The organism is Flavobacterium sp. UMI-01, from assembly GCF_019656315.1.
Taxonomy (GTDB): Bacteria; Bacteroidota; Bacteroidia; order Flavobacteriales; family Flavobacteriaceae; genus Flavobacterium.
Genome location: NZ_BPLU01000003.1, coordinates 1 through 57671 on the forward strand (window position 1 = coordinate 1; position 57671 = coordinate 57671).

58 protein-coding genes (1 of these 58 running past the window's edge) are annotated in these 57671 nt (G+C 34.5%); 31 read left to right on the forward strand and 27 right to left on the reverse strand.

Features of this window, described 5'->3' with window-relative positions:
- Nucleotides 1–99: 99 nt before the first annotated feature.
- The 7 genes from K5R64_RS01120 to K5R64_RS01150 all read right to left on the reverse strand — a co-directional run bounded on the left by K5R64_RS01120 (nt 100) and on the right by K5R64_RS01150 (nt 9919).
- Nucleotides 100–921, reverse strand: a complete 822-nt coding sequence (locus tag K5R64_RS01120) for a lipopolysaccharide assembly protein LapB (RefSeq protein WP_220759984.1) — start codon at nt 919–921, stop codon at nt 100–102.
- Between the two features lie 170 nt (nt 922–1091).
- Nucleotides 1092–3476 carry an outer membrane beta-barrel family protein gene (locus K5R64_RS01125; protein ID WP_255580262.1) on the reverse strand — a complete coding sequence of 795 codons (2385 nt, stop codon included), beginning with the start codon at nt 3474–3476 and terminating at the stop codon, nt 1092–1094.
- Between the two features lie 335 nt (nt 3477–3811).
- Nucleotides 3812–4564, reverse strand: a complete 753-nt coding sequence (locus tag K5R64_RS01130) for a shikimate dehydrogenase (RefSeq protein WP_220759988.1) — start codon at nt 4562–4564, stop codon at nt 3812–3814.
- The gene (locus K5R64_RS01135) at nt 4564–5961 is read right to left on the reverse strand and encodes a tetratricopeptide repeat protein (RefSeq protein ID WP_220759990.1); all 1398 of its coding nucleotides are present in this window, start codon (nt 5959–5961) and stop codon (nt 4564–4566) included. The genes K5R64_RS01130 and K5R64_RS01135 overlap by 1 nt, the downstream gene beginning before the upstream one ends.
- 122 nt (nt 5962–6083) lie before the next feature.
- A complete protein-coding gene (locus K5R64_RS01140; protein WP_220759992.1) occupies nt 6084–7292 on the reverse strand; it encodes an aspartate aminotransferase family protein in 1209 nt (402 codons plus the stop codon).
- A gap of 44 nt (nt 7293–7336) precedes the next feature.
- A complete protein-coding gene (locus K5R64_RS01145; protein WP_220759994.1) occupies nt 7337–8905 on the reverse strand; it encodes an OstA-like protein in 1569 nt (522 codons plus the stop codon).
- A 150-nt stretch (nt 8906–9055) separates the two neighbouring features.
- A complete protein-coding gene (locus K5R64_RS01150) occupies nt 9056–9919 on the reverse strand; it encodes a DUF808 family protein (RefSeq protein WP_220759996.1) in 864 nt (287 codons plus the stop codon).
- 227 nt (nt 9920–10146) lie between these two features.
- On the opposite strand from K5R64_RS01150, the gene K5R64_RS01155 reads away from it, so the two are divergent.
- Nucleotides 10147–11937 (forward strand): alpha-amylase family glycosyl hydrolase, encoded by a 1791-nt coding sequence (locus K5R64_RS01155; protein WP_220759998.1) that lies wholly within the window; start codon nt 10147–10149, stop codon nt 11935–11937.
- Nucleotides 11938–11995: 58 nt separating this feature from the next.
- Here K5R64_RS01155 and K5R64_RS01160 read toward each other — a convergent pair whose 3' ends face one another.
- From K5R64_RS01160 to rsfS, 7 genes are all read right to left on the reverse strand, one after another.
- Nucleotides 11996–12775, reverse strand: a complete 780-nt coding sequence (locus tag K5R64_RS01160) for a superoxide dismutase (RefSeq protein ID WP_220760000.1) — start codon at nt 12773–12775, stop codon at nt 11996–11998.
- Nucleotides 12762–13055 (reverse strand): acyl-CoA-binding protein, encoded by a 294-nt coding sequence (locus K5R64_RS01165; protein WP_220760002.1) that lies wholly within the window; start codon nt 13053–13055, stop codon nt 12762–12764. Before K5R64_RS01165 ends, K5R64_RS01160 begins: the two co-directional genes overlap by 14 nt.
- Entirely contained in the window at nt 13055–13708 is a 654-nt protein-coding gene (locus K5R64_RS01170) for a phosphatidylserine decarboxylase family protein (protein ID WP_220760004.1), read from the reverse strand. Before K5R64_RS01170 ends, K5R64_RS01165 begins: the two co-directional genes overlap by 1 nt.
- Nucleotides 13698–14543, reverse strand: coding sequence for a phosphatidate cytidylyltransferase (locus K5R64_RS01175; RefSeq protein WP_220760006.1), 846 nt, complete (start codon nt 14541–14543; stop codon nt 13698–13700). The genes K5R64_RS01170 and K5R64_RS01175 overlap by 11 nt, the downstream gene beginning before the upstream one ends.
- A gap of 1 nt (nt 14544) precedes the next feature.
- Nucleotides 14545–15147, reverse strand: a complete 603-nt coding sequence (locus K5R64_RS01180) for a lactate utilization protein (RefSeq protein ID WP_220760008.1) — start codon at nt 15145–15147, stop codon at nt 14545–14547.
- Nucleotides 15148–15260: 113 nt separating this feature from the next.
- Entirely contained in the window at nt 15261–17189 is a 1929-nt protein-coding gene (ftsH, locus tag K5R64_RS01185; protein WP_220760010.1) for an ATP-dependent zinc metalloprotease FtsH, read from the reverse strand.
- Between the two features lie 17 nt (nt 17190–17206).
- On the reverse strand, nt 17207–17578 hold the full coding sequence (gene rsfS, locus K5R64_RS01190; protein WP_220760013.1) for a ribosome silencing factor: 372 nt from the start codon (nt 17576–17578) through the stop codon (nt 17207–17209).
- Nucleotides 17579–17676: 98 nt separating this feature from the next.
- Here rsfS and K5R64_RS01195 point away from each other — a divergent pair, with 98 nt between their 5' ends.
- The gene (locus K5R64_RS01195; protein ID WP_220760015.1) at nt 17677–18408 is read left to right on the forward strand and encodes a biotin--[acetyl-CoA-carboxylase] ligase; all 732 of its coding nucleotides are present in this window, start codon (nt 17677–17679) and stop codon (nt 18406–18408) included.
- A gap of 146 nt (nt 18409–18554) precedes the next feature.
- Here the strand turns inward: K5R64_RS01195 and K5R64_RS01200 are convergent, their stop codons facing one another.
- A complete protein-coding gene (locus K5R64_RS01200; protein ID WP_220760017.1) occupies nt 18555–18947 on the reverse strand; it encodes an SRPBCC family protein in 393 nt (130 codons plus the stop codon).
- 5 nt (nt 18948–18952) lie between these two features.
- Nucleotides 18953–19606: an orotate phosphoribosyltransferase gene (gene pyrE, locus K5R64_RS01205; protein WP_220760019.1), complete on the reverse strand. Its 654-nt coding sequence runs from the start codon at nt 19604–19606 to the stop codon at nt 18953–18955.
- A 7-nt stretch (nt 19607–19613) separates the two neighbouring features.
- Here pyrE and K5R64_RS01210 point away from each other — a divergent pair, with 7 nt between their 5' ends.
- The gene (locus K5R64_RS01210; protein ID WP_220760021.1) at nt 19614–20213 is read left to right on the forward strand and encodes an NUDIX hydrolase; all 600 of its coding nucleotides are present in this window, start codon (nt 19614–19616) and stop codon (nt 20211–20213) included.
- Between the two features lie 221 nt (nt 20214–20434).
- Here the strand turns inward: K5R64_RS01210 and K5R64_RS01215 are convergent, their stop codons facing one another.
- The 5 genes from K5R64_RS01215 to K5R64_RS01235 all read right to left on the reverse strand — a co-directional run bounded on the left by K5R64_RS01215 (nt 20435) and on the right by K5R64_RS01235 (nt 23873).
- On the reverse strand, nt 20435–21253 hold the full coding sequence (locus tag K5R64_RS01215; RefSeq protein WP_220760024.1) for a YgcG family protein: 819 nt from the start codon (nt 21251–21253) through the stop codon (nt 20435–20437).
- Between the two features lie 3 nt (nt 21254–21256).
- Nucleotides 21257–21694, reverse strand: coding sequence for a TPM domain-containing protein (locus tag K5R64_RS01220; protein WP_220760026.1), 438 nt, complete (start codon nt 21692–21694; stop codon nt 21257–21259).
- 58 nt (nt 21695–21752) lie between these two features.
- On the reverse strand, nt 21753–22346 hold the full coding sequence (locus K5R64_RS01225) for a LemA family protein (RefSeq protein ID WP_220760028.1): 594 nt from the start codon (nt 22344–22346) through the stop codon (nt 21753–21755).
- An 87-nt stretch (nt 22347–22433) separates the two neighbouring features.
- A complete protein-coding gene (locus K5R64_RS01230) occupies nt 22434–22766 on the reverse strand; it encodes a MerR family transcriptional regulator (protein ID WP_220760030.1) in 333 nt (110 codons plus the stop codon).
- A gap of 129 nt (nt 22767–22895) precedes the next feature.
- The gene (locus tag K5R64_RS01235) at nt 22896–23873 is read right to left on the reverse strand and encodes a M23 family metallopeptidase (RefSeq protein ID WP_220760032.1); all 978 of its coding nucleotides are present in this window, start codon (nt 23871–23873) and stop codon (nt 22896–22898) included.
- Between the two features lie 338 nt (nt 23874–24211).
- Here K5R64_RS01235 and alaS point away from each other — a divergent pair, with 338 nt between their 5' ends.
- The 16 genes from alaS (at nt 24212) to K5R64_RS01315 (ending at nt 44282) form a co-directional block, all read left to right on the forward strand.
- On the forward strand, nt 24212–26860 hold the full coding sequence (gene alaS, locus K5R64_RS01240) for an alanine--tRNA ligase (RefSeq protein ID WP_220760034.1): 2649 nt from the start codon (nt 24212–24214) through the stop codon (nt 26858–26860).
- A 107-nt stretch (nt 26861–26967) separates the two neighbouring features.
- Nucleotides 26968–27747 carry a hypothetical protein gene (locus K5R64_RS01245; RefSeq protein WP_220760036.1) on the forward strand — a complete coding sequence of 260 codons (780 nt, stop codon included), beginning with the start codon at nt 26968–26970 and terminating at the stop codon, nt 27745–27747.
- A gap of 7 nt (nt 27748–27754) precedes the next feature.
- Nucleotides 27755–28711 carry a GSCFA domain-containing protein gene (locus tag K5R64_RS01250; RefSeq protein ID WP_220760038.1) on the forward strand — a complete coding sequence of 319 codons (957 nt, stop codon included), beginning with the start codon at nt 27755–27757 and terminating at the stop codon, nt 28709–28711.
- 67 nt (nt 28712–28778) lie between these two features.
- Nucleotides 28779–30128: a sensor histidine kinase gene (locus K5R64_RS01255; RefSeq protein ID WP_220760040.1), complete on the forward strand. Its 1350-nt coding sequence runs from the start codon at nt 28779–28781 to the stop codon at nt 30126–30128.
- Nucleotides 30129–30223: 95 nt separating this feature from the next.
- Nucleotides 30224–31273 (forward strand): hypothetical protein, encoded by a 1050-nt coding sequence (locus tag K5R64_RS01260; protein WP_220760041.1) that lies wholly within the window; start codon nt 30224–30226, stop codon nt 31271–31273.
- A 97-nt stretch (nt 31274–31370) separates the two neighbouring features.
- Nucleotides 31371–32396, forward strand: a complete 1026-nt coding sequence (locus K5R64_RS01265; RefSeq protein WP_220760043.1) for a hypothetical protein — start codon at nt 31371–31373, stop codon at nt 32394–32396.
- A gap of 10 nt (nt 32397–32406) precedes the next feature.
- Nucleotides 32407–34353, forward strand: a complete 1947-nt coding sequence (locus K5R64_RS01270; RefSeq protein WP_220760045.1) for a tetratricopeptide repeat-containing sensor histidine kinase — start codon at nt 32407–32409, stop codon at nt 34351–34353.
- 31 nt (nt 34354–34384) lie between these two features.
- Nucleotides 34385–34975 (forward strand): hypothetical protein, encoded by a 591-nt coding sequence (locus K5R64_RS01275; protein WP_220760047.1) that lies wholly within the window; start codon nt 34385–34387, stop codon nt 34973–34975.
- A gap of 84 nt (nt 34976–35059) precedes the next feature.
- Nucleotides 35060–36520 carry a hypothetical protein gene (locus K5R64_RS01280; protein WP_220760049.1) on the forward strand — a complete coding sequence of 487 codons (1461 nt, stop codon included), beginning with the start codon at nt 35060–35062 and terminating at the stop codon, nt 36518–36520.
- A 65-nt stretch (nt 36521–36585) separates the two neighbouring features.
- Complete coding sequence (locus tag K5R64_RS01285) at nt 36586–37326, forward strand: hypothetical protein (RefSeq protein ID WP_220760051.1); 741 nt, start codon at nt 36586–36588, stop codon at nt 37324–37326.
- A 10-nt stretch (nt 37327–37336) separates the two neighbouring features.
- Nucleotides 37337–40195: a CHAT domain-containing tetratricopeptide repeat protein gene (locus K5R64_RS01290; protein WP_220760053.1), complete on the forward strand. Its 2859-nt coding sequence runs from the start codon at nt 37337–37339 to the stop codon at nt 40193–40195.
- Nucleotides 40196–40284: 89 nt separating this feature from the next.
- Nucleotides 40285–41925 carry a hypothetical protein gene (locus tag K5R64_RS01295; RefSeq protein WP_220760055.1) on the forward strand — a complete coding sequence of 547 codons (1641 nt, stop codon included), beginning with the start codon at nt 40285–40287 and terminating at the stop codon, nt 41923–41925.
- Nucleotides 41926–41932: 7 nt separating this feature from the next.
- Nucleotides 41933–42670 (forward strand): DUF6498-containing protein, encoded by a 738-nt coding sequence (locus tag K5R64_RS01300; RefSeq protein ID WP_220760057.1) that lies wholly within the window; start codon nt 41933–41935, stop codon nt 42668–42670.
- A gap of 25 nt (nt 42671–42695) precedes the next feature.
- The gene (locus K5R64_RS01305; protein WP_220760059.1) at nt 42696–42956 is read left to right on the forward strand and encodes a hypothetical protein; all 261 of its coding nucleotides are present in this window, start codon (nt 42696–42698) and stop codon (nt 42954–42956) included.
- Nucleotides 42953–43594, forward strand: coding sequence for a response regulator transcription factor (locus K5R64_RS01310; RefSeq protein ID WP_220760061.1), 642 nt, complete (start codon nt 42953–42955; stop codon nt 43592–43594). The genes K5R64_RS01305 and K5R64_RS01310 overlap by 4 nt, the downstream gene beginning before the upstream one ends.
- Nucleotides 43595–43649: 55 nt before the next feature.
- The gene (locus K5R64_RS01315; protein ID WP_220760063.1) at nt 43650–44282 is read left to right on the forward strand and encodes a DUF4230 domain-containing protein; all 633 of its coding nucleotides are present in this window, start codon (nt 43650–43652) and stop codon (nt 44280–44282) included.
- An 11-nt stretch (nt 44283–44293) separates the two neighbouring features.
- On the opposite strand, the gene K5R64_RS01320 is transcribed toward K5R64_RS01315, so the two are convergent.
- The 4 genes from K5R64_RS01320 to K5R64_RS01335 form a co-directional block, all read right to left on the reverse strand.
- Nucleotides 44294–44680 carry a group III truncated hemoglobin gene (locus tag K5R64_RS01320; protein WP_220760065.1) on the reverse strand — a complete coding sequence of 129 codons (387 nt, stop codon included), beginning with the start codon at nt 44678–44680 and terminating at the stop codon, nt 44294–44296.
- A gap of 48 nt (nt 44681–44728) precedes the next feature.
- Nucleotides 44729–45973, reverse strand: coding sequence for a threonine ammonia-lyase IlvA (ilvA, locus tag K5R64_RS01325; protein ID WP_220760067.1), 1245 nt, complete (start codon nt 45971–45973; stop codon nt 44729–44731).
- Nucleotides 45974–46165: 192 nt separating this feature from the next.
- Nucleotides 46166–46705, reverse strand: coding sequence for a DUF4136 domain-containing protein (locus K5R64_RS01330; RefSeq protein ID WP_220760069.1), 540 nt, complete (start codon nt 46703–46705; stop codon nt 46166–46168).
- A 110-nt stretch (nt 46706–46815) separates the two neighbouring features.
- On the reverse strand, nt 46816–46992 hold the full coding sequence (locus tag K5R64_RS01335; protein ID WP_220760071.1) for a DUF5522 domain-containing protein: 177 nt from the start codon (nt 46990–46992) through the stop codon (nt 46816–46818).
- Nucleotides 46993–47465: 473 nt separating this feature from the next.
- On the opposite strand from K5R64_RS01335, the gene K5R64_RS01340 reads away from it, so the two are divergent.
- From K5R64_RS01340 to hemL, 3 genes are read left to right on the forward strand one after another with little or no spacing between them, the layout of a single operon-like run.
- On the forward strand, nt 47466–48362 hold the full coding sequence (locus K5R64_RS01340) for a 1-aminocyclopropane-1-carboxylate deaminase/D-cysteine desulfhydrase (protein WP_220760073.1): 897 nt from the start codon (nt 47466–47468) through the stop codon (nt 48360–48362).
- A 25-nt stretch (nt 48363–48387) separates the two neighbouring features.
- Complete coding sequence (locus tag K5R64_RS01345) at nt 48388–49116, forward strand: glucosaminidase domain-containing protein (protein WP_308443143.1); 729 nt, start codon at nt 48388–48390, stop codon at nt 49114–49116.
- 19 nt (nt 49117–49135) lie between these two features.
- The gene (gene hemL / locus K5R64_RS01350) at nt 49136–50422 is read left to right on the forward strand and encodes a glutamate-1-semialdehyde 2,1-aminomutase (RefSeq protein WP_220760077.1); all 1287 of its coding nucleotides are present in this window, start codon (nt 49136–49138) and stop codon (nt 50420–50422) included.
- Between the two features lie 72 nt (nt 50423–50494).
- On the opposite strand, the gene K5R64_RS01355 is transcribed toward hemL, so the two are convergent.
- Nucleotides 50495–50869: a hypothetical protein gene (locus K5R64_RS01355; protein WP_220760079.1), complete on the reverse strand. Its 375-nt coding sequence runs from the start codon at nt 50867–50869 to the stop codon at nt 50495–50497.
- Between the two features lie 168 nt (nt 50870–51037).
- On the reverse strand, nt 51038–51373 hold the full coding sequence (locus K5R64_RS01360) for a hypothetical protein (RefSeq protein WP_220760081.1): 336 nt from the start codon (nt 51371–51373) through the stop codon (nt 51038–51040).
- Nucleotides 51374–51785: 412 nt separating this feature from the next.
- Here K5R64_RS01360 and K5R64_RS01365 point away from each other — a divergent pair, with 412 nt between their 5' ends.
- The 9 genes from K5R64_RS01365 to moaCB all read left to right on the forward strand — a co-directional run.
- The gene (locus K5R64_RS01365) at nt 51786–52955 is read left to right on the forward strand and encodes a molybdopterin molybdotransferase MoeA (RefSeq protein WP_220760083.1); all 1170 of its coding nucleotides are present in this window, start codon (nt 51786–51788) and stop codon (nt 52953–52955) included.
- A gap of 76 nt (nt 52956–53031) precedes the next feature.
- Nucleotides 53032–53505 carry a hypothetical protein gene (locus K5R64_RS01370; protein ID WP_220760085.1) on the forward strand — a complete coding sequence of 158 codons (474 nt, stop codon included), beginning with the start codon at nt 53032–53034 and terminating at the stop codon, nt 53503–53505.
- A gap of 293 nt (nt 53506–53798) precedes the next feature.
- Nucleotides 53799–54128, forward strand: a complete 330-nt coding sequence (locus K5R64_RS01375) for a winged helix-turn-helix domain-containing protein (RefSeq protein ID WP_255580264.1) — start codon at nt 53799–53801, stop codon at nt 54126–54128.
- 2 nt (nt 54129–54130) lie between these two features.
- On the forward strand, nt 54131–54874 hold the full coding sequence (locus K5R64_RS01380; protein WP_220760087.1) for a sulfite exporter TauE/SafE family protein: 744 nt from the start codon (nt 54131–54133) through the stop codon (nt 54872–54874).
- Nucleotides 54875–54956: 82 nt separating this feature from the next.
- Entirely contained in the window at nt 54957–55523 is a 567-nt protein-coding gene (locus K5R64_RS01385; RefSeq protein WP_220760089.1) for a molybdenum cofactor guanylyltransferase, read from the forward strand.
- Nucleotides 55523–55765 (forward strand): MoaD/ThiS family protein, encoded by a 243-nt coding sequence (locus tag K5R64_RS01390; protein WP_220760091.1) that lies wholly within the window; start codon nt 55523–55525, stop codon nt 55763–55765. The genes K5R64_RS01385 and K5R64_RS01390 overlap by 1 nt, the downstream gene beginning before the upstream one ends.
- Before the next feature lie 109 nt (nt 55766–55874).
- Complete coding sequence (locus K5R64_RS01395) at nt 55875–56930, forward strand: HesA/MoeB/ThiF family protein (protein ID WP_220760093.1); 1056 nt, start codon at nt 55875–55877, stop codon at nt 56928–56930.
- 163 nt (nt 56931–57093) lie between these two features.
- Nucleotides 57094–57540: a molybdenum cofactor biosynthesis protein MoaE gene (locus K5R64_RS01400; RefSeq protein WP_220760095.1), complete on the forward strand. Its 447-nt coding sequence runs from the start codon at nt 57094–57096 to the stop codon at nt 57538–57540.
- Between the two features lie 57 nt (nt 57541–57597).
- Nucleotides 57598–57671, forward strand: the 5' end (the start) of a protein-coding gene (moaCB, locus tag K5R64_RS01405) for a bifunctional molybdenum cofactor biosynthesis protein MoaC/MoaB (RefSeq protein ID WP_220760097.1). The gene runs 841 nt beyond the window's last position; the window shows 74 of its 915 coding nt (coding positions 1–74); the start codon lies at nt 57598–57600; its stop codon lies beyond the right edge, outside the window.

Sequence of the window (57671 nt, forward strand, 5' to 3'; positions counted from 1 at the left end):
ATTTAACTATCTAATATCAATAACTAAATATACGAAATAACCTATAAAAAACCAAATATATACAAAAAAGCCGTCTCAGTTTTGAGACGGCTTCTTTTTTTATTCTGTCAATTTGTAGAATTTTTCTAGCATTTCATTTCCCTTTATCAATTGTCCAGTTTGTTGTAACGCTGTACCATAACGATAATACACTACAGGATCCACTGCTGTTGTCATACTAAATAAAGCATCATACCATTTAGCCGCTTTATCCATTTGCTTGTTAAAGAAAAAGTAGTTGGCTAATTCCTTGTACATATAAATAGATTGATATCCCTTTTCGGCCACTCTTTCGTAAATATCCATTATATTAATATTGATATGATCTACCTTTTCTCTTGTGGGTTTGTTTTTTTCGGGAGTAGAAGGTGTTGCTACTTCGAGTGGGGTAGTAGTTTTTTTTATAGTCGTCTTTTCAGGTGTATGGATAGGCGGTTTAATAGGCTCTTCGGATTTAATTAAGGTATTGATGACAAGCGCTAGAGATTCTTTTTCTATTTGTGGATTTTCTGGAATTTCTATCTTTTTACTTTCAATTTTAATTTCAGTAATAGTAGTGGGATTTTGTGAAGTCCCCGCATCTGGAGCAGTGTTTTTGACCTCTATATAGTAATTTTTTTTATTAAAATTTTCGTTTTTGTAAATCGGTCTAATAATCCGGATGTTGTTAGGGCCTAAGTCTGTTTTGCTTATAAGACTTAAGTCTGAAACCGTATAACGGGTCTTAGTTCCACCAAATTTTAAATTAACAATTTCTTCGACCGTATAATACAAGACATTTTTTGTTTCAATGTTATTGTACACAGCACTTTTTTGACCAAAACAAGTTATAGAAAAAAATCCTATGACAATCGTTGTCAATATGTAAAAGAAATTTTTCATAACTTTTGGTAATAAAGATTGTCTCTTCCAAATCCTTTAATACAGGATTAAAGTTTGAAAAGAATGTAGGTTGTTGTCAGAAATGGGAGAAGGGCTAATACTATCAAAATTAATAAAAAAAAGCCGTCAAAACAATTGTTTTGACGGCTTTTAGGAAGTGTTTTAATAAATTAAAACTTATAGTGATAACCTAATCGGATTACTTGTGTTTCATAGTAATCGTTGCTGGTGTAATAAAATCCATCTCCTTGAATCTGTTTTCTGGGAACCATCGAATTTAATAGGTCGGTTGCATTAAAATAAAGTTCCCCCTTTCCGTTTTGAATTGATTTTTTTACTCCTAAATCAACGGAATAACGCGATTGTATTTTTCCTTGCGGAATAATATCAGGAGCCAAATAAATGGCTGTTACTTGTCCGTCTATTTTTTTTGTAAAATGAAAAGTATTATTCCATTTAATATTTCCCGAAAAAATTGTTTCGGTAGGAGCTGAAAATTGATGAGAGCTTGGATATTTATTTTCTACTGTAAATGCATTAATCTGATTTCGATACGCATTAGTGTTGATGTTAAAAGAATATAATTGGTTGATTTCCTGTGAAAAAACCATTTCTATTCCCGAATTGTAGCTTGTATTGACATTTTGAAAAGTGGCATAAATAATGGTGCTTCCTGGTACAGTGCTCGAAATTCGGGTGATGGTTCCTTCTGCAAAACGATGGTATAAGGCGGTATATAAATTTCCTTTTTCCCAATTTGTTTTATAGCCTAGTTCTAGAGAATTAGTAAATTGGGGTTTCAAAGCTGGATTTCCTACTTTAATAATTTCGGCATCATCATATTTAGGGAAAATTCGAATATCAACTTCATTAGGTCGGTCTACCCTGCGATTGAAAAAGAGGGATATTTTGTTGTCGTCATTAATCTTGTATGCCAAACGCATATTAGGAAAAGGTTGGGTATAGTTATATCCATCACTTTTATAAGTATTGTGATTTGGGTTTACTTCATAGTGTAAGTCCACATATTCCAAGCGTAAACCTAATTCAGCTTCCCATTTCAGGCTTTCAAAAACATAATTACCATAAACAGCAGGAATCAATTCTTTATAAGTAGCAGGACCACCCGCATTTGCATCAATTACAGAGTTTTGCCCTGGTCTGAATTCCATGTTGGTAGGAATGTCTCTTTTGCGAAATTTAATTCCAGTTTCAATACGACCTTGTTTTAATGGCTCCGTATAATCAACATTTAAATCATAAACTTTTTCATCGGATAAGAGTTTAAAAGCATCTGTTCCCGATGAGCTACTAAGAATGTTGTCATAAAAATATTTTTCGTCTTCTCGATGAAAAGTATAATTAAAACCTACATTTAATAACCGTCCAGGTTCTTTGAATTTATGCTGATAGGTGGCAGTAGCCATCACAGTTGTTTTTAATTCGTCTTCTAAAAACTGCCACAACCGTCTTCGTTCAGACAAATCATTATTAAAAAAAGGTTGGTCGCCACGATCAATGATTTTTTCACTACCAAATAAACCCGAGATAGTCAAGGTATTTTGGTCATCCATGTTCCAGTCAAATCCTGATTTTAATGTTGTAAAATGGGTGTTTCGATTTCGTTTTAGTTGCGAATTAATAATATCTCCATCATCATAATAACGGGTAACAAATTCGTTTTTGTTTAAAGTTTCAGTATATAAATAATCGCCTTGAAAAAAAGCATTGATTTTATTTTTCTTGTAATTTAATGCTACTGATGGATTGATTTTTGGTGTCATCGTATATTGTGGACGGATGCTTGGGAGGTTTTCTTTACGGACCCATAAGGCTCCTAAACCAGAGGTAAAACCAACTTTACCATTAAAGCCTTCTTTTTTGTTTTGTTTGTAAATGATATTGATGATACCCGCATTTCCATTGGCATCATATTTTGCCGATGGATTATTGATGATTTCTATTTTTTCAATAGCCGAAGCAGGAATATTATCCAAACCACTTTGACTGCCAAAACCGGTTAATCCGGTTTGCTTGCCATCAATCAATACCATTACTTTATCGTTTCCTCTTAGTTGCACTTTGCCGTCTTGAACGGTAACACTAGGTAAATTTTGCATAACTTGTAAGACGGAGCTTCCAGTTTGAGAGATGTTTTCGGCAACAGTAAAGGTTTTTTTGTCCATTTTGTTGCTGATTGTGTTGTTGTTTTTCGTAACAATAACTTCATTCAAAGTACTGATAGCAGCATTTAATTCGATAGTTTTTACGTCCAGAAAGTTGGATAAATTGCCCACATATAAATTTTCTTGATGTGTAGTATATCCCATGGAGGAAATTTCTAAAATATAATTTCCAGTTTTGACATGAGCTAATGTGAACCTGCCTGATTCATTTGTAATTGTTCCAGCTACAAAAGTATTTTGCGTGGCAGTTTTTAAAACAACATTGGCAAAAGGAATAGTTGAATTGGTTTTAGTTTCTTTGACGATTCCCGATACAGTCACTTGTTTGTTTTGCGCCCAGATGGTACTTGTGACAAGACAAAAAAACATAAGGAGTTTTAAAAATTTTAATTTCATGAATTGGAATACTTTAATTTAGAATTATAAAATTCTAATTACGAATAAGAGTTTTTTTTGAATTTCAAAAATAAGGGTAAAACTTAAATATAGAAATTGTTTTAGGATTGAATTAGGAATTTTTATATCTGAAAATTCCTTATATGATTAGTCAATAAGAATTACTGCAATACCAATAAAGGTATGTTTTTGTTTTTTATTTAACTTCAAAAATGAGGGTAATTTTATAAAAAAAAATCCCGCTTTAATTTGGTTTAAAGCGAGATTGTTATGTAGTCTATTGAAATTTTAAGCTTAAAAGAAAGTTTTTATTTATTCCAAATTTCCCAAGATTTTTCAGCTTGTAATTCCAGCATTCGTAATCCATTTTTTATTTGAGCACCTTTTGCTTTAGCTTTTTGCAGAAACTTGGTTTCAGCAGGATTGTAAATCAAATCATAAGCAATGTGTTTGTCTGAAAAAAACTCGTACGGAATATCAGGACACGCATCAATATCAGGACTTGTCCCTACTGGAGTGCTATTGATTACAATATGATATTCGTTGAAAATAGCACTGTTCAATTGGCTATAATCAAGGGTGTTTTCTTTGCTATTTCTTGAAACAAATACACAATCAATACCGAGTTCTTCTAAAGCAAAGGCAACACCTTTGGATGCTCCTCCAGTTCCTAAAATCAATGCTTTTTTGTGATGTCCTTGCAATAACGGTTCAAGTGATTTTTTAAATCCGTAGTAATCAGTATTGTATCCTTTTAGTTTGCCTTTTTTGGTGATTTTAATGGTATTTACAGCGCCAATTTTAGCGGCTTTTTTTGATAATTTATCTAAATAAGGAATGACTACTTCTTTGTAAGGAATTGTTACGTTAATTCCTTTTAGTTCAGATGGGTTGTGTGCAATGATATTTGGAAAATCAGTTATTTCTGGAATATCAAAGTTTTCATAACTGCAACCTTCGTAATTTCCGGCTTCGAATTTTTCTTTAAAATAGCCTCTTGAAAAAGAGTAACTAATATTTTTACCTAATAAGCCGTAACGCTTTTTATTCATTATAATCATTAATCTTTTTTATGTTTATCAATATAATTTCTAACACTTTTTTTAGACCATACAACAGGGTAGAGGTCTTCTAAAAGTATATAGTTGTCAAAATTGAGTCGTAATGCATTGCTCAAATGAAATTTTGCTTTGGCAGTATCTTGAATCATAAAGTACAGTCCTGCCAATCGATATTCAATTTCATTGGATTCAGGATAAAATTCGGTTGCTTGTAATAACGTCATTATAGCGCCGTCAAATTCACCTAAAAATTGAAGTAAATCTACCCAGAATAACCAAGTATCTAATTCGGTATCACCAAATTCAACTGCCTTTCTATATCCAAATTCAGCTTCTTCAAAAAAGTTCATTTGTTTGTTGATAGTGGCATAACGTTTCCAGTACAACTTGTTTTGATTGTCAATTGCTAAGGCTTTATTAACGTAGAATAATGCTTTTTGGAAATTGTTTTGACGCACATAAAAGTCTGTTATTGCTATCCATCCTTTGTCTAACAATGGGTCTTCGTGGACGGTTTCATTGTAAAATTGCAATGCCAAAGCTGAATTGCCTAATTTTTCATGGCATTTTCCTATTCTTAATAAAGCATAGGAAGTGGCATCGTCCAATTCAATGGTCCGACTGTAACTTTCAATGGCTTTTTCGTATTGATTTAATCGTTCATACGCTTTTGCTTTTTCCATATAAGCGCCAAGAAAATCCTCATCAATTAATGTGGCATATTCAAAAGCGCGAATGGCTTCTTCATATTGAGTAAGTCCATAATGTAAACGTCCTTTTTGATGCCAAGCAATTTCACTATAAGGGTTTTTTTCGATGTATTGATTGAGATAATCAATGGCTTCTGTGTTTTGGTCTAAAAATTCAAAACAATAAACAACATTATACAATGCTGATTGATCTTCAATATCTTCTTCTAAACACAGTATAAAACTGTTTTTAGCTTCTTCAAGATTGTCCATAAAAAGGTATTCCATCCCCATCAAATTATACACATCGGCATAATCATCGGTATGGTCAAGTGCCATTTTCAGATATTCAACGGCTTTTTCATGTAAATCTCTTTTGGAGCAAATATTGGCTTTTTGGATATAGATTTCCTCATTATTAGGCTCAATGGCATAGAGTTCATTGAGTAATTTTTCAGCAATATCTAGCTTGTCCTCAAAAATCAGCATTTCTACTTGTACCAATTTTAAACCAGTTGATTTAGGGTGTTGGTCAAGTGCTAATTTTAGGGCTTTTTTTGCTAAAGCAGTCTTACCGGTATCCAAATAGTGAAGGATAATTTCTTCAAATTCTTCAGAGTCAAAAAATAAAACCTTATTGGTTTTTAGCATGGACTCAAATTTGGAAAGCGATAAGTTATAGTCTTCTTCTTCGTCACTTAGTTGCATACTGTTGTTGTTTAGAATTTAGCCTATTTAAAGTTAGGCATCATTACTTTTATGAGGAAGAAAATCTGGAATTGTTGTAAACAATTTAATTAACAATCTGAACGGTAATGAATTGATGTTTTTTAGTTATTTTTTTGTTTGTTTTCCTTTTCTAAAGCTACTTCGTTTATCACTTCTATCAATATCGCACAACCTTCACGAATTTCTTCTTCGGAAATAGTTAACGGTGGAGTAATTCGAATGGCACAACTCTCAAAGAGCAACCAAAATAAAATAAGTCCTTTGTCTTGACATCTTAAAATCACTTCGTTGGTAATGTCTGCGCTTTTTGTCATGGCAGCGAGCATCAACCCTTTCCCTCTTATTTCTTGTATCAAAGGATGTACCAAAAGTGATCTAAATAGCTTTTCTTTTTCCAAAGTGGCCTGAATGAGATGAGTTTGGGTCAATTCTTGTAAAGTGGCCAAGCAGGCTGACGCAATGACAGGGTGTCCCCCAAAGGTCGTGATGTGTCCTAATTTAGGTTGATGAGTGAGTAAATCCATCATTGCAGATGAAGCAGTAAATGCGCCTACAGGCATACCGCCTCCCATGCCTTTTCCCATAACCACTATGTCTGGAACAATATCGTAATTTTGGAACCCAAATAATTTACCTGTTCGTCCAAAACCAGGTTGAATTTCGTCTAAAATCATAAGTGCTCCTACTTCAGTACAACGCTGACGAACTTTTTTCAAATAATCATTTTCGGGTTGGATAAATCCAGCGCCACCTTGTATGGTTTCTAATAACACTCCAGCTGTTTTAGTGGTGATTTTCTCTAAATCAGCTTCGTTATTAAAGGTGATAAAATCTACATCAGGAAGTAAGGGGCGAAAAGCTTGTTTGCGTTCTTCGTAGCCCATTACACTCATAGATCCCATGGTATTTCCATGATATGCATTATGGCAAGAAATCAATTGACTGCGACCTGTTACTCGTTTAGATAGTTTTAATGCGCCTTCAATTGCCTCAGTTCCTGAGTTCACTAAATAGGTTTTATCTAATGGAGCAGGTAATAAAGAAGCCATCAATTTGCAATATTCAACTGCGGGGCTTTGGGAGTATTCCCCATAAACCATCACATGGGAGTATCTATCTAATTGGTCCTTTATGGCTTGGTTTACACGAGGGTGTTGGTGACCTAAAGTACAAGCCGAAACCCCTGCTACAAAATCCAAATATTTTTTATTATTTGTATCAAAAATATAAGAGCCTATAGCATGTGAAACTTCCATTCCTAAAGGATAAGGAGAGGTTTGAGCTTGGTATTTTATAAAATCTGAATTCAATTTCTTTTACTTTAACAATTACTAGTTCCTTCTTAGGCTATTTGTTATTTCTTTTTCTTTTTGTCGTAATCCAAGGTCTCTTTTCTAATTTTCATAGGGACATTGGTTTTTGCATTGTCAATTTCGCCTTCTTTCACCAGTTTTTCATTCATCAAATTATCTTCTTCTGAGAAGATTTCATCTTTTGATTTGATCCTTTCATCACCTCTCCAAAGCAGACCTTTTAATTTTCGTGCATTTTCGGGTAACTCTTCTTCGGGATAAATATTTCCGTCCACTTGGTTGAAAAAAGTAATCGTTTCAGCGGTATTATTTGCCATCACCATATTGATTTTGCTACTGACATTTTTATTAATACCAATTAACTCTTGCGCATCGTTTCGCATATAATATATTACTTCAGCGTTTTTAACCACATCGACTTCATGAAGTTTTCCGTCTAAGAATTTTCCATACAAATTAAGTCCCTTGACTTGATTGTATCCAGTTCCAAGTGTGTCTCTGGAAACGATAAAGGTGTTATTGAGCACCTTTAAAGAATCTAATTTTCGGGTTTGATTATTACCTATTAGGTGCATGATGTCCCCTGTAATTTGATTTTCTCCATTCCACAATATGGGATTCCCGATTAACTTGGTCAACGCATCTTTTGAACTAGAATGTAACGAATCACATTTACCGCTCATATCTGTTTTGTAAAAGCGGACATTGTTGAATGCTCGTATGATTCGGTTGCCTTCAGGACCAGTTACCATTAGTTTTTTTCCGTGAATGTAAACTGAATCATTTTCGACTAAATTAATTGCAACAGCTCTTTTGGTTACAAAAAGGGAATCTTTTTTCTTGTACATCTCAGCATAATGCCCTTTAACGATGCCTTTATTTATGGTATCGGTAATTTTTACATTTCGCGTAGCGGATGCAAATTCTTTATTGCGGTCGTAATACAAACTATCGCCTTCAATCAAACGATCGTCATAACGGATGTAGGATTTTCTTAAAAAGTAAGCCAAATTCTTTTTGGTATCATAAAATCCTTTTTCGGTATAAATATAATTGGCTTTGCTGGTAATTGTTGAGGGACCAAAAAGATATGAATGCCCTGAATTACTGAAATAATCTAAATGATTAGACTTGATGACATACGTTGGATTGGTTATGGTAACCGCAGTTAAGAATTGAAACTTTTTTTGGGTAACATAATAGCGTCCTGATTTGGATTTTAGTGTGTTTTCCCTGTTGACAATTGTTCCTTGTGTATTGTAATAAACCTCTTGAGTGTTGCGATTAAAATTAATTGTATCAGTTGCTAAGGTTGCGTCAGGCGAACTCATAACGGCATTTCCTGTAGCAAATGCTTGTTTCATATTTCCGTTATACTCAGCATATTTGCTGTTTAAATAAAGTGTGTCACCTTGAACCAATTGTACATTTCCAAAGGCTTTGATGTAATTTTCTTTTTGAAAATAATACGCTTTGTTGCAAGTTAATACAATTCCGTCGTGGTTTACTTTTACATTTCCAGTTAATAAAAAGGCATCGGGAATTTCTATTTCATTTACATCCGCAAAATCCGAATGTTCAATAATAATTTTTTTAGGAGTTTGTGCCATAAGAGTTGGAAAACCCAAGACAAACAATAAAAAGCTAATAAAAAAATGAAATGGCTTCAATGGAAATAATTTTCGTCAAATTTATGAAAAAAGGAAGCAATGCAGATGGGAATTGCTTTCAAATTTCGAAAGTTGTGTAAGGAACCTGCTTTATTTGATTTTTTTTCTTAAAAAAAGAAATCCTTGTATTACTATTAATGCCACAGCACCTACACCTAATCCTAAGATAAATTCACTAACAATAGAAGGAAAACTAGCTAGAAAATGGTGGAAATATGCAATATTATGTTTGAATATTCCTCCAGACACTAATAGTAAAGCAATAGTACCTATAAAGGCTAGAGATTGAACTACTTTAGGTAATGCTTGTATCAATAAGTTACCCAAAAATTGGCTAATAGAATTCCGTTTCTTGCTAAGAATAAGTCCCAAATCGTCCATGCGTACAATGACAGCAACTACACCATACACTCCTACAGTGGCAAGAAAAGCTATAAATGTTGTTACTAAGATTTGTGTAGCAATTGGTTTTTCTAATACAGTTCCAAGAGCTATAATTATTATTTCGATTGACAAAATAAAATCCGTGATGATCGCCGATTTAATTTTGCTTTTTTCCTGTTCTATAATTTCAGTTTCTGTTAAATTTTGATTTAAGGGCAGATGATTTTTTGGATGATGAGGAACAAAATATTCATATATTTTTTCAACTCCCTCATAAGCCAAATAAATAGCACCTATCGATAAAATTATAGTGATTGAAGCAGGAACGAAATAACTTAAAAGAAATGCTAATGGCAAAATGATAAGTTTATTTAATAAAGACCCTTTGGTAATGGCCCATAAAACTGGAATTTCTCTAGTGGATACAAATCCAGAGGCTTTTTCAGCGTTTACAGCTAAATCATCCCCTAATATTCCTGCTGTTTTTTTGGTTGCCACTTTGCTCATAACGACAACATCGTCCATTAAAGCGGCGATATCATCTAAAAGTAAAAATAATCCTGAAGCCATTTATTTTGAGTTTTTGTTACTTGTAAAAATTTTCATTAGCAAATTTACTATAACGCTGTAATTTTAAAGAGGCTTTAATTTAAATTTAACGCTAGGAATTTTTGAGTTGTAGTAAGTACTAGAATCAAAATTAGTGGGAAATGCCATGATTTCATATAATTGTGGTAAGGATTTTTTAGAATATGTGATATTTAACTTAGATTGCGCATTGGAAACAAACGGATATTATGAAAAAAGGAAAAACTACTAACAAAGCATCAAAAAAAATAGTTTATCAGGTATTCACTAGGCTTTTTGGAAACACCAATACTACCAATAAACCTTGGGGAACAATTGAAGAAAATGGTGTAGGTAAGTTTAATGATTTTACGCCTAAGGCTCTTAAAGAGATTAAAAAGTTAGGTGTTACCCATATTTGGTACACGGGAGTGCCTCATCATGCATTGATAAATGATTACACGGCTATAGGGATATCAAATGATCATCCTACCGTTGTTAAGGGTAGGGCGGGTTCACCTTATGCCGTAAAAGATTATTACAATGTAAATCCTGATTTAGCGGTACATCCTGAAAACCGTTTAGCCGAATTTGAAGCCTTGATTGCACGTACACACGAGGCTGGAATGAAAGTGATTATCGATATTGTTCCTAATCATGTGGCTCGCAAATACGAAGGAAAAACAAATCCAAGAGGAGTAAATGATTTTGGTGCCAATGATGACGTTACTGTCGAATACCGTAGAGATAATAATTTTTATTACATTCCTCATGCCTCTTTTGAATTGCCTGATATTGAACCACCGTTAGGGGGAGAATCACATCCTTCAATGGATGTTCCTTTTGTAGAATTTCCAGCTAAATGGACAGGGAATGGCTCTCGAATGGCGCGTCCTGATAAAAATGATTGGTATGAAACGGTAAAAATTAATTATGGAGTTCGACCTGATGGCGGTTATGATTTCCCATTTTTACCATGGGGGTATGATACAGAATCTTACGAAAAGCATTTTGAATTTTGGAAAGACAAGGAATTACCAGATTCGTGGTATAAATTCAGGGCTATCGCCTTGTATTGGCTAAAAAAAGGAGTAGATGGTTTTCGTTATGATATGGCTGAGATGGTTCCGTTTGAATTTTGGAGTTTTATGAATTCAGCTATCAAAATGAAAAATCCAGAGGCATTTCTAATGGCCGAAGTGTATAATCCCCAACTGTATTACAATTACATCAAAATGGGAAAAATGGACTACCTCTATGATAAAGTAGGTACTTATGATAAACTCAAAGATGTAATTCAAGGACGCTCCTGGCCTGATGAGTTGACCCAAATTCAATATGATTTATGGGATATCAGTCATCATATGTTGAAGTTTTTAGACAATCATGATGAGCAACGTGTCGCGAGTCCTGAATTTGCAGGTAGTGGTGAAAAAGGAAAACCTATGATGGTAGTTTCGGCAACCATAAGTACAGCTCCAGTAATGATTTATTTTGGTCAGGAGGTAGGTGAAGCAGCCAATGAAAATGCTGGTTTTGGTAGTCGCTCCCGTACTTCAATTTTTGATTATATAGGAGTACCTGCACATCAAAGATGGATGAATAATGGAAAGTTTGACGGAGGGCAATTAGCACCAGGAGAAGCTTCTTTACGTGATTTTTATAAGAGATTGTTGAATTTTTCGTTGGAAAGTTCTGCAATAATGGGAGAATTTCAAGAAATACAGTTTGCTAATCGCTACCATACTCAGGGTTATGATACCGGAATATATAGTTATACCCGATGGTCTGAAGAACAAAAGTTAATTGTAGTTGTTAATTTTTCAGATGCGCAAGCAAGTGAATTCGAATTAAAAGTACCAAGATTGATGATAGAAAAATGGGATCTAAAAGACGGTTCCTATAAACTTATTGAACAATTGTATAAAAAAATTAAATTGAAAATGGTTGTTACTAATGGAGAAGGAGTGATAGCAATGAAAATAGCACCGCTAGAATCTTACTTGTTGGAGTTGCAGTAGTTGCTAATAATATTCTTAGTCATAAAAAAAGCTGATGTTTTGCGACATCAGCTTTTTTTTATCTGTATTTCTTTCGAGTGGTTGCCTCGTAGGCTTCGTTTATTTTTTTCCAATTCAAAACGTTAAAAAAAGATTCAATATAACTTCTGCGACGGTATTGGTATCCTAAATAATAGGCATGTTCCCATAAGTCCAATGCGATGATTGGAGTACCTTGAATGGTTGCATTTCGCATCAAAGGATTGTCTTGATTTTGTGTGCTAGTAACTTGAAGTTTACCTGATTTGTCGACAACCAGCCATACCCATGCAGAGCCAAATTGTCGGCTTGCTTCTGCAGTAAATGTATTCTTGAAATTTTCGAATGAACCAAAATCCCTATCAATAACTGCAGCAATGGTGTCAGTAGGTTTTCCACCTCCATTAGGAGTCATCGATTTCCAATATAAGCCATGATTATAATAACCACCAGCATTGTTCCGTAATTCTGTATTGTTTAGGTCTAATTGTGATAAAACTTCTTCTATCGAAAGGTTTTCTAAACCAGTGCCCGCTACTGCCTTGTTAAAATTATTTGTATAAGTAAGGTAGTGTTTGGAATAGTGGGTCTCCAGCGTGAGCGGTGAAACAGTTGGTGCCAAAGCATCATAAGGATAAGGAAGTTTGTCCATTAAGAATGAGCCTGGGTCAGCTCTAACATCTTCAGGAAAACCAATTGTTATCTTTTCTTGAGCCGTAGGTAAAGGAACTTCGACTACTTCGGTGTATTTTTTTTTATTACAAGAAATAAAGAAAACAGTTAGGAGTGTACTTACTATAAAAAAATTATTCGTTTTCATTGGAATTAGGATTTTCTAAAAGTGAGTTGATGATTTCTATATAACTTTTTTTTGCTTCTGAAATAGAAAGATGACTGATTTGCATCCATGCGTTCATCTTGAATGCATCTCTTAAATGGAATGTGGTATTGTGTTGTTTAGGGTCAATGGTACCATAGGTTGCTTGTTTATAATAAGCATACAAACGCAATTGAACATCCTGTGGGATGGAAGCTTGTTTCATTTCAGAAGCTTTTTGTAGGGCTTCTTGAAATTGTATTTCTAATTCTTTGTTGCTCATTACTCTTTAGTAGCAATAATAGTTTTTCCGCCTATAGCTTTTTGATTTAGTACAACATCTATTTTGGTTCCTAACGGTAAAAATAAATCTACTCTTGAACCAAATTTAATAAAACCAGCATCAGTACCTTGTACGACTTGCATGCCTTCTTGAGCATAATTTACAATTCTTCGGGCCAATGCTCCTGCAATTTGACGGTATAAAATAGCGCCAAAAGTATTGTTTTCTATAACCACAGTGGTTCTTTCGTTTTCCTCACTCGCTTTTGGGTGCCAAGCTACCAAAAATTTCCCTGGATGGTATTTGCTAAATTTGATTAATCCACTCATCGCATAACGAGTCACATGTACATTAATAGGTGACATGAAGATGGAAACTTGTAAACGCTTGTCTTTAAAATACTCTCCTTCATAAACTTCTTCTATAACGACAACTTTACCGTCAACAGGTGCTAAAATGTGATTGTCATTGATAATAGCAGTTCTTTTCGGATTTCTAAAAAACTGTAATATGATTATCAAAATTAAAAAAGCACTAATTTGAATTAGCTTTTTTACCCATTCAATAGCTACAAATTGATCAGAAACTAATAGAATAGTGGCTGTGAAAATAATACCTAATAAAATGGTTTTGGTTCCTTCTTTATGAAACATAATTTAAAATTTGATAAAATAAAAATACAATTGGTGCTACAAATATAACACTATCTAGTCGATCTAGTACGCCTCCATGGCCAGGCATTATTTTTCCGCTGTCTTTTACTTCGGCAATTCGTTTGAATTTGGATTCAATTAAATCACCTATAGTTCCAAAAATCCCAACAATTAATGCAATAACGATCCAAATATAAATGTTTGATTCTGCAATTTGAATGTAGTATTTCGCAATGATATAACTGGCAATTACAGTGAAAAAAATTCCTCCGAAAAAGCCTTCAATGGTTTTTTTAGGTGAAATACGTTCAAATAATTTTGTTTTACCAATGGATTTTCCCACGATATAAGCAAAAGAATCATTAGTCCAAATTAGGATGAAAATACTAATTAATATTTTTGGATTGTAGCCCACTTTTCCAAAAGGTATTTTGGTGATTATTATAAAAGGCAGGATGATATAACCTAAGAGGTAGATGTACTTTGAAATGGAATTGATAACCGTTGTTTTGTTGTCAAACAAGAAATAAATGCATTTTGCTGAAACTAAAATGGTAATGGCTAATACGGTTAAATCAAAGGTTTTGTTGAATTTAAGTGCCAACAGAAAACCTTGTTTGGCAAAAGTGATGCTATAAAAAAAAGCATAACTGATAGCGGCTATTAAAAAAGGAGCAATTTTATTTATTTTGACTAAAGAACAATATTCAACTGTAGCAATCAGCAGAAAGATGCCAAAAAGCGCAAAAAAACTTTCGGTGGAATAGATGATACTGAATAACAATAAAAATATATATACAGCACCTGATAAAGATCTCTTTAGGGTTTCATTCATTTTAAAGATCTTCTAAAAGCAATAAATAAAGATTTTTAGCGGCGCTACCGTATTGGGTAAAGTCCTCTTCTTTTGCTTTTTCAAAATATTTTATGGCAGTGATATTGGTTGGGTAATCACCTTCGTATTTCTTCTTGATGGCGCTAAGACCATCGGTTTTAAATGCAAGTATTTGACTTGTTTTAGCAAAAATAATGATGTTAGTAGGTAATTCGTAAGGTTTGTGTTGTTTGATTTGTTTAGAAGAAAATAAAACAGAACCTTCTTCAGCAATAAGATTTTCGCATCCGGAAAAAAGGAACTTAGGATTGTTGACTTTATTATACGTCAATTTGTTTTCGTCTAATAAACTAAAAAGAGTAGGTTCATAGCATAGCACTTCACTCTCATACCAATCATTCTCCTGTAAGATGTTTTCAAATTGTTCTTTGACTTCTTCTTGATTTTCGCAATACAAAAACTTACCTCCATTTCGCTTGAAATTGTAGATAAATTGTTCGTCAATAGTCATGCTTTTCTCAGAAAAAGAATTTTTGTTTTCTTTATCATTATCTTCTTCTGAAGCTGCACTACTAGAACCAAAAAGTTTGCTGAAAATGCTCATATTATGAAAAGGGGCTTTATTTGTTATCTGAAAAACGTTCAAAGATAAAAAAATCTTAATTCAAAAGCGTTTTTTGAATTAAGATTTTAAAAATAATTATTAATAAAGCCTTATTAAGACACTATTTCTCCTAGATTTTTGTCAAAGGCTCTTTTGCCAAAAATAGCTTCTAAATCGTCTTTGAAAATTACTTCTTTTTCGATTAAGATATCGGCTAATTGGTTTAGCTTGTCTTTGTTTTCTTCTAATATTTGAATAGCTCTTTGGTATTGTCCTTCAATTAATTCAGAAATTTCAGTGTCAATTACTTTAGCAGTTTCTTCTGAATAAGGTTTTGAGAAGCTGTATTCGCTTTGACCAGTTGAATCATAATACGTAACATTACCAATTTTATCATTCAATCCGTAGATGGTGACCATTGCACGGGCTTGTTTGGTAACTTTTTCTAAATCACTCAATGCGCCAGTCGAAATTCGGTTAAAAATTACTTTTTCGGCAGCTCTACCACCCATCGTAGCGCACATTTCATCAAGCATTTGGTCAGGACGTACAATTTGACGCTCTTCCGGTAAGTACCAAGCAGCACCTAAACTTTGTCCTCTAGGAACAATGGTTACTTTGATTAATGGCGCAGCGTGTTCAAGCATCCAACTCACTGTTGCGTGACCAGCTTCATGTATCGCAATGGCTTTCTTTTCATCGATGGTGATGATTTTGTTTTTCTTCTCTAGACCACCTACAATACGATCTACGGCATCCAGAAAATCTTGTTTATCCACAGCAGTTTTGTTGTTACGAGCAGCAATTAAGGCCGCTTCATTACATACATTGGCAATATCAGCTCCAGAAAAACCTGGAGTTTGTTTCGCTAAAAAGTCTAAATCCAAACCTTCTACTTTTTTCAATGGAGCTAAGTGAACTTTAAAAATTTCAGCACGTTCTCTAACATCTGGGAGATCCACATAAATTTGTCTGTCGAAACGACCTGCACGCATCAAAGCCTTGTCTAATACGTCGGCTCTATTGGTTGCAGCAAGTACAATAACATTCGTTTGACTGCCAAAACCGTCCATTTCTGTCAATAATTGATTCAATGTGTTTTCGCGTTCGTCATTACCGCCTGACATATTGCTTTTGCCTCTAGCTCTACCTACAGCATCAATCTCGTCAATAAAAATGATGGATGGTGATTTCTCTTTTGCTTGTTTAAATAAATCACGTACACGTGAAGCTCCTACACCCACAAACATTTCTACAAAGTCAGAACCTGACAAAGAGAAAAAGGGAACCTGAGCTTCTCCGGCTACAGCCTTAGCTAATAAGGTTTTACCTGTTCCAGGAGGGCCTACAAGCAAAGCTCCTTTAGGGATTTTACCTCCTAAGTTGGTGTATTTTTCAGGGTTTTTTAAAAATTCTACAATTTCTTGTATTTCTTCTTTGGCACCTTCTAAGCCCGCAACATCTTTAAAGGTCGTTTTAACATCAGTTTTTTCGTCAAATAACTTGGCTTTGGATTTACCAATGTTGAATATTTGTCCGCCACCACCAGCGCCACCACCTGACATTTTTCGCATGATAAATAACCATACTCCAATAATAATGATGATAGGTAGTAAGCTGATAATAATATCAGACCAATTGCTTTTTGCTAAAAAGTTAAAATCTTTTAATTTGCCTTCCTCAACCGCTTTTTCCAGTTTGGTTTGGAAAATTTGATCATTTCCTATTTCAAAAGTGTATTGAGGTCCTTTGGTATTGGGTCTGTCAAAAATGTCCTTAGCAACTTTTTGATGTTCGGGTAATTTTAACGCTTCAGGTTTAAGAAAAACTTCAGCTTCTGATTTGTTGTAAACAATTACTTTTTCAATTTGTCCTTTGTCTAAAAAAACATTGAATTTAGAAGAGGTCAATTGAGCAGGTTCTTGAATGTTAGAACCGCCTGTTACGAAACTAATAAATAAGAAAATAAGCAGTATGGCTGTATAAACTAACCAAGGACTTACTCTGAATTTATTTGGATTTGGGTTATTATTTTTTGCCATTCTATTGTTTTGTTGTCTTAGTATTTATTTGCTATAGTCGTAATTTTAGCGTCACCCCATAAACTTTCAATATTATAGTACTCTCGGATGTGTTTTTGGAAAACATGTACAACGATGTTAACATAATCCATCAAAACCCATTCGGCATTGTCAGTTCCTTCTACATGCCATGGTTTATCTTTTAGTTCTTTGGATACTGTTTTTTGGATGGAGTTTACAATGGCGTTAACCTGAGTATTTGAATTTCCGTTACAAATGATAAAATAATCACAAACTGAAGTGTCAATTTCTCTTAAATCAAGAATGTCTATATCATTACCTTTTACTTCTTCTATTCCTTTTATGATGTTCGCTAAGAGCGCATCGTTATTTACTGTTTTTTTCGCCATGAATTATTTTATATGTGTAAGTTCGCAAAGTTATCATTTTTTGTCATTAATTTTGAACCTTAACATAATATTAAATGCTGTTTGTCAAATAATAACTAATGAAACTAATCAAACTCAGTGCCATAGATTCTACGAATGATTTTCTAAAACAATTAAGTTTAAAAGAAGCTGTTGAAAATTTTACTGTTGTCACAGCTGAAAGTCAGACAAAAGGACGAGGACAAATGGGGACGATTTGGCAAACAGAATCAGGTAAGAATCTCATAATGAGTGTTTTTTTGAAAGAAAAACTTACTGGTGTATCCGATATTTTTAATTTAAATGTAGCGGTTGCGGTTTCAATTGTTCAAGCTTTAGATCATTTTCAAATTCCTCAATTGAAAATTAAATGGCCTAACGACATTATGTCATATCAATTTAAAATTGGTGGCATTTTGATCGAAAATAGTGTTAAACAAGACGGGACTATTCATTCCATTATTGGGATTGGGCTGAATGTAAACCAAATTAATTTTGAAAATTTACCCAAAGCTTCTTCACTGGCAGTCTTGTGTCAACGTGAATTTGATATTAAAGCGCTTGTATTGCGAATAATTGAAAATCTTCAACAAAATTTGGATGGCAAGACGCCAATGTGGGATGCAATTTGGCTAACTTATGCTGATTTGCTTTTCAAAAAAAACACGCCTATGGCTTTTAAAAACATGAAGACTAATCAAAACTTCATGGGGATTATTCGAGGTGTGTCGTACCAAGGTAAATTGCAGGTTTTATTAGAGAATGATGAAATAGTTGAATTTGGGATTAAAGAAGTTCAAATGCTATACTAGTCTGTATTTGACTTTTTGAGAGAATTCAAAGTTAAGATTAGATTTGTGAAATTATATTGGATATTTTCCGTCTCTTTCCAAACGAAAATCCCTTTTAGTTCTAAAATGAAACTAAAAGGGATTTTGAAAATATCTAAAGAGGTTTTTTATAATTTTCCCATATTGTTGGCTAATGTTTCAATGAATTTACTGATAGGACCTTTTACAATCATTGCCATCATGGCATTAAATTCACCTTCAAAATCTAGTTTTACAGCGCTCGAAGTATCGGATACTGCATCGATAGAGGCAATCAATGTAAAAGGAAGTTTTCCAGAAGCTGCACCTAAGACTACTTTGGAAGGGGCAATTTTTTCTTTCATTTTTAGATGTACCTCAGGCATTCCTTTCAGACCAAAAATAAAAGAATCGTCTTCTACAACTTCGAATTTAGCAATGTTTTCAGGCATTAGCTTTTCGAAATTTTTGACATCTGTCAATAAATTAAATAATTCTGTAGCTGATTTTCCAACAGTAACTTTTGGGCTTTCTAGATTCATTTTAATTATTTTTCAATGACTGTATTCCAAGTTGAAGGAGTTACACTCCATTCTCTTAAAGTAGCTTCTTCTTTTTCGGTAATATAATTTTTAGCAACAGCAAGGTTCAATAGGTTTTGGTAATTGCTAAGGGTGTATAAATCAATATTAGCCGCTTTAAAGTTTTGTTCCGCTACATCAAAACCGTAGGTAAATATGGCTGCCATTCCTTTGATTTTGGCACCAGCATTTTTTAGGGCTTCAACAGCCATCAAACTACTGTTTCCAGTACTGATTAAATCTTCTACCACCACCACATTTTGTCCTTTCTGTAAAAAACCTTCCACTTGGTTTTGACGGCCATGTTTTTTAGGCTCTGGACGAACATAGACAAATGGCAATCCCATGCTTTCGGCAACAAGAATTCCTATTCCTATCGCTCCAGTTGCTACACCAGCAATGACATCTGGCTTCCCAAATTGTTTTTCGATGTGTTTAGAAAATTCATCTCTAACATAATTTCTTATCGCTGGAAATGAGAGAATTAATCGATTATCGCAATAAATAGGCGATTTCCATCCGGAAGCCCATGTAAAAGGATTTCCTGGATTCAATTTAATTGCATTTATTTGTAAAAGCAATTCGGCTGTTTTTTCGGCTGTATCTTTATTAAAAATCATAGTACAAATGTATAAAGTTTTTGTGAACGACAAACCACTTTTTTTGACAAATAAAATATCAAAAGAAACCGATTTTCAATTATTTCTACTTGAAAGTATTGATATCAAGCAACTTATTGTGAAAATTTTTCAAAATAAAATTCAAAAAGCCTATCTCTACCATCCTGATGAAAGAGAAATTATGAAAACTTTAAAGACAAAAATTCCTGTAAATAAAGCGGGCGGGGGATTGGTGTATAATAAAAAAGGTGAAGTGCTTTTTATTTTTAGAAACGGAAAATGGGATTTGCCTAAAGGAGGTACTGAAAAGGGGGAGGATATTGAAGAAACCGCTATGCGAGAAGTTGAGGAAGAAACGGGGGTCAATCAATTGCGTGTGACCAACAAACTTCAAAAAACATATCATGTTTTTAAGCGAAACGGAGTTTATAAATTAAAAATAACGCATTGGTTCGAAATGCAAACTGATTTTGAAGGTGTTCCTCAAGGTCAATTAGAGGAAGGAATCGAAAAAGTAGCCTGGGTAAGTCCAACTGATATACCCGAAGTTTTAAAAAATTCCTATGAGAATATTAAACTCTTATTTGAAAAAGAAGTACAATTTTAATTATTTTTATGAGATTTAATTAGCAACTATAGTAGGGAAATTGTTTTCAAAGTAATTAAAATAGTTCTGTCACAGAAAAAAGTTTATTGGAATTCGTTTCAATAAACTTTTTTTATGACTATGTGTACAAGTGGAATGCTTGTGCTAGTAAGGGAAATTTTTTATTTATTTTTCCATTCAGTTTTATTTCCTGAATCGCGTACTTAATTAGTCACATCATCCTACCAACTACCGCCAGAACCGCCACCAGAGAATCCGCCGCCGCCAAAGCCACCACCGAAGCCTCCGCCACCACCAAAGCCTCCACCTGAGGATCCGCCAAAACCTCCTCCACTGCGACCAAGGTTGCTAAGGATAATGACATCCAGTAGGCTAGGGCCACCGCCACCACGGTTTCCTGAATTACCACCGCCACCTTTATTTTTTGAAGCGAGTATGATGATAAATACGATAATGATGATAAAGGGAAGGATAGGGAAATCTTGTTTTTTGTCTTGTTTTCTTTCTCCTTTATATTTGCCTTTGAAAACATCTATAATAGCATCAGTACCTTTGTCGAGTCCGTTATAATAACTCCCTGCTTTGAATTCAGGGATGATGATGTTACGAACTATTTCACCCCCTATACCAGCGGTCAAACGATCTTCGAGTCCGTAACCTGGAGAAATCCATATTTTTCTTTCGTCTTTTGCCAATAAGATTAAAACGCCATTATCGTCTTTTTTGGTTCCTCCAATACCCCATTGGTGGGCCCATTTTGGAGTAAGGATACCGATATCTTCCCCTTTGAGACTTTCAATAGTGATGATGACGATTTGAGTTGTGGTAGTATCGGCATAGCGAATGAGTTTTTCTTCCAGTTGCGCTTTTTCGGTACTGTTTAATACCTTGGCGTAATCGTACACCGAGGTTTGTATTTTAGGAATTTCGGGAATGGTAAATTGTGAAAAAATGCTATTGCTTACCGCTAAAAGTAGAAATAGAAAAGCATATTGAATAATTCCTTTGGAATTTGTATAGTTCATTTTTGGAATTTTCATTGGTTAGCCTTTTGATATTTCGTTGGATAATTCATTGGTGTCTCCATCTTGATACGGGAAATATTTTTTGAGTTGGTCACCAGCTCTTAGGACACCATCTATCAAACCTTGTTTGAAATTTCCAGCTCTAAATTGTGCTGCCATAGCGTCTTTGGTACAATCCCAAAAATCGTTGGGAACGACATCGTTAATTCCTTTGTCGCCACAGATGACAAACTGATGGTCATCAACCGCTAGATAGATTAAAACCCCATTTTTAAGCTCAGTAGCATCCATGCCTAAATCGTGAAAAACTTCTGTAGCACGGTCAAAAGGATTTTTGGATGTGGTTCGTTCTATGTGTACACGTATTTCACCTGAAGTTTCTTTTTCAGCTGCGCAAATAGCTGCTACAACTGCTTCTTCCTCTTCTTGGGTTAAAAAATCTTCTACTTTTGACATGGAAATTGGTTTAAATTCTTTTTTAAAAAAGCCCCTCCTTTGGAGGGGTTGAGGAGGTTTAGAATTTTACTTCTACTGGTTTTTCAGCACCTTCTACGGCATTGAAATACGCTTTTTCTTTAAAGCCAAACATACCTGCAAACAAAGTATTTGGGAAAGTTTTTATATGTGTATTGTATGGTTTAACTGTTTCATTAAAACGAGTACGAGCCGTTAAAATTTGGTTCTCAGTACTCGCTAATTCGTCTTGCAATTTTAAGAAATTTTGATTGGCTTTTAAGTCTGGATATTGTTCTACTGTTACCAATAAACGTGACAACGTACTGCTTACGCCGCTTTGTGCTTTGTTGAAAGCTTCTAATTGCTCTGGAGTAATGTTGGTTGGGTCAACCGTTGTTTGGGTTGCTTTGGCACGCGCTTCAATTACAGCCGTTAACGTGCTTTTTTCAAAATCAGCTGCTCCTTTTACGGTGTTCACCAAGTTTCCAATAAGGTCGTTTCGTCTTTGATAAGCCGTTTGTACATTTCCCCAAGATTCTTCGATATCTTGATTTAAAGTTACCGCTGTGTTGTTGATGCCTTTAATCCAACTATAACCAGCAAAAAGAATAACTGCTACAATAATCCAAGGTAAAAATTTTTTAAAATCCATTTTATTTATGTTTAATTGTTTAATTGTTTAATTGTTTAATTGTTTAATTGTTTAATTGTTTAATTGTTTAATTGTTTAATTGAACTATTAAAGTTCGTTTTTAATATTGGTTAACTGCGTTTTTATCGCTTCCAGTTTCCGAATAATTTCAAATTTGTCCAAGGTTTTCTTTTGTCCTTCTTTCAGGTGAATTTTAGCACCTTCAAGGGTAAATCCTCTTTCTTTAACCAAATGATAAATCAGTTGTAAATTGGTAACATCTTCAGGAGTAAACATTCGATTGCCTTTGGCGTTTTTCTTGGGTTTCAAAATATCAAATTCGCTATCCCAAAATCGGATGAGCGACGCATTTACATTAAAAGCCTTAGCGACCTCTCCAATGCTGTAATACCTTTTATCTTTTGAAAGTTCTATGTGCATTTTAATTTTTGTTTCAAGTTTAAAGTTTCAGGTTTTTTCCTGCAAGATATAAAATCTGTTTTTTAATTTCAATGTTAATATTATAAGCTATTCTTAAATTTTAAATCCCAAATGCCAAATCCAAATTCCTTAATCCAGCGATTGATTCTCTTGATTCGCTAATTTAGAAATCGCCACATATTCTACTGCCGAGATATTACCATAATAAAAATTCAACGGGTTCACGACCTTTCCGTCTTTGTGAACTTCGTAATGCAAGTGAGGTGCTTCTGAGCGGCCTGTGCTACCTACAAATCCTATCACATCTCCTCGTTTCACCCTTTGTCCTGCTCGGCAATTGTATTTGCTTAGGTGAGCATAGAGCGTTTGGTATCCATAACCGTGCCTAATCACCACATGGTTGCCATATCCTGAAGCTTTGGCATCTGCCTGTGCCACAACACCGTCTCCTGTGGCATAAATAGGAGTACCTGTTTTGGCTGTAAAGTCCATTCCTTCATGCATTTTTCGGGCTTTGGTAAAAGGGTCTGTACGATAACCAAAACCTGACGCCATACGTTTCAGGTTTTCATTGCGTACAGGCTGAATGGCAGGAATGGCAGCCAGAAGCTTGTCTTTTTCTTTGGCTAATTTTACAATGGCATCTAGCGATTTAGACTGAATTGCGAGTTGCTTGGCCAAAACATCCACTTTTTGAGTGGTACTTAACACCAGTTGGGTATTATCATAGCCTTGCAATTCAGCATAACGGTTAGGGTCTTTAAAACCCGATTTTCGTTCCTCAGTAGGTATTGGCGAAATATTGAAATAAGTGCGGTACAAGTTGTTGTCTCGGTCTTCAATCGCATCGGCTACAGCGCTGAGCTCTTCAATGCGTTTGTTCAAAACATCATAATTCAATTTTAAGTTGTCAATTTGGCGCATTAAAACGCGATCTTTTGGAGTGTCAAAGTACGGTGTATTCAATAAAGCTACAAAACACAAGAACCCAAATAAGGCGGAAGCTACCAAAAACAAGACCGCATAAGCAAATTTGTGTCTTTTTTTTGTTTTAATTTTTCGATACGCCAGATTTTCAGAATCGTAATAATATTTTACTTTCGCCATATTTTAAAATACCCTATTTTTGCACGTCCAAAAAGGTTAGTCGAACAAATTTAATAAATGTTTCATTGGGAACACTGCTTTTTTGGGAATAAAAAATTATTAGGGCCTATTCCAGCTATCCGTTACAAGTTCTCGTTTAGCACTCTTTTTTTCTACACTGTTGCAGGAGCTTCCTCTGGTCGCTCTGCACCATTAAGAAAAAAATAGAATGCTTACACTCGAAGCTTTCCACTTTTATCTGGGGCAAAAAAGTTGATTCGTTGATTTGGTTTTTCGTTTATCCGAGCTAACCATTAAACAATCAGCTGATTAATCAAATAACCGATTAAACATTAAAAATGAAATCACAAGACATTCGCAAAGCGTATTTACAATTCTTTGAAAGCAAAGGACATTTAATTGTTCCTTCGGCACCTATAGTATTAAAAGACGACCCTACCTTGATGTTCAACAACTCAGGGATGGCACAGTTCAAAGAATATTTTTTAGGAAACGCCACACCCAAAAGCAACCGAATCGCTGATACACAAAAATGTCTTCGTGTTTCAGGTAAACATAATGACCTAGAAGACGTAGGTTTTGATACCTATCACCACACCATGTTTGAAATGTTGGGGAACTGGTCTTTTGGAGATTATTTCAAAAAAGAAGCTATTCCGTGGGCTTGGGAATTCTTGACTGAAGTGTTGCAATTAGACAAAGACCGTTTGTACGTTTCTGTTTTTGAAGGAAACGAAGCGGAGAATGTACCTTTTGACCAAGAGGCTTTTGATATTTGGAAACAATTTGTGTCTGAAGACCGCATCATCCTTGGTAACAAAAAAGACAACTTTTGGGAAATGGGTGACCAAGGACCTTGTGGACCCTGTTCTGAAATCCACATCGATTTGCGTACGGATGAAGAAAGAGCTGCTGTTTCAGGTTTCAGTTTGGTAAATGCGGATCACCCACAAGTAGTCGAGATTTGGAACAATGTATTTATGGAATTCAACCGTAAAGCGGATGGTTCCTTGGAAAAATTACCAGCACAACACGTAGATACCGGAATGGGATTTGAGCGTTTGTGTATGGCGATGCAAGGCGTGACGTCTAATTATGATACCGATGTGTTTACGCCACTAATTGAAAAAGTGGAGCAAATTACTGGTTTGAAATACACTCCTAATAATGTCATTCTGAACGATAGTGAAGAAACTGTGGAGCAAAACAAAATCAACATTGCTATTCGTGTAATTGTTGATCACGTACGTGCCGTAGCCTTTGCTATTGCTGATGGACAATTACCCTCTAATAACGGAGCGGGTTATGTGATTCGTCGTATTTTACGACGCGCGATTCGTTACGGATTTACGTTTTTGAGTACCAAAGAGCCTTTTATCTTTGAATTGGTAGCTGTTTTGGCAGACCAAATGGGTGAATTTTTCCCTGAAATCAAAAAACAACAAACATTGGTTACCAATGTTATTCGTGAGGAAGAAGCTTCTTTCTTGAGAACCTTAGACCAAGGGTTGCAATTGTTAGAAAATGTAGTGGCTGAAACCAAAGGAACAGAAGTTTCAGGTGTGAAGGCTTTTGAATTATACGATACTTTTGGATTCCCAAAAGACTTGACTGCTTTGATTTTGAAAGAAAAAGGCATGTCATTCAACGAAGCAGAATTTGATGCTTCGATGCAAGAACAAAAAAATCGTTCTCGTGCGGCTTCTGAAGTTTCTACGGATGACTGGAAAGTACTTGTAGAAGGAAATGTAGAGACTTTTGTAGGATATGACCAAGTTGAAAACGAAGTGAAAATCACCCGTGTTCGTAAAGTAGATTCTAAAAAAGATGGGGTAATGTACCAAATCGTACTTGATGCTACGCCTTTCTATCCAGAAGGAGGAGGTCAGGTTGGGGACAAAGGAATCTTAGTTTCTGCTAATGAAACGATTGAAATCATCGATACCAAAAAAGAAAACAACTTGATTTTACATTTTGCCAAACAGTTGCCAGAAAATCTGGAAGCGACTTTTGTGGCTAAAGTAAATACCGATTTAAGAACGGCGACAGCCAAAAATCACTCGGCGACGCACTTGATGCACCAAGCATTGCGTACAATTTTAGGAACGCATGTGGAGCAAAAAGGGTCATTAGTAAATCCAAACTATTTGCGTTTTGACTTTTCACACTTTTCTAAAGTAACTCAAGAGGAATTGCAACAAGTTGAGGATTTTGTGAATGCTAGAATTCAAGAGCAATTGCCATTAATTGAACGCAGAAGCATTCCTATTCAACAAGCGTTGGATGAAGGTGCGATGGCTTTATTTGGTGAAAAATATGGCGATAATGTTCGTGCGATTAAATTTGGAAACAGTATGGAATTGTGTGGTGGAATCCACGTGAACAATTCGGCTGATATTTGGTCTTTCAAAATCGTCTCGGAAGGGGCAGTGGCTGCGGGTATTCGTCGTGTGGAAGCAATTACTGGTGAAGGAGTACGACAATTTTTTGCTTCGCAAGAAGAATTGTTAAGCGAAATTAAAACCGCATTAAAAAATCCACAAGACACCATTAAGGCTGTTGTTGCATTGCAAGACGAGAATGCCAAATTGAAAAAGCAAGTAGAAGCTTTATTGAAAGAGAAAGCAAAAAATATGAAAGCCGAATTAGCTAATGAATTACAAGAGGTAAACGGAGTGCAATTCTTGGCCAAACAAGTGGATTTGAATCCTGAAGGAGCTAAAGACTTGGCTTATGAATTAGGTAATTTAGGCAACAATTTGTTTTTAGTTTTAGCTACAGCCGAAGACGATAAACCGATGTTAACCTGTTATATTTCGAAAGAATTAGTAGCTGATAAAGGCTTGAATGCTGGTCAAGTAGTTCGTGAGTTAGGAAAATGCATCCAAGGAGGTGGTGGAGGACAACCATTCTTTGCAACTGCTGGAGGTAAAAATGCAGCGGGAATACCTGAGGCGTTGACTAAAGCCATTGAGTTTTTAAACTAGAATTTTAAATATAAAGCCAAAGCTATAGTTTTTTTATATCTTTGGCTTTTGTTTTTATTGTAATCCTAAGAAAGCCAAAATTATAGCTTAAATTTTACGCTCAGTTAATGATAAAAAAAATATATATTTATTGGTTTTTGACAGTGACTACATTGTTATTTTCATCGTGTTCTGAGGACTTAGATGATTCTATCAAGTATTTGAATAAAATTGTTGAGACTTCTGAAAGTGGTACTGAAAAAACAACTACTTTTTTTTATAATCAAGCCCAGCTTGTTAGAATTGAAAGCGCTGAAACGATAAAAGTATTTACCTATACTGCCGATTTGATTACCAAAATCGAAACGACGACCCTTTCAAACAACTCGAAAACCATTGTGAATTATTCCTATAACAACGGAAAACTGCAAACCGTTCAATCCGATGGGGATTATGTCATCAATTATACGCATAATCAGGACGGTACGGTATCTTACGAAAAATTTGATATCAGTTTATTGCCGTTACCTGTAAAAATACATCATGGGAAACTGTATTTTGATAATGGAAATATCATAAGAGAGGAACGCACCTTAGATAATGTAGGGGTAGGAGTGTTGTCACGCTATTATGTGAATTATGAGTATGATTTAAAATCAAATCCTTTGCATCATATTTTGGGTTATGAAAAATTATTGGACCACGAAGGGATTATTTCTACTAATAATTATCTTATCAGTACCGTAGAAACCAGTGTTGAAAAGGATGGACAAATTATTTCGTCGGCTAGTTTTTATAAAAATACCTTTAAATACGATAAGAGGAATTATCCAGTGGAGAAAAACTCATTAGTAAGTATTCCTCACAAAGGTATTTCGTATAATTTAAAAACAACTTATCATTATTAACCCTACAATGGATTTCAGACTTCAAGTTCCTGTCATAAAAAGTAAATTTCCTATTGATTATGATTCCAAAATACTATCATTAGGTTCTTGCTTTGCCGAGAATATGAGTCAGAAATTTGACTTTTACAAATTCCAAAATACAGTGAATCCTTTTGGAATTATTTTCAACCCTGTCTCCATTGAAAAATTAATCCAACGTACGGTTCGCAAAGACTATTTTACGGATAACGATGTTTTTTTTCATAACGATTTATGGCATTGTTTTGAAGTACATTCAGAATTGTCTAATCCAGACAAACAGCAATTTCTCAATCAATTGAATGGATTGTTAGATGGGTTTTGTAACCAAATCACACAAGCAACCCATTTTCTCATTACTTTAGGCACTGCTTGGGTGTACCGGAGTATTGAAAGCAATGCGATTGTGGCCAATTGTCATAAAGTACCTCAAAAACAATTTACTAAGGAGTTGTTTTCTGTTGAGACTATTGTTAGTAGTATTCAAAGAAGTATCGACTTAATTCAGTCTGTTAATCCAAATTGCAATTTCATATTTACCGTTTCACCAGTTCGACACATAAAAGATGGTTTTTTTGAAAACAATATAAGTAAAGCATCATTACTGCGAGCCATTTATGAAATAGTGAATACTGAACACTTTAAACTGAATACTGAATACTTTTGTAGCTACGAAATCATGATCGATGAATTGCGTGACTATCGTTTTTACGCTCCTGATATGTTGCATCCTAGTCAAGTGGCGATTGATTATATATGGGAGCGATTCAAAGAAGCCACGATTTCTGAATATTCATTTTCCGTGATGAAAGAGGTTCAACAGATACAAACCGCATTATTGCATCGTCCTTTTAATTCCAATTCAGAGTCTCATCAGCAATTTGTTATCAAAAATCAAAAACGAATTGAAACTTTGACCCAAAAATATCCTTTTATGGTTTTTTAACTTTTGATTATGATTTTCTCAAAGGATTTTGTTTATTTGAAATTATGTTTTGATTAAAGTAACGCCTATGGATTCAAATATACTTTACCTTAATTGTTTTGTCATATTTATATTATCATTAATTGTAGTCTCTATCCTTATTACCAAAAAAGAAAATCCCAAAGCAAGATTATCGTTCTGCTTTTTCTTTTTGAACATTATCTTAGTCTGTTTTTCTAATTTAATTACCTATTATTACGGCAATTATCATTTGGTATTCATTCAGTTTTCTATTTCTGGTTTTGCCTTGTTGTACGGGCCTATGCTGTTGCAATACGTTTATTTTACTTTGGAACAAAAACTACCAAAATATTGGAGTTTAAATTATTGGATTGTATTATTGGTTTTTGTTGCAGGTCTATATTATTTATTTATACCTGACGAATTGCAAAAACAATATTTTGACGAAATGATTCAAGGGAATCACACGCCTACGGCAATTTTGAATAATTTGGTGTTGTTTCATTCCGTTTTTTATTTTATTTATCTACGAATATTTCTCAATAAATTTAAAGTGAGTGAGAACGATATCCAACTAACTTTAAGAAAGGAATGGGTTTCTGATTTTGTGAATTATATGATTTTCTGTAATGTGATTTTTATTTTCTATTACATAATCGCTACATTATTTTATGCTGAATATATTGTTTTTGGGGATTTAGTAATTGTTCCCATTATTATCTTGGCTATCTATTCATTTATTGTCATCAAAAGTTCTCAAAAGCATAAAGAAGCCGAATACAAATATGTTTTGTCACATATCGAAAATCAAAATGAATTGTTGCAACAACGTTTGTCTATTTCGAGAGATTTGCATGATAATATAGGTTCTCAGCTTACTTTTATCTTGTCCTCTGTTGAAAACATACAGTATGCGCATACCATTGAGGATGTACATTTAGGGACTAAATTGAATTCCATTAGTCAATTTGCAAAGGAAACCATCGTGGAATTAAGAGATACGGTATGGGCATTGAAGAGCAACGAAATGCTATTTGAAGATTTAGAAATGCGTATCAATGATTTTATAGCTAAAGCAAAAATGTCAAACGAAGCAATTCAGTTTAGTTTTGTGATTGACCAAAATGTAAGAAATAAAAAGTTGAGTTCCATTGAAGGCATGAACATTTATAGGGTGTTACAAGAAGCCGTTCACAACGCTTTCAAACACGCACAAGCAAGACAGATAACAATAGCGGTTTCTGAAAAAGAAAATCAACTCCTAATTACCATTCAAGATGACGGAATTGGGTTTGACAGCAGTAGGATTTCCAAAGGCAACGGACTGAATAATATGAAAAAAAGAATCCAACAAATAGGAGGGCAGTTCGGCTTGAATTCTAATTCGCAAGGAACAAAAGTGGAAATTAGGCTCTGATTTTCCTGTTTTTATTTAAAAATAGGGCAATTGCCTTATTTCCCATCAGCAATCATATTTAGAATTTTGTTTAAACTAATTTTAAATATGCCAATATGAAAACCTTTTTTAAAAAATTATTTTTTCTATTCCTACTCACAGCTTTTCTAACTTCGAATGCTCAAACAATTAATGAGTTTAAGATTAAGAGTTTTGGAGGAACCAAACAATTAAAAAACAAACCTAAAAAAGTATTTGTAAACGATTTTGTGGTACATTATCAGTTTTACAATCAAAAAGAGAAGACTTCCAAAGGAGGAATGCTAGGAAGTGTACTGACAGGTGACGCCAAATCAAAACTTTTTTTGGGATTGGATAATTTAACCGAAGAAAATTTTAAAGACATTACCAATGATTTGTTCGCTGATTTTAAAAATCAATTGAAATCAAAAGGCTATGAATTTGTTGATGGGAAAAATTATGAAAAAACAGATGCCTTCAAAGGAAGAGAGCGCATAGAAAATTATCCCGTTTCTTATACCATTTTTCCAGGAGTTGCCTCTGTTCGTCCGAGTAATTATGCCTTTTATTCTTCAAACGAAAACTTCTTGAAAATGAATTACGGTTCTAAATTGTCCAAAGATTTGGATGATGCAGTGGTGGCCAATGTAGAATTGTTTGTGTTTTTTATTGAAGATAAAAACTCATGGGCTCAAAGAAATAAAAGTGCCAATATAAAAGTAGAAACACAATTGCGTATTGTTGCTTATGACAATGTCAAAGCCATCAATGAAAAAGAAATAAGCAAATTACAAGCCTTAACCATCGGGAAGAAAAAACAAGTGGATATTCCAGCACAAAGCCAAATTGACATCACTTGTGGACGTAACCCTATTGGAGGGTCGCCTGATGTTAGTTATATAGGAACGCTTAAAAATGATATTGTTATCGATGGAGCTTTCAAAACGCAAACTATTAAGAGTGAGGCAAAAAATGATGAAGATTACATAGGTACCAATACGGCTTTTGGGAAAGTGTATAGAGCCAACAATATTACGGTTTCTAACAGTTATGTTTTACCAGTGGATGTAGAAAAATATAAAGCAGGGGTGTTAAAAGGTGGAATAGCTTTCCTTAAATCACACATTGATGAAATGCTAAATTAAAACACCTAGATTTGATTTAAAAGCTGACTGAATGATAAAAAAGAGGTCAGCTTTTTTATTTTTAGGAATAGTGAAATTTCGTTATATGCAATTCAAAATGAATAGAATCCTTCCCGTTTTTATCTTATTGCCACTACTATGGATTTTATGTTCCAATGTTTCCCAACCCGGAGTGTATAATAGTGGTGGAATGGCATTTACCATGTTGTTTCCCGAAGATTCATTGGCTTACAAAAAAATTCAAATGCGGGATGAGCGTATTTATATTCAGTTGTACAAAGGCTATGCTGTGGTCAAAGGAGTTTACCAAATGGTTAATACCACTTCTGAAAAGTTGAGTTTTAAAATGGGATATCCCATCAAAGGAATTTATCATGGTGGTGCAGTGGAAAGCAATGAAGTGAGTTTGGATTCGATTTATAAATTCAAAGTGAAGTCCAATGGTAATAAGCTGCCTATACTTACACATCAATTTGATGATACGAATGAAGTAATGACGTTTGCAAACCAAAATTGGTTAACATGGCAGATGGATATTTTGCCCCAACAAGAAAATGTAATTACGGTTTATTTCATTGTAAACACCAATAACGGACAGGTTTCAAGAGGGTATTCTAAAGATTATTTGAATGTGTTTACCTATCTCCTTGAATCAGGCAAAGTATGGAAACAACCTATAGAAAAAGCTACTTTTATCATACAATTGCGAGATGGTTTAAGTTACAAAGCTATTCGTGGCTTATCTGAACATTTTCAGTTTAAAAAAGCTTCTAATGCTCCGATACTCTTGGGAGGGTTAACAGCTTTTTCACCTTTGCCTAAAGATAATTTGGTTGTTACTTACGGTCATCAAATCGAAAATTTTGATTTCGAAAAGGTATTGGAAAAAGAAACTATTTTATTTGAGGCAATAGATGATTTTTCCAATCAAAAATTACCTTCCACTTTTGAAAAAATACAACCTCAAAGTCCTTATGAGGTATCATTTGATATTTGGTCAACTTTTCCGTTTATGATTATTATTTTAGGAATAATAGCACCTGTTGTTCTTATTGTAGTGGTTGTTTTTTATATTTTTAAGCAAATTTATAACCGTAGAAAATCAAATAATAGTCTTAATTAATCTGCTTGGTATGAATAGCAATAGCTGTAATTTAGAGTTGAGAAACAAGTGGAAGTACCTATTGCTGCTGTTAGGTTTTTGGTGTCAAGGAATTTTGGCTCAAGAAAAAATGCCTTTGCAACAGCTCAAAAAACAAGCGAATTATTGGATACAAAAAGCGAATGATTCCAGCGACCAAAATAACAATGAAGCGCTTGTTTATGCTAAAAAAGCATTGGCAATTTCTCGACAAATACCCAATGATACGCTTTTGTCAAAAGTATATAATACGCTAGCCAACGCTTACCAACACAAAACCTTATTAGATAGTGCTATTGTATTTCATAAACAAGCGTTGCAACTTCGTCAAAAAATAAACAGTCCAATAGAAATTGGGGACAGCTATAATAATTTAGGAATATGCAGTGAGTTTTTAGGTGATTTAAAAACTGCCTTGACGTATTATTTTAAGGCCTTGTCAATGTATGAACGTCAAGGCAGTCCAAGCAAGCAAGCGATGGTTTTGACTAATATTGGAATCGCTTATAAGGAACAAAAGTCGTATGCCAAAGCTTTGAACTACTACAAAAAAGCCAATGTTATATATACTAGTATTAACGATGATTTTGGGAAAACGGCAACCTATGGTAATATGGGTTCGGTATTGTTGAATTTAAAGCAATATGAAAAATCGATACACTATTCTGCTAAAGCATTTGAAGGATATCAAGCTTTAGGGTTCAAAAACTACCTTCCGTACCCAGTTTCGAACATGGCCATGGCGCTGGATAGTTTAGGGAATTATTCTCAAGCGGAAACTAAATTTAAAGAGGCTATACTTGGTCATAAAGAAACGGGTAATGCTTATGAAGTGGCGAATGTTTTGAATGCTTATGCCAAAAGTTTGTTGAAACAAAAAAGATATACTGAAAGTATTCAACAATCCAATGAAGCTTTAGTGTATATTGAAAAGACAAATGCTGAAAAACTAAAAGTTGCCCAATTGCAAAACTTGTCTAAAGCTTATGCCAGCTTGAATAAATTTGATAAAGCCTATTGGTTTTCGCAACAATACAATGCGATTAAAGATACCTTATTTGAAAAAGAAAAAGCCAAAGCCGTTTTTGAATTGGAAACAAAATACCAAACAGCCAAAAAAGATGCTTTGTTAATTAAATCCAAAAATCAACTGGCTGAACGTGAGCGCCGAATTAAAGAGAAAAATAAATTGTTTTACTTTGCTTCGGGCATGGCTTTTTTGTTAGGGTTGATAGGTTTTTTAGTGTACCAACAACAACGACTTAAAAACAAACAAATTATCAAAGAAAACGAATTAAAACAGGCGTTAATCAAAATTGAAAATCAAAACAATCTTCAGCAACAACGACTGGCGATTTCTAAGGATTTGCATGATAATATTGGCGCGCAATTGACCTTTATTATTTCGTCATTGGACAATTTGAAATATTTTGATTTCACTAAGGAAAAATTGTATTCCAAGTTTGATGCGATAGGTACTTTTACCCGTTCCACAATTACGGATTTGCGTGATACCATTTGGGCCATGAACAAGGAACACATCACCTTTGAAGACTTAAAAATAAGAACGACTAATTTTATTGAAGCGGCACGAACTTCTTTGATTGGTATCACTTTTTCATTCACACATCCTCCTCAATCAGAGGAAATATGTTTTAATGCTTTGATGGGTATTGATGTGTATCGAATTATTCAAGAAGCGGTGAACAATGCAGTCAAACATGCAAAAGCGACCCAAATTAGTGTTCGTTTTGAAAATAAAAATAACCAACTCGAAATCACCATTCAAGACAATGGAACTGGTTTTGACACCACTACTATTGAAGCAGGTAACGGAATGCTATCGATGAAAAAAAGAGCTCGCGAAATAGGAGCAACATTACAATTAACGTCAGCAGATACAGGAACCCGTGTTCAGTTGTGTTTGCCTGAACAATAGTCGAATGTGGTTTTTTATAGCACAACATAAAATGAATTCGAATATCCATTCCATAGCTGCTTACTGTTCAATTGTCCTTATGACAGGATGTACCATTATGGAAATTATTCATAAACAAACCACTGTATTTTACATTTTGTACTTGTTTTGGTTTGACGAATTTATTCGGACTGTTTTTGATAGAATTGCCTATTATTCCAAAAAAGTTCCAACGGCTGATGCGGTTCAATTCCTTGGAAACAATAAAGAAAGGTTCTTTATGTTGGGCATTTATCTAGTGTTTATTATTGTCTTTTTTGGTATCATCATTGATTGGAAAGAACTCGATTTGATAGGATTGAATTTTGAAATTTTTAGTTTTAAAAACCCTTATTTTAATGGGAGCCTATTCATTTTTACACTAAAAGAAGGCTTTCTTTTTTATACTAATTCGAAAGTAAGATACGCCAAAGATATTTTCTCGAACGGCATACTCACGCTGCATCTGTCTCTATTGCTAGGCATTTTGATTTGGTTTTTATCTGCTCAAAAATGGCAATTCATGGTCGAATATGCCAATGTTTTCGCGGTTATTCCTTTTTTAATTATCAAAATTATCTTCGAACTAAAACTAAAAGAATAACTGTTTTTTGAGTAATATAGGGCAATTGCCTTATTTATTCGTGTTTCCTGTTTGGTTTATTTTGTGATAATCAAATAACCCATTATGAGAGCGATACGATACTTGTTTCTATTTTTTGTAGGTAGCACAATAGCCCAAAACGGTTTGTTTACTAACATACAATGGAGTACTAAATTAAAACCCATACTCAATAAAGCAGAAACCCATTGCTTGCTTTGGAACGGCTCTAGCTATGGTTTAATCTATGATTTGACAACAGGAGAACAAGTAAAAGAAGTTATCCTAACAGGCTTTACTAAGAGTAGCAGTTTTGAAGCTCTTGTTTTTGATTATAGAAATGACAAAGCCATTATAGCAGGTTGGGACAATAGCGAACTAAAACCAGACCATTATTTCTTATGGGATGAAGCCTCAAATTCTTTTTTTCCAGGCAATAATTTTGCAAAACCCAATCATGGAAAAATTATCGATTTGATAGGAGATGAAATAGTTTTTTGTTTTACGATTTATAAAAAAGATAGCAAGGGGCGTCTTGATTTAGACAAACCCGAACATAGTTTTGTGCAATTTTACAATTGGAAAACTAAAAAATGGCGTGAAACCAAATACGACTACGAATTTGCCGTTGCTATTCCGTCTAAGAATTTATTGGGCTTTAAGGAAAAAAACAAAATAAAATACCTTGATATAAATACGCTTTCATTTCTGGATACCACGACTGATTCGTATGATAATATTATCACACATTATCAAGATGGAAAGGTTTATGCTGCTAAATATAATAAAGGAATTGACAAAGTAGCCTTGCTAGATGAAAAGACCTTGACCACAGGAAAATTTAGCAAACCACCTTCAACAAATAATTTGGATTATTATTGGGGTGCATTATGGAATTACCAAATCCAATTGTTGAAGACCGAAAATAAAAGTTTAAATGCTCAGGATGTCGATTTAGTAATCATCAATAAGCAAACCAAAGAGGAAAAGAAAGTAAGAATCACGGCGGGTAGTAAGGAAGAAGTAGCTTTAGTACGGGATAGAATTGAAACAATCAAAAATGCCCGTTTGAATCAAACAAAGAATGATTTAGCTAAAAAATATGCCGGTCAAACTGCTGATTTTAAGGAATGGGAAATCAATTTTCAGGACTTGCCTAAATCCTATGTACATAATTATCAAAATGCCAAAGGAAGAGATATAACCAACTTAAAAATGTCTCGAAGATTGTTCTTAACGCCTAATACAACTGTTTATGCGATTGGGAAAATATTTCAATGTGAGGAATCCAAAACCTTTTTGGTGATGCTCAGAGGTCCTCAAGCAGAAGGAACCGAATCAGTTTATGCGGTGCTTAAAACAGATCATTATGGCAATAGATTGCAATACCAAATCGTTGCAAGAACTCTCAGCAATAATTTAGGATATATCCAGATGGATGATTTTTCCATTTCGACCTATCTCAATAACAATACAACGATTGATGTCACTGAGAATTATATGGGAGAAAAAAAGAAAAAACAGTATAAAATATACTGTCTGAATTAACGAATAAACGCATTTACAAAACAAACCGCTTTTAATTTCAACTCACAAAATAAAAACCAATTATGATGAAAAAAATACTACCATTAGCCTTGCTGTTAGCCATTACAACCACTTGGGCACAATCCAATTTTAACAAACAACCAGGAAAAAAAGAGTTTAAAAAAGGAATGGTTACTTACGAATCGTTTACAGATTCTAACGGTGCTGTATCGTACGGATTTAGAATAAACGGACTAATTGTAGGACCCAATATGGTGTTGCATACCAATGGAAAATCATCGTTTGTAAATTACAATCTTAGTAGCCAAATGGATGGAACTTTAATTGAAATGGATAAAAATTCGGGGACGATAGATTTGATTACCTACAGAGATGGCGAAAAAGATGGTCCGTCGTTCAAAATAACCAATGGAAAACCGAGCTCAAGTCAGCAATATAAGAATGGTAAAATTGACCCAAAAGGTTTTAATCCACCACCTCCTGGAAAATATGCCTTGCAAAAAGGAGATGGAAAAACAGGTTTGACGATGGAAAAATACGATAAAAGTTATGCTTTAGGCTATTTTATCCACGGATACAGAAATTTTCCGATGATTCATGTATGGAATGATGGAGACTCTTATTACGGGCAATATATGTTTGGAGAACGCAGAGGGTTTGGCGTTTTTTTCTATAAAAACGGAAATAAATACGTAGGCTATTGGGATGAGAATTATAGAGAGGGACTTGGGTTTTTAGTGGATAAAAACGGAGTAGTCATTGAAAAAGGCTATTATGATGACGGAAAATTAGTAACTCCATTATAATTTCAATTCTATGATGTCTTTGAAAAAAATAGCGATTCTATTTGGATTTTTTTGGTCATTAGTCGTAAGTGCGCAAAATGATTTCAATGCTTTTTACAACACTTATTTAGAAGGTTATAAATCGAATGATTTGTCAAAAATGAAATCCGGTAGCGAAGGCCTGATGGTCAATTTTTCGGATGAGTTTGCTGGCTTTTATCTGAACTCGTACTATCATATCCTAAAAGGAGATTTGAATCAGGCGCAACTAGCCAATACTCAGGCAATGAACATTCAGCCTTTGATGTCATATCCCTATTACACACAGGCCTATATTGACTATCTCAATGGCAATACAGTAACTGCCATGAAAAATTTAGAATGGGCTGCTCAGTTGTGTACCTTTCCTTCACCCAAAGACATTATTGATGATATCGAAAAAATTGAGGTTATTACCAAGAAAGATTTATCGGGACTGAAAAATCAATGGAATGCCTATTATCAAACGAATTTTATTCAGTCTAAAATAAATTCGGCCAATGCTTTAGACCAATGCGTAAACGGTATTTTGACCAAGGGACTAAAGTGTGACAATCTGGACGCTCAATTTGCTTATTTTTCGACTTTAAAAAATGCCAATCCGTTATTTCAAAAAATGCTGCCCTTACTCAAAGCGGTAACGTATTATTACGGAAGAAATACAACAGCCAGCATAAAACAATTTGAAACCTTTATCGAAGGCAGCAAAAACAATCCTCAATTATACTGGAAAAGAAGTTACGCGCTACATTTTTTATCAACCATCAAGAAAAATTCCTTTGACAGTCGTGGGGCTTTGTTGGATATCAATGAAGCGCTAGCCGATTATTCAAAGTTGCATTTCCCTTCGGTACATCAGGCGTATATGCAAATGCATAAAATTAATGTGATAGGGGATGTAGGTACTAATGTGGAGGAAAAAGTCCAAATGGCGTATCAATTAGAACAAACCGCTAACAAAATCAACAATGATTATTATAAGGCTAGAGCCTATGGAGTCATTGGCGCTACTAATTTTTTTAGTCGTGACCCTGTTGAAAAACAAAAAGCCACAGACTATATTTTGAAAGCCTATAATCTGGCAAAGAAAATACAAGATGATGACTTGTCAAATTCGGTTAATACTAACTATGCGATGATTAAAGCCAAACAAGGCTTGTTTGCTGAAGCAGTGCGTTTGAACGAAGAGGTAGCTACTAATTATTTGTCAAAAAAACAATTTCAAAAAGCGCAAAACAACTACAACAACCTTGGTTTTGTTTTCTACATGCAAAAAGAGTATGCAAATGCGATTGTTCAGTTTGAAAAAAGCATCGATTTAATTGATAAAGTAAAAAAAGATTTGAATGCCAAGCAAAAGTTGGAATACATGAATGCTGTTTCGGGAACTTTTGAGGCGATGATGATGTGTCTAAAAGAAACCAATAAGGTGGACAAACTTTTTGAAATGCAAGAAAAAACAAGAAGCGGTTATCTTAAAGAATTGCTCAACATCAACACAAATTTTGCAACGATAAAGGATGCACAGGATATGCTTACCAATGAGGAAGTACTACTTACTTTTTCGATAGGTCGTCCGGGGGAAATCATTATTACGGCGATTACTAAAAACAAAGCTGAAATACGCTACAATTATCCTATTGAGAATTTAATTGCTTTAAAAAAGTTTTATACCGATCGCATCAAAAAAGTACCTTCTGAATTGAACAAATACATGCAGGATTTTAATGTGGATTATGTCAACGGAAAATTGGTGCGTTATGCGGATAAAAGCAGCAATTACACCAAAGACGATTTTGTTACTTTAGTGCAATGGACTCGTGATGTTTTAGAAAATTCAGACAAACCCGATTACCAAAAGCCACAAGCCGATTTTCTACATTTTTGGTATAATCTGACCCTGCAACCCGTACAAGATTTTGTTTCACAATACAAAAATGTCATTATTAGTGTGGCTTCGGAGTTGAATTATTTGCCTTTTGAAGCTTTCATTAGTCCCAAAAACCAATACTTTGTAAGTACTAATAATGTGCGTTATATTCCTAACGTAACCATTTGGAAAAAAATCGCAAACCGCCATTATAGTAATGACCGAAAATCCATTTTGGCTTATGGAGGAGCACAGTTTCAACCCTCAGGAAATGTAAAAGGAACTGTTCGTAATATGGAAGATTTTTATAAGGTTTCGGATGCGGTAACCAAAAAAATCCAACAAGGGAATTACAATCTTAAACCAGAATTGGAAGCCGTAGGTTTTGGTGGTGCCAATTTCTTAGAAGGAACGCTCAAAGAAGTACAATTTATGGCTACGCTGTCAAAAGATGTTAAGGTGGTAACAGGACTGAATATGAGTGAATCCAACTTTAAAAAAGCCAATCTTTTGGGTGAATTAAAACAATACAAAAACATCCTTATTTCTACTCATGGTTTTACTGATGATGTGATACCCGAATTTAGTGGTGTGATGTTTTCGCAACCCAATGGAGGCGATGGCAAGGAAGATACGTTTTTACTAGCTCCCGAAATTATGAAACTCAACCTCAATGCTGATATGACGGTTTTGAGTGCTTGTAGTACCGCAGTAGGGAAACTCTATGGAGGAGAAGGAATAAATGGCTTGAATAACGCCTTCTTGATTGCGGGTTCCAATAGCACTTTGCTGTCGTTGTGGCCCGTAAATGATGCTAGTACGGCGATAACCATGCAAATGTTGTTTAAAAAAGTGGTTCAAGAAAATGCCCAAGCTAGTGTGTTCTTGAACGATATCAAACGTGCTTTTATCAACGGTGATATAGGTGAAGCAGCCAAATCACCCAAATATTGGGCGCCCTTTTTATACAACGGGAGGTAGTTTTTGGAATCCAAACAAATAGGGCAATTGCCTTATGGTGTGTGACTTCCTTTTTTTTCAACTTTGATTGTACTTTAATTTTGATACTTATGAAACGATTTTTTACCCTATTCCTCTTATTCAGTCTCTCTTTTGTTAAGGGACAAAACTTCCCCAAAGTCGTATTAAAACATTATGATATTGTGACCAATGATGTCGTTGCAATAAATGAGATTTCCAGTTCTTACAATGGTGTTTCAAAAACATTTGGAGTTGAAAGAAAGACAGCGTACGAATTTGATGCAAACGGTTACAATACGGCGATTAAATATCCTTCGAGTGATTCCAAAATAATTATTTCGTATGATAAAAAATACACCCAACAAACCAAGCAAATTAATGATAAAAAATATGTTGAATACCTAATCGTAACTCCAGAACGTTATTATATTATGCCCACAAATGACGTGGAGAAAAACAGCGATGGTTCTGTCAAGAAAATAACGTATAAGGATTTGACTAACAAAAAAGATTTCGATTATAATTTTAGTTATAAGGGAGGTATTACAACCATTACGTCAACAGGTAGTTTTAATTTGACTCAACGTTTTTCTTCTGATGGATTAATGCTTTCGGAAGCCACGGATTTATTAAATACGTATTGTTTTTATAATAATCCAAAGACTAAATTGCTCTCTCAAAAAATATCAAAATTAAATAAAGGCGGTTCGGATATTTATTATGTATCGCTATATGAATACGATACACAAGGCAATTGGATAGTACGTTATAACTTTTCGACGATTCCTACGTATGGAACAATGGGGAATTTGATACAGTCGGTTACCGTTAGGGAATTGTTTTATAAAAAAGGCAATAAGACCGGCTATACGACCATACCTGAGAATACTAAAAATAAGGCTATCAATCTTCGAACGAGCATTTCGGTTACTAAATTAGAGACTAATAATTACGAGAGTTTTCCAGTTTATATTGATTTCGATAAAAATCTTAACTCTCAAGCAAGTCTTAGCAATCCAAGTACACCTAGTAGTCCAAGTACACCAAACTCTCCACAACCCATGAGTGTGGATGTAAAATGTAGAGGGAATTGTCAAGATGGTTGGGGAACCTATACGTATGACAATGGTTATTATGACGGTTTTTGGAAAAACGGCCAAAAAAACGGCTACGGTTTATATATGTGGAATACAGGAGCGAAATATTTTGGAAACTGGGAAAACAATCAAATGTCGGGTTATGGTGAAACGATATTAAGTAACGGTGACCTTCATTTTGGGTTATACAAAAACAACAAATACGATGGGGCAGGAGTGTTCTTTAACAAAGAAAAAAACAAATACGAACACAACATTTACCAAGAGGGTAATTTTCTGAAAACAGCGGGTTATATAACCATTCCAGGCGCAACTACAGGTTGTACAGCAGGACAGTGTTATAATGGTTATGGACGCTATGTATTTCCAAATGGCGATCAATACTACGGACTTTTTGTAAATGGAGCGATGCATGTAGGAAGTTTTATTTTTAAAAATGGAGATGTTTACATGGGCGAATTCAATGATAAAAATCAATTCTCAGGCTACGGATTTTATAAATTCAAAGAATCTGGTGATTTCTATCGAGGCAATTGGGCTGCTGGTAAATATGATGGTTGTGGTTACGGTTTTTTTAACAAACAAACGAGCCGTGGCGAATTTAAAAATGGGGTTTTGGTAAACAAAATGTGATCAGACCATGGGGGAACTTAGTAAAATAGTGGCGGTTTTACCTTCCTATCAAGGAGTGTATTGGAATGCCCTGTTTTTAATAGTGTTGTTGTTTCTTGGAAAAGCGAATCCTATGGCCATTGTTTTTGCGTATGTGTTAGAGACGATTATCATAGGTGTGTTTCATGTAGGAAAACTGATTTTAATCCTCCGTAACAATCCTTTGGAGAAAACACAATCTGGGATTACGTCTTATTTCATGATTCCGTTTTTTTTGCTTCATTATGGTTTTTTTGTAGCCATCCAAAGTGTTTTTATTTATATCGGTTTTGCAATCAAAGACGAACGCTTTTCAACCTCTTTGCAAGCGAGTAACTTTCTTTCTATTCTATCGTTAGAAGGATTTTATTGGGTGTTCCTTTCCTTGATAGCAACTCATTCGATACAGTTTTATTTCCATTTTTATAAAAATAAAAAATACAATGAGTATAGTTTGAATCGGTATTTTATGAAACCTTATTTGCGGATTGTCATTCAGCAATTTTTAGCCATTATACCGTTCTTTTTTTTAATCATTCATGACCATGTGGGAATAATAGCGGCTTTGTTGCTCATTGGGATGCGAACATTTCTCGATGTTTATCTTAGTGAATTAGCACGTCATCCAGAGAAATTAGATAAGGTAGCGCGCTCTTTGATGAAAACAAATCAACCCGAAGAATTACCCGAAATCAAAAAAACATTGCAGGTTTTTTTGGAAGATTAAAATTAACGCAAAACAAGGATGAAAGATGAGTGTATTGTTAATTTTATTATTTTTAGTAGGTTTGGTACTAGTAATGTGTTGCATCCAAGCCATCGCTAAGTCCAAAAAAGAACACCAAGTTTTGATGGAACAAATTGAGGGACAATTAGGGCTTCAAAAAGAAACCCAGCAGGATTTACAAAAGAACGCAAAACAAGATTGGGTGTCGATGATTTATTTTAAGTTAAAAATCATCCAACAACAAGTACATTTACTATCTGAAATTTCTAAAGAAAGCGAACCATGAAAATAGCCATTATAGATGACAATCACTTTTTAATTCAGTCAGTCAAAGAAAAATTATCTTTTTTTGAAGAAGTAGAAATCAAATTTACAGCTTGCGATGGGAATGATTTGATGGGAAAATTAGAGAACCACTACCATCTCGATGTGTTATTAATGGATATCGAAATGCCCGTGATGAATGGAATCGAGGCCACCTTGTTAGTCAAACAAAAGTATCCTCATATCAAAATTATCATGCTCACTGTTTTTGATAACGACGAAAATATATTTAATGCCATAAAAGCGGGTGCCGATGGCTATTTGTTGAAAGATGTAAACCCTCATACCTTGTTCAACGGAATCGTGGAGACTTTAAATGGTGGTGCTGCTATGAATCCTTCAATCGCGATGAAAACGCTAAAACTCTTGCGCAATCCAGTCGATTTTAATCTTGATAATCAAGAAGATTTTAATCTTACCGCTAGAGAAATCGATGTTTTAGAACAACTAGCTCAAGGATTAAGTTATACTGTTATTGCGCAAAATATGTTTTTGTCGCCATCGACCATTCGCAAACACATTGAAAATATTTATAGCAAATTACAAGTGCATTCTAAACTAGAAGCCGTTCAAAAAGCCCAACGAAATAATTTGATTTGATTCAGCACGTTCGTTTTTCTTTAGTATCTTCGTTCTTGAATTCTAATATAATCACATGAATCGTCTTGCTGAAATCAGAAAATGGGTAATACTAATCATTATTGGTTTTTTATTATTTTGGGTTTACCAATATTTTTCTAAAAAAGAGGATACTTCTACAGTTGAATACAATACAGCACTAATACAACAGCAAATAAAGAATGTGGGTAAATTAGTTGTTACCGAAGGTCATTTTGCCGAAGTACTTACTTATAAAGACGATAAAAAATACTTAGGAAGTTTAATTTCCTTTGAGAAAAAAGCCTTGGTAGTAGTCAATGCTGATGTGACCGTGGGTTTTGATTTGAGTTTAATTGAGTACCAAATCGATTCGGTAAACAAAGTGCTGACCATTATAAAAATCCCAAAAGAAGAAATTAAAATCAGCACCGACCTAAAATACTATGACACAGAATCCAGTCGATTAAACGAATTCACTGGGGAAGATTACAACAAAATTGCCAAAATTGCCAAAGCTAATATTGCTAAAAAAGTAGCCAATTCTTCCCTGCAGAAAAACGCTAAGAATCGATTGATATCTGAATTATCAAAATTGTTGATAATCACCAAAACTATGGGTTGGAAATTGCAATACGACGGCGAAATTTTAGATCAAGAAGCTGATTTGAATCGAAAGATAAAGGGATGATTGTCATTTAATTATCCTTTACCTCCCTCATTTCTAAAATATTCAATCTTATAATGAAACATCTCAGCCATATTTTTGGCTCTTAGTTTGGCTTCATCAGCAATTGTACCTTCAAATAATGCATTTACAGTATCTGTGAAAATCTCCATCCAACGGTTAAAATGCTCTTTTTCCACTGGTAAATGTTTGTGTGGAGGAAACGGACTCCCAGAATAAGAGTGTACTTCTAATAAGATAGTTTGCCAAAAACGGTACATTTTTTCCAGATGTTCGGCCCAGCGATGTCCAATCTTTTGATTGAAAATAGGGCCAATCAAGTCGTCTTTTTGAACTTTATCGTAAAAGGTATTTACAAGGAGTTTGATGTCGTCTAATGTAGTAATATCTGGTAATGGCATTGTTATAAGTTAGTGTTTTGCAAAAATAGCATTTATTGGAAATAAATATTACCCAATCAACTGTGTGAATAAATCAGGCATTTCGTTGAGGTATTTGAATTCAAAACCTTTGTTGGTCATATTGACTTTGATGGATTCGATATCTTTGCGGTTTTTTAATTCCAATCCCACGACCACCGTTCCCACCTCACGGTTGGTTTTTTTGTTGTATTGAAAATAGGTGATGTCATCATTAGGACCTAAAATGTCGTTTACAAATTCCTTCAAAGCACCTGGTCGTTGCGGGAACTGAATCAAGAAATAGTGCATCAATCCTTCGTAGAGCAAAGAGCGTTCTTTTATTTCGGCGGTACGTTCAATGTCGTTATTACTCCCGCTTACCACACAAACTACGGTTTTTCCTTTGATTTTGTTTTTATAAAAATCAAGTGCCGCAATGGTCAAAGCCCCTGCCGGTTCTACAACCATAGCTTCCTCGTTGTACAAACGCAGGATGGTGGTACACACTTTGCCTTCGGGAACCAATACGATATCTCTTAGGTTTTTTTGACAAATTTCAAACGTATGATGTCCTACTTGTTTTACCGCTGCACCATCAACAAACTTATCGATGGTGTGTAACACACTATTTTGGCCCGAAGCAATGGAGTTTTTCATGGCAGGCGCTCCTTGAGGTTCGACTCCAATGATGTGTGTAGAAGGACTTAATTTTTTGAAAACAGTCGAAACTCCCGCTGCCAGTCCACCGCCACCTATCGGAATAAACAAATAGTCGATAGGTTTTTTAAAACTGTCTAAAATTTCGAGTCCTACAGTACCTTGACCCGCAATAACTTTGAGGTCGTCAAAAGGATGTACAAATATTTTGTTGTTTTGGTTAGCATCTTCCATAGCTGCGGCAAAGGCATCATCAAACGTGTCACCTGTCAAAACAATGTCAACATACGATTTGCCAAACAATTGCACTTGTTTGATTTTTTGTTTGGGTGTGGTGTTAGGCATGTAAATGGTGCCTTTGATTTGGAGTAAATGGCACGAATAGGCTACTCCTTGGGCATGATTACCCGCACTAGCGCAAACAATTTCTTTACCACTATCGGTTTCGGGGAGACTACTCATTTTGTTGTAAGCTCCTCTGATTTTGTAGGAACGCACGATTTGTAAATCTTCTCTTTTTAATAAAATAGTGGCGCCAAATTCCTCAGACAAGTTTAGGTTGTGGGTGAGGGGAGTGTTAGGGACTACATTTTCTAATTGTAGTTTAGCAGCTTGAATTTCGTCAAATAAATCCATTTGTTTCCTTTTTTTGTATAAAAAAACCTCCCAGAAGAGAGGTTTTGTTTATGAAGTTAATGCTTGACTTATATAAAAAACACCTCAATAGTATGACCCATACTAATGTCAATTGAAGAGGTATTTATGATAATGTTGTTTTTCATTAATGGTAAAAATAAGGATAAATTAACGAAAAGCTGTCTTTTAAAATTACTTTTTTAAGTCAGATGGTGGAAATTGAGATAAAATTTTTGTTACAAATGCGTTGATTTGTTCTTCTTTTTTGGCTCTGTTTTCTGTTAGAACGCCAATTCCTTCACCCTCCCATACGAGTTCTTTTTTCTTAGCATCAATAAAATCAATGTATAAAGTGCCCTCGGTAGAAGAACTTACATAAGTATTGCCGCCCCACATGAATGGATTCCAACCCCATCCCCATCCCCAACCCCATCCAGCGTTGAATTGGTTTACATCTAATCGTTCTTTTTCTTTTGTGAAAAAAGTAACTAAGAAATCAGGGTTTTCGCTTTTATCAAATCCTCTTCTGGTGAGTTCGGCATCTATGGCGCGTAAAATTCTTTTTTTATCAAGTTCTGAAATTTGTGCTTTATCTATCCCGTTTTTGTGAAATGCGTAGGTTTTATATTGTGTAAAATCAGCTTTTGAATCATAATCTGCATTTACATGGATACTACTGCAAGAACTTAATAAAAAAACCAATAGCAGTGGTATAAGTTTTAGTGTTTTCATAATCGTAGTATTTAAGGTGTTGAACTATGTTTAATGTATTGAATGTCTATTAAGTAGCTCAAAAATCATGCCGATAAACTGGGGTTTTATAAAGAGCATCACCCCCGTTGCTATTTTTTGATTCTTCCTGTTTTTTTGTCAAAACCATAGGGACAATGCCTACAGCCATTTTTGCAACAATACCCTCGTTTTAGGTGGTATTTTTCGGTTAAACATTTATAGCCTTCGGGAGTATAATAAAAATCTTCTCCTTCAATTAATTTATTTTCATTACTTTGTTGCATCATCTTTTTTGTAAGTCCCAATTTTGATTGGGTAACTCTACAAATTTATAACTTTTAAAAGGAATGTTTTTTGTTGTTACAAAATATTTAACGCCTAAGGGATTTCGGGGTTTAACCCTGTTTCCGTTTGTGTTTATTAAGCACGCTATGGACAAAAAGAATCCTGTATTTGTAAATCATGAAAAAATTCACCTCAGACAACAAATAGAACTTTTAATTTTGCCTTTTTACGTGTGGTATGTGTGCGAATTTTTTTTCAGGTGGTTCCAATATAAAAACCGCAATCTAGCATATCGAAACATTAGCTTTGAAAGAGAAGCTTACGAGAACGAAAGCAACTTAGACTATCTCAAGAATAGAGAGATGTACCGCTTTGTCAAGTTTTTTGTAAACCATTAAAGATTTTTTAAAAACGCTATAGGGTTTAAAACTTTAAAGGTACTAATATGTTTTAATTTTTACCTTTGTAAAAAAACTTGAACCAGCAGATATTAATTGATTTTCCAAACCATATCTCCGTTTACATCAAGCGTGAGGATTTGATTCATCCTTTTATTTCTGGAAATAAATTTCGGAAGCTTAAATACAATTTGCTTGAAGCAAAAAAAGAAAATGCGACTACCTTAGTAACCTTTGGAGGGGCATATTCTAATCACATAGCAGCAGTTGCTTTTGCTGGTAAGGAACAACATTTTAAAACTATTGGCGTTATCCGTGGAGAAGAATTGGCCACTAAGATTCAAGAAAATCCCACGTTGAAGTTTGCTCAGGAATGTGGAATGCAATTTGAATTTATAACCCGAGAAGCCTATAGGTCTAAAGATGATGAAAAATTAATGACTGATTTGAGAACCAAATGGGGAGCGTTTTATTTGATTCCGGAAGGCGGTACAAATGCACTAGCAATAAGTGGGTGTGAAGAAATTTTAACCCCTGAAGATGCCAATTTTGATTATGTTTGTTGTGCTGTGGGAACTGGTGGAACTATCTCGGGAATTATCAATAGTGTTTTGCCACACCAGAAAGTTTTAGGATTTCCTGCTTTAAAAGGCGATTTTTTACAAGATGAAATTAGTACTTTTGTGCAAAATAGCCATTGGTCGTTAATTCAAGACTATCATTTTGGTGGATATGGTAAAGTCACCACTGAATTAATTGCTTTTATCAATCATTTTTACCAAAAAAATGCAATTCCGCTTGATCCTATTTATACTGGAAAAATGATGTATGGCATTTTGGATTTGATAGAAAAAAACTATTTCCCAGAGAACAGTACTATTTTAGTAATTCATACTGGGGGTTTGCAAGGAGTGGCAGGAATGAATATAAAATTGAAAAACAAAAATTTACCTTTAATACAAATACATGATTAAGAAAATCATTTTATTTTTTACTCTCATGGCATTCGTTAGTTGCCATACTACAAAATCTACTATAGGAAGTTCTAAATCTTCGACATCCAAAAAATCGAATTCAGCCCCTGCGGGAATGAGTAGGAGTGCCGTAGTAAGTTCTTATGTAACTCAATACAAAGAAGTGGCTATGAGTAATATGAAAAAATATGGTATTCCGGCAAGTATTATCTTGGCGCAAGGAATATTGGAATCAGGAGCAGGGAAAAGTGATTTGTCTCAAAATGCCAACAATCATTTTGGTATCAAATGCCATAACGATTGGTTAGGGGATAGCGTGAGGCATGATGATGATGCCCGACAAGAATGTTTTAGAAAATACAGAAATCCAGCCGAATCGTTTGATGACCATGCAACTTTTTTAACAAGTCGTAATAGGTATGCAGGGCTTTTTAATTTGCCTAAAGATGATTATAAAGCTTGGGCCAAAGGGTTACGAGCTGCGGGTTATGCTACTGACCCACAATATCCCAATAAACTAATAGCTTATATAGAAACCTATGAATTGGCACAATATGATGCACAAGTTTTGGGAAAAAAATATACTTCGGCTGTAGTTAATAATTACGCTAAAGGAACCTATCACGAAGTTCAAAAAGGAGAGACATTATACTCAATTTCCAAAAAATATAATGTTCTCATAGATGACATCATGCGAAAAAACAATCTTTCGGATAATACGTTATCTATTGGCCAACAATTAAAAATCAATTAAAAGAACAATACCATAAGCAATGTTATATCAAAGAAGTAGTCAGCTTTTTGCTCAAGCCGAGCAAGTTATTCCTGGAGGAGTCAATTCACCTGTAAGAGCCTTTAAAGCAGTAGGTGGAACACCTATTTTTGTAAAAAAAGCCCAAGGTGCCTATTTATATGATGAAGACGGAAACCGATTGATTGATTACATCAATTCATGGGGACCAATGATTTTGGGACATGCATTTGAACCTGTAGTGCAAGCAGTAATTGAAAAAGCCAAATTAGGAACTTCTTTTGGTATGCCTACGGAATTAGAAACTCAAATTGCAGCTCTAGCCGTTTCGATGGTGCCTAATATTGACAAAATTCGTTTTGTAAATTCAGGTACCGAGGCTTGTATGAGTGCCATTCGTTTGGCTCGTGGATTTACCAAAAGAGATAAAATCGTCAAATTTGCAGGTTGTTACCATGGACATTCTGATTCGTTTTTGATTCAGGCGGGAAGCGGGGCGATTACTTTTGGTTCTCCTAACAGTCCAGGAGTGACACAAGGTACCGCTAAAGATACTTTGCTGGCAAATTATAATGATATCGAAAATGTGAAAACATTAATTGAAGCAAATCAAAATGAAATTGCCGCTATCATTGTAGAACCAGTAGCGGGTAATATGGGATGTGTACCACCTGCGAAAGGATTTTTGGAAGGATTACGTGCGTTGTGTTCTGCCAATGGGATTCTGCTAATTTTTGATGAGGTTATGACTGGATTCAGATTGGCCAAAGGGGGAGCGCAAGAATTATTAAATATAAATGCCGATATTGTTTGTTTCGGAAAAGTAATCGGTGGCGGTTTGCCCGTAGGAGCTTTTGCTGCAAGAAACGAAATCATGAATCATTTGGCACCATTAGGTCCAGTTTATCAAGCCGGTACGCTTTCTGGAAATCCTTTAGCGATGGCAGCAGGATTAGCTATGTTACAAACGTTGAATGAGGATAAAGCTATTTTTCAGCGTTTGGCTGATAAAACAGCTTACTTGGCAGCTGGAATCGACAAAGTTTTAAAGGCAAACGATATTGTTTTTACGATAAATACAGTTGGTTCAATGATATCTGTTCACTTTGATTCACAAGCTGTAGTCGATTTTAATACGGCTCGAAATGGAGATAATGAGACATTCAAAAAATTCTTCCACGGTCTATTACAAGAAGGAATTTACATAGCTCCTTCGGCTTATGAAACGTGGTTTATTACCGATGCATTGACTTATGAAGATTTGGATTATACTATCCAAGCAATAGATAAAGTTGCTAAAACACTATAAGGAGGGCTTCTATAAAAATGAAAAACTTCTGGTTCAACACCAGAAGTTTTTTTTTAATCAAAATGAAATCAACTATTCTTGAGATTCAGCTGGTTTTTTCTTTTTGCCTTCAGCTTGGCCTTGGCCTTTTCCTTTACCCATACTAGCTCTCCATTTTTCAAATTGTTCTGGAGTTAATATTTCCTTCATTTTTTTACCAGTTTCTTTCATTTTGTTTCTGTTCTCTTCTTTACTATCCGGATTTTCTTTGATAGCTTTCATAAGAGCTGCTTGTTCTTCAAGAACTGGAGCTATTTTTTTTTGTTGATCAGCAGTTAATGCTAATTCGTCGCTCATTTTTTTAAGTCTCATTTCAGTGCTAACTTCTCCACCTTTTTTCTTTTTTGCTTCTTGTGCAAATCCAGTTAAACCTATCGCTAATAAAGCAATAATTAGTAGTTTTTTCATTTTGTTTATGTTTTAAATTGTTTTATGAAGATAAGATGGTCACAGCATGAAAAGGTTTAATGATTGGTTGTAAATTAACAAAATGTTTGCAATTACAAGAACTTGAATGAGGGGGCAAAAAAAAATCTCGTTTATAAACGAGATTTTTGGTGTAGAAAATACTATAAATTATTGAGCATTAGCTTGTTTTGCTGCTTTTTCAGCTTTTTCTTTTTCTTTTAATGAATTTCTTAATTCAATTTGTTCAGCTGTAAACACTTGATTAATTTGTTTTCCAAGAGCCTTAGCTTTCGCTTTGTTTTCTTCAGCATGGTCAGGATTTGCTTTAGTTTCTTCTTTAAGAGCTGCTTGTTCTTCCATTAATGGTTTCAATTTAGCTTGTTGGTCTGCCGTCAAAGATAATTCTGTTGTCATTTTGTTTAATGCTTTGTCAACACCTGATTTCTTTTGAGCAAATGTTGATAAACTTGCAACTAATAAAGCTGCGATAAATAATTTTTTCATTTTAAGTTTTTTTTGAGTTAGATTTTGTTAAAATTTATTTCTAATTGTACTTACAACTTTCGTTATAAGTGGGAGTAAATGTATAAATATTTTGAATTGAAAATTTTTATTTGACTGTTTTTTTTAGTTAGTCATTTTGGTAAATTATTGATTATTTTTAGGTGTTATATTTTGTTTTTGGTGTAAAATTTTTATAAAAAAGTGTTTTTATTTGTGTTTTTGATAATTGGTGTTTTGTGTTTTTGGGTGATTAAGGGTATTTTGGAAACAAAAAAATCGCTGTGTTTCAAAAAATAGACTAAGGCGTCACCAAAGATGATAAAAAAAGAATCGCGAAAATATTGAAATACAACTTTGGAGTGAAAAATCATAATGGAATCGTATTTTTGGAAACAAATTAAAAAGAAGTATTATGGTAACCATTGAAGAAGCTTTTTCGATATTAAAAAATGCACTTCCAAATCCCAAAGTGGCACAAGTTGTTTTAGAAAAAGCCAGTAAACATATTTTAGCCGAAGATTTATATGCGCCGATAAGTATGCCTCCTTTCAGACAATCGGCAATGGACGGTTTTGCCTTAGGACTTTATGAGGGTGTGGAATATGAGATTGTGGGCGAAATTAAAGCAGGTGATGCTCATCAAGTGGAATTGCAAGCAGGTCAAGCGGTTAAGATTTTTACAGGTGCCCCCGTACCTGATTCGGCCTCTGCAGTTATTCAAATAGAAAAAGTTACAGTTAATGGTACTAAGTTACAATTAGAAGCACCGCCAAAACAAGGAGTGAACATCCGACCAATAGGGGAACAAAATTTAAAAGGAGAATTAATTCTTGAGAAAGGGACGTTATTAAATGCAGCCTGTATTGGTTTTTTAGCAGGGCTTGGTCTTACGCATGTTCAGGTTTATCAAAAACCTAGTGTTGGAATTTTAGTAACCGGAAACGAATTGGTAGCTCCTGGTTTGCCTTTGAGTTACGGAAAAATTTATGAAAGCAATTCGGTTATGCTCGCTATAGCTTTGCAAGAATCTTTTTTTGGGAATGCTACTATTTATAAGGTTGATGATGATTTTGAAAACACTAAGATTAAAATTGCACAGGCATTGGATGAAAATGAGGTGATTTTGATTTCAGGTGGTATTTCAGTGGGAGATTATGATTTTGTGGCCAAAGCATTAGAAGCTCTAGAAGTAGAAACTCTTTTTTACAAAGTCAAGCAAAAACCTGGCAAGCCTTTATTTGCTGGAAAATACAACGATAAAATGGTTTTTGCCTTACCAGGAAATCCTGCGGCTTCGTTAACTTGTTTTTATGTGTATGTACTGCCAAGTTTGAAAATTATCTCCGGTTTTACAACAGATTTTGGTCAAACGGTTTCTAAAAAGTTAACCCATAATTTTACGGTAAGCAATGCTCGGAACCAATTTTTAAAAGGATACATTCAAGGGGATGAGGTGACGGTTTTATCTCATCAAAATTCGTCCATGCTCAATACGTTTTCCATTTCGAATGGATTGGTGTATGTGGAAGATGGTGGGTATGAACTGGCAAAGGGTGATGTTGTTGAGGTATTTGTGATTTAAAAAGAATAAAAAATCCTTGAATTAAAGTTTGTTTGATAATCTATTTTGATTAGTTAGTAAGTAATAGTTGGGTGTTATGGATTCGATAGTAATAGTATTTCAAGCATTTATAATCTGTATCATCATAGGGAATGGTTTGAAATTCTATATCGCTTTAAGGAGGGATATTAAGAAAGTGTCCGAAAATATTAATTCAAAAACTTTGCAAACTGATGATATGGAGATATTTTCATATACTTACAGAAATGTGCTCGTGGGTTTTGGTAGTGAGTTTAATTATTGCAAATTTTATTTTTATAATGATGAAGTCTATTTTGTTGGAAGAAATAATTTTCCTCAAAATTTATACAGTATTCCATTTATTTTAAAGTGTAAAAATGAAAGTGATTATTCATATTTTAGTAAATATGTTATTACGGAATTAGAAATTTTAGGAAATGAAATGAAAATCGAATTTAAACATAAAAAAATAATTGGAACCAAATTTTCTTTATTTATTAAAAATGCGTCTGCAAATGATTTGCAATTGCTAAAAGGACATTTAAGTTAGAATTAGAAAATTTGCTTAAACAACTTTTCAGGTTTAAAAATATATAATTTAGTTTATTTTTGGATTAGTTGTAGTGATGGATTTATAAAATATTTATAAGATCATGTCATGCCAACCTACTTAAATTTACAGCCATAATTGTAATGATTGTGTTTTTTTTTGTAAAAAAAGCTAAGTAATGAATTGTAAATTGAATTCAGATCCGTAGGAGCGTCATATTTATAGCTAGTTTATTCCGTTTTAGAAAAAAGTTTCGTTATATTTGCAAACGTATAACGAAATAAACAATTCTTTTGAAGATAAAAAGCAAAATTTGGATTGAAACTGAAGAAGGGATTCTTATCAGTGAAGGACGTGTCAAATTATTAAAATTGATAGGAGAGACAGGTTCGTTAAACAAAGCAGCCAAAGCCATGGAATTGTCCTATCAAAAAGCTTGGAAATTGGTTGATGCTTCTAATAAAGCAGCTAAACATCCTTTGATAGCCACTCAAGTAGGAGGAAATAAAGGAGGCGGGACTGTTCTGACACCTTATGGACAGTCGTTGATAGACGCATTTGAAACTATCAATGCTAGTTGTTGGACGTTTTTGGATGAGGAATTAAAAAAACACAAATTATAATTATGGTAGATATTTTGAACATGCCATTGTTGTTACTGTTGTTGCCAGTAGTGGCTTTTTTGTATGCGAGTGTAGGTCATGGAGGAGCTAGTGGGTATTTGGCATTGATGAGTGCATTTGCTTTTCCTGAAACCTTTATGAAACCAACGGCTTTGGTCTTAAATATCTTAGTTTCAGGGCTATCGTTCTTTTTTTACTTTAGAGAAAAAGAGTTCAAATGGAATTTATTTTATCCCTTTGCGATTGCCTCAGTGCCTTTTTCTTTTTTAGGAGGTTATTTGACCGTTTCGGGTTATTACTATAAAATAATATTAGCAACGGTATTGATTTTTGCAGTATTGCGTTTACTAGGTTTTTTAGGAAAAGAGAAAACAGAACTAATACCAATTAATTTATATGCGGCATTGATAGTAGGAGCAATTATAGGCTTTTTGTCAGGACTCATTGGGATTGGGGGCGGAATCATTTTAAGTCCAGTGATTATTTTAATGGGGTGGGGAACTATGAAGCAAACAGCGGCTGTTTCGGCTTTATTTATATTGGTCAATTCGATTTCAGGAATGACAGGCTTCATATCCAAAGGTGGGGCATTACCTGAATCCTCTTTGCCTTTAATCGGGATTGTTTTTGTGGGCGGTTTTTTTGGAGCCTATTATGGAAGCAAAAAATTCAATTCGGTTGTGTTGAAAAACGTATTAGCGACCGTTTTAGCAATAGCGATTTATAAATTATACGCAACAGCTTAGGTAGGGGGCATAAATTAGAGGTTGGAAAGTAAAAATTGGAAGTTAAAAGCGATTTGAAGTTTAATAACATAACGTATAAAGAATGAAAGACGCCATTACAGCCTACATACTGGCAGGAGGAAAGAGTTCGCGAATGGGAACCGATAAAGGATTACTTTCTTTAAAAGGGAAACCTTTTGTGAGTCATATTTGTGAAGCTTTGCAACCTATTGTGGGGAGTAATATTGTGATTGTGTCAGCGAATTCCGATTATGATTTTTTAGGTTTTTCTCGAATTGAAGATTTGATTGATGACAAAGGTCCTGTTGGCGGAATTTTTACCGCTTTGAAACATTCAAAAACCAAACTCAATTTTGTTCTCAGTGTAGATGCACCTTTAGTTTCAACTGATTTGTTGCAATGGTTAGCGGATAAACATGAGGATTTGTACATGATGTCACAGGTGCAAGCAGGTGAAAAAGCTAGTCCGCTGATAGCCATTTATGATCGTTCCTGTAAAATTGCTTTTGGTGAACATCTTGCTGCTAAACAATTAAAGTTGCGTGAAGTAGTAGAGGATTTATCCCATCAAACATTGGTGGTACCTGAAAAATGGCAAAACCAAGTACGAAATATTAATACTCCCGAAGAATATAAAAAAATACAATAATGAGAATCAATGCTAAATATTTTGGTTTGATTGCCGATATCACCAATAAGAAGGAAGAACAGCTGTTGTTGGACGAAACTCCTATTTCGGTGGCTACCTTAAAAACGATTATGGAAACCAATTATCCTGATTTGAAAAAAACGACCTATTCGGTTGCTGTAAATCAGAGTTTAGCTGCCATTGAAACCCAAATTAAGACTGAAGATACCATTGCCTTTTTACCGCCTTTTGCAGGGGGGTAAGAAAATAATAGTCGATTTAATGATTAATTTGAATAACCAATCATAAATAAGTGAAATAATCGTTGAGTGCTTTGTGTTTTCATCGTTTCCTCTGTAGTTAATAAATAAAATGAGATACAACAGACAAATCATCCTTCCTGAAATAGGAGAAAAAGGGCAGCAAAAATTACGTGAGGCTAGTGTTTTAGTGATTGGTGCGGGTGGTTTGGGCTGTCCTGTATTGCAAAATTTAGCGGCTGCCGGTGTGGGACATATTGGGATTGTAGATGGCGATGTGATTGATGAAAGCAATCTACACCGACAACTATTGTATAAGCTGGAACATTGTGGCAAGAACAAAGCGGAAACCGCAGCCCAAGTGATTGCTGAAATGAATCCTGACGTTCAGGTGACAGTATATCCTAGGTTTTTTAATTCGAGCAATGCGTTTGAAGTGGTTTCGGAATACCAACTTATTGTGGATTGTACGGATACTCTTGCCATACGTTATCTTATTAATGATGTGGCGGTTTATAAAAAAATCCCAGTGGTTTATGCGTCCATTTACCGATTTGAAGGGCAGGTTTCGGTTTTTAATTATCAAAATGGACCAAGTTATCGTTGCTTATTCCCTGAAAAAGAGGGATTGCAACAAGCACTTAATTGTGAAGTGATGGGGGTATTAGGGGTTTTGCCTAATGCTTTAGGTACTTTTCAAGCCACGGAAGTGTTGAAGATTATTTTGGGTATTGGTGAGGTGTTATCAGGGAAACTATTGGTATATGACGCCTTGCAGTTTCAAACGCAGTTAATAGCTTTCGCAAAAAATCCAAAAGCCATCGAAAAGAGTCGTATTAATGGTAGTTTGCTTTTTCATCAAAAACAAACCGTTGAGAACTTGACCCCTGAAAGTTTTTTTGAAAAAATAGAACAAGAGAATGTTGTTGTAGTTGATGTTAGAGAGTTAAATGAGTTTGCAGAATTTTCGATTAAAAATAGCATTCAAATACCACTTGAACAATTAGAAAGAGGGGGTCAGACCCTAGATAAAAAAAAAGAAATTATATTGTTTTGCAATACAGGACAACGAAGTTCACAAGCCTTAAACTATCTTAAAAAACAAGGATTTGAATTAATTTTTCATTTAGAAAAAGGGATTCGGTTCCTTAAAAAAAACAAAATTTAAAAATGCTTGTCAAACTGAGCTTGTTGAGTTTTTTTGAAAATTTTCATAATCTTAACGCTTGTATGAAATCTGGCGGTTTGTAAAGAATGATGAAATAAAACAACACTTGTCACACCGAGCTTGTCGAAGTGATTATAAATAATAAAAGGTATTAAATAAAAATATGGCAACAGATAAACCCAAAAAAAGTTCCTTTATTCAAGGACAAATTACATCGGATTTTATTGGAAATTCGATTGCAAAACACCAAAGTAAGACCACTATTGGCGCTCATAATATTTTTTTAGGACAAGTTCGTGCAGATGTTATTGATGGTAAAACCGTTACCGCAATTGAATATACGGCTTATGAAGAAATGGCTGAGCAATCGTTTTACGAAATTAGAGAAGCTGCTTTTGCCAAATACGATTTGACCTGTATGCACATTTACCACAGTTTGGGCACAGTGAAAGCGGGTGAGATTTGCCTGTTTGTTTTTGTTTCTGCTCCAAGACGCAAAGTCGTATATGAAGCTTTGGAATTTTTGGTGGAAGCCATAAAAGAAAAAGCCCCTGTTTTTGGTAAAGAAATTTTTGAAGACGAATCTTATACTTGGAAAGTTAATAGCTAAATTCAATGGCAATGGTAAAGCCAAATCTGAAATCATTATTTATAATCTAAAATCCCAATGGTAGATATTACACATAAAATAATTACGCAACGTACAGCTACAGCTCAGGCTGTGGTTAAAGTGGGTGCGAA

Coding starts and splice junctions, on each gene's coding strand:
- K5R64_RS01120 (WP_220759984.1), bottom strand. CDS start 921: ATGAAAAATTTCTTTTACATATTGACAACGATTGTCATAGGATTTTTT.
- K5R64_RS01125 (WP_255580262.1), bottom strand. CDS start 3,476: ATGTTTTTTTGTCTTGTCACAAGTACCATCTGGGCGCAAAACAAACAA.
- K5R64_RS01130 (WP_220759988.1), bottom strand. CDS start 4,564: ATGATTATAATGAATAAAAAGCGTTACGGCTTATTAGGTAAAAATATT.
- K5R64_RS01135 (WP_220759990.1), bottom strand. CDS start 5,961: ATGCAACTAAGTGACGAAGAAGAAGACTATAACTTATCGCTTTCCAAA.
- K5R64_RS01145 (WP_220759994.1), bottom strand. CDS start 8,905: ATGGCACAAACTCCTAAAAAAATTATTATTGAACATTCGGATTTTGCG.
- K5R64_RS01150 (WP_220759996.1), bottom strand. CDS start 9,919: ATGGCTTCAGGATTATTTTTACTTTTAGATGATATCGCCGCTTTAATG.
- K5R64_RS01155 (WP_220759998.1), top strand. CDS start 10,147: ATGAAAAAAGGAAAAACTACTAACAAAGCATCAAAAAAAATAGTTTAT.
- K5R64_RS01160 (WP_220760000.1), bottom strand. CDS start 12,775: ATGAAAACGAATAATTTTTTTATAGTAAGTACACTCCTAACTGTTTTC.
- K5R64_RS01165 (WP_220760002.1), bottom strand. CDS start 13,055: ATGAGCAACAAAGAATTAGAAATACAATTTCAAGAAGCCCTACAAAAA.
- K5R64_RS01170 (WP_220760004.1), bottom strand. CDS start 13,708: ATGTTTCATAAAGAAGGAACCAAAACCATTTTATTAGGTATTATTTTC.
- K5R64_RS01175 (WP_220760006.1), bottom strand. CDS start 14,543: ATGAATGAAACCCTAAAGAGATCTTTATCAGGTGCTGTATATATATTT.
- K5R64_RS01180 (WP_220760008.1), bottom strand. CDS start 15,147: ATGAGCATTTTCAGCAAACTTTTTGGTTCTAGTAGTGCAGCTTCAGAA.
- ftsH (WP_220760010.1), bottom strand. CDS start 17,189: ATGGCAAAAAATAATAACCCAAATCCAAATAAATTCAGAGTAAGTCCT.
- rsfS (WP_220760013.1), bottom strand. CDS start 17,578: ATGGCGAAAAAAACAGTAAATAACGATGCGCTCTTAGCGAACATCATA.
- K5R64_RS01195 (WP_220760015.1), top strand. CDS start 17,677: ATGAAACTAATCAAACTCAGTGCCATAGATTCTACGAATGATTTTCTA.
- K5R64_RS01200 (WP_220760017.1), bottom strand. CDS start 18,947: ATGAATCTAGAAAGCCCAAAAGTTACTGTTGGAAAATCAGCTACAGAA.
- pyrE (WP_220760019.1), bottom strand. CDS start 19,606: ATGATTTTTAATAAAGATACAGCCGAAAAAACAGCCGAATTGCTTTTA.
- K5R64_RS01210 (WP_220760021.1), top strand. CDS start 19,614: ATGTATAAAGTTTTTGTGAACGACAAACCACTTTTTTTGACAAATAAA.
- K5R64_RS01215 (WP_220760024.1), bottom strand. CDS start 21,253: ATGAAAATTCCAAAAATGAACTATACAAATTCCAAAGGAATTATTCAA.
- K5R64_RS01220 (WP_220760026.1), bottom strand. CDS start 21,694: ATGTCAAAAGTAGAAGATTTTTTAACCCAAGAAGAGGAAGAAGCAGTT.
- K5R64_RS01225 (WP_220760028.1), bottom strand. CDS start 22,346: ATGGATTTTAAAAAATTTTTACCTTGGATTATTGTAGCAGTTATTCTT.
- K5R64_RS01230 (WP_220760030.1), bottom strand. CDS start 22,766: ATGCACATAGAACTTTCAAAAGATAAAAGGTATTACAGCATTGGAGAG.
- K5R64_RS01235 (WP_220760032.1), bottom strand. CDS start 23,873: ATGGCGAAAGTAAAATATTATTACGATTCTGAAAATCTGGCGTATCGA.
- alaS (WP_220760034.1), top strand. CDS start 24,212: ATGAAATCACAAGACATTCGCAAAGCGTATTTACAATTCTTTGAAAGC.
- K5R64_RS01245 (WP_220760036.1), top strand. CDS start 26,968: ATGATAAAAAAAATATATATTTATTGGTTTTTGACAGTGACTACATTG.
- K5R64_RS01250 (WP_220760038.1), top strand. CDS start 27,755: ATGGATTTCAGACTTCAAGTTCCTGTCATAAAAAGTAAATTTCCTATT.
- K5R64_RS01255 (WP_220760040.1), top strand. CDS start 28,779: ATGGATTCAAATATACTTTACCTTAATTGTTTTGTCATATTTATATTA.
- K5R64_RS01260 (WP_220760041.1), top strand. CDS start 30,224: ATGAAAACCTTTTTTAAAAAATTATTTTTTCTATTCCTACTCACAGCT.
- K5R64_RS01265 (WP_220760043.1), top strand. CDS start 31,371: ATGAATAGAATCCTTCCCGTTTTTATCTTATTGCCACTACTATGGATT.
- K5R64_RS01270 (WP_220760045.1), top strand. CDS start 32,407: ATGAATAGCAATAGCTGTAATTTAGAGTTGAGAAACAAGTGGAAGTAC.
- K5R64_RS01275 (WP_220760047.1), top strand. CDS start 34,385: ATGAATTCGAATATCCATTCCATAGCTGCTTACTGTTCAATTGTCCTT.
- K5R64_RS01280 (WP_220760049.1), top strand. CDS start 35,060: ATGAGAGCGATACGATACTTGTTTCTATTTTTTGTAGGTAGCACAATA.
- K5R64_RS01285 (WP_220760051.1), top strand. CDS start 36,586: ATGAAAAAAATACTACCATTAGCCTTGCTGTTAGCCATTACAACCACT.
- K5R64_RS01290 (WP_220760053.1), top strand. CDS start 37,337: ATGATGTCTTTGAAAAAAATAGCGATTCTATTTGGATTTTTTTGGTCA.
- K5R64_RS01295 (WP_220760055.1), top strand. CDS start 40,285: ATGAAACGATTTTTTACCCTATTCCTCTTATTCAGTCTCTCTTTTGTT.
- K5R64_RS01300 (WP_220760057.1), top strand. CDS start 41,933: ATGGGGGAACTTAGTAAAATAGTGGCGGTTTTACCTTCCTATCAAGGA.
- K5R64_RS01305 (WP_220760059.1), top strand. CDS start 42,696: ATGAGTGTATTGTTAATTTTATTATTTTTAGTAGGTTTGGTACTAGTA.
- K5R64_RS01310 (WP_220760061.1), top strand. CDS start 42,953: ATGAAAATAGCCATTATAGATGACAATCACTTTTTAATTCAGTCAGTC.
- K5R64_RS01315 (WP_220760063.1), top strand. CDS start 43,650: ATGAATCGTCTTGCTGAAATCAGAAAATGGGTAATACTAATCATTATT.
- K5R64_RS01320 (WP_220760065.1), bottom strand. CDS start 44,680: ATGCCATTACCAGATATTACTACATTAGACGACATCAAACTCCTTGTA.
- ilvA (WP_220760067.1), bottom strand. CDS start 45,973: ATGGATTTATTTGACGAAATTCAAGCTGCTAAACTACAATTAGAAAAT.
- K5R64_RS01330 (WP_220760069.1), bottom strand. CDS start 46,705: ATGAAAACACTAAAACTTATACCACTGCTATTGGTTTTTTTATTAAGT.
- K5R64_RS01335 (WP_220760071.1), bottom strand. CDS start 46,992: ATGATGCAACAAAGTAATGAAAATAAATTAATTGAAGGAGAAGATTTT.
- K5R64_RS01345 (WP_308443143.1), top strand. CDS start 48,388: ATGGCATTCGTTAGTTGCCATACTACAAAATCTACTATAGGAAGTTCT.
- hemL (WP_220760077.1), top strand. CDS start 49,136: ATGTTATATCAAAGAAGTAGTCAGCTTTTTGCTCAAGCCGAGCAAGTT.
- K5R64_RS01355 (WP_220760079.1), bottom strand. CDS start 50,869: ATGAAAAAACTACTAATTATTGCTTTATTAGCGATAGGTTTAACTGGA.
- K5R64_RS01360 (WP_220760081.1), bottom strand. CDS start 51,373: ATGAAAAAATTATTTATCGCAGCTTTATTAGTTGCAAGTTTATCAACA.
- K5R64_RS01365 (WP_220760083.1), top strand. CDS start 51,786: ATGGTAACCATTGAAGAAGCTTTTTCGATATTAAAAAATGCACTTCCA.
- K5R64_RS01370 (WP_220760085.1), top strand. CDS start 53,032: ATGGATTCGATAGTAATAGTATTTCAAGCATTTATAATCTGTATCATC.
- K5R64_RS01380 (WP_220760087.1), top strand. CDS start 54,131: ATGGTAGATATTTTGAACATGCCATTGTTGTTACTGTTGTTGCCAGTA.
- K5R64_RS01385 (WP_220760089.1), top strand. CDS start 54,957: ATGAAAGACGCCATTACAGCCTACATACTGGCAGGAGGAAAGAGTTCG.
- K5R64_RS01390 (WP_220760091.1), top strand. CDS start 55,523: ATGAGAATCAATGCTAAATATTTTGGTTTGATTGCCGATATCACCAAT.
- K5R64_RS01395 (WP_220760093.1), top strand. CDS start 55,875: ATGAGATACAACAGACAAATCATCCTTCCTGAAATAGGAGAAAAAGGG.
- K5R64_RS01400 (WP_220760095.1), top strand. CDS start 57,094: ATGGCAACAGATAAACCCAAAAAAAGTTCCTTTATTCAAGGACAAATT.